We start from the raw sequence: 55,624 nt of genomic DNA on the forward strand, positions 1-55,624 counted from the left end.
CCGAACCCGGAAGCTAAGCCTTTCAGCGCCGATGGTACTGCAGGGGGGACCCTGTGGGAGAGTAGGACACCGCCGAACAATTATTGTGGGAAAGCCCCGCACCTTCTGGTGCGGGGCTTTCCTGCGTCCAGGTGCCTTTGCCACCCCTGTGCGCCGGCCCGGCGGGGCTGACGGTAAAGTCATGGGGCATCGTTGGCACGTTTCCACAGGAGGCCCCCGGGTGGAGGTTCAGGAGACCCGCGTACAGACGGACCGGGTCCTCACCATCCCCAACGTCCTCAGCATGGCTCGCCTGCTGGGTGTGCCGCTCTTCCTGTGGCTGATTCTTCGCCCCGAGTTCGGTGGGCCGAAGAGCGACGGCTGGGCATTGCTCGTGCTCATGCTCAGCGGTGTCAGCGACTACCTCGACGGCAAGCTGGCTCGACGCTGGAACCAGATCAGCCGCCTGGGGCGGCTCCTGGACCCTGCGGCGGACCGGCTCTACATCCTTTCGACTCTTGTCGGTCTGACGTGGCGTGAGATCCTGCCACTGTGGCTGACCGCGGCCCTTTTGGCGCGGGAGTTGATGCTGCTGGTGATGGTGGGCATCCTTCGCCGGCATGGCTATCCACCGCCACAGGTGAACTTCCTCGGCAAGGCCGCCACGTTCAACTTGATGTACGCCTTCCCCCTCCTCCTGCTCAGTGACGGCACTGGATGGCTTTCGTCACTCGCTGAAGTTTTCGGGTGGGCGTTCGCCGGATGGGGTACAACTCTCTATTGGTGGGCAGGGATCCTGTATGTGGTCCAGGTCCGCCGACTTGTCAAGGCGGACACCCCAGCCGATTGAGCCCGTCTGTCTGATGCCGTGCAGTGCTTGCGTAAGAGCACGGACGGGCGAAGTCGGCTTGACCGTCATCTTCGCAAGGAGGACGCTTCCGACATGAAGGCCGTCGTTATGGCCGGTGGCGAAGGAACTCGACTTCGCCCCATGACCTCAAGCATGCCCAAGCCGCTCCTGCCGGTCGCCAACCGGCCGATCATGGAGCATGTGCTGCGGCTGCTCAAGCGGCACGGGCTCAATGAGACCGTCGTGACCGTGCAGTTTCTCGCCTCGCTGGTAAAGAATTACTTCGGCGACGGCGAAGAGCTCGGCATGGAACTGACCTATGCCAACGAGGAGAAGCCACTCGGCACTGCGGGAAGTGTCAAGAACGCTGAGGAAGCGCTGAAGGACGACGCCTTCCTCGTTATCTCCGGCGATGCGCTCACCGATTTCGATCTGACTGACCTCATCGCATTTCACAAGGAAAAGGGCGCGCTGGTCACCGTATGCCTGACCCGGGTCCCCAATCCCCTTGAATTCGGTATCACCATCGTGGACGAGGAAGGAAAGGTGGAGCGCTTCCTGGAGAAGCCCACCTGGGGGCAGGTCTTCTCCGACACGGTGAACACGGGCATCTATGTGATGGAGCCCGAGGTCTTCGATTACGTAGAAGCGGACGTTCCGGTCGACTGGTCCGGGGATGTCTTCCCGCAGCTCATGAAGGAAGGCAAGCCGATTTACGGCTATGTCGCCGAGGGCTACTGGGAGGACGTCGGCACCCACGAGAGCTACGTCAAGGCCCAGGCCGACGTACTCGAAGGGAAGGTCGACGTCGAGCTCGACGGCTTCGAGATCTCTCCGGGGGTGTGGGTCGCCGAAGGCGCCGAGGTCCATCCGGACGCGGTTCTCCGCGGTCCCCTGTACATCGGGGACTACGCCAAGGTCGAGGCCGGGGTGGAAATCCGCGAACACACCGTCGTCGGGTCGAACGTGGTCGTGAAGAGCGGCGCTTTCCTGCACAAGGCGGTTGTTCACGACAACGTCTACATCGGCCAGCACAGCAACCTCCGCGGCTGTGTGATCGGCAAGAACACCGACATCATGCGGGCCGCTCGTATCGAGGACGGAGCCGTCATCGGCGACGAATGCCTCGTCGGTGAGGAATCGATCGTCCAGGGCAATGTGCGGGTCTACCCGTTCAAGACGATCGAGGCCGGTGCCTTCGTCAATACCTCGGTGATCTGGGAATCGCGCGGGCAGGCGCATCTGTTCGGAGCCCGGGGCGTCTCGGGCATCCTCAATGTGGAGATCACACCGGAGCTGGCGGTACGGCTTGCCGGTGCGTATGCCACGACCCTGAAGAAGGGCGCCACGGTCACCACGGCACGTGACCATTCCAGGGGCGCGCGGGCCCTCAAGCGGGCGGTGATCTCCGCGCTCCAGGCCAGTGCCATCGACGTACGCGACCTGGAGAATGTGCCGCTGCCCGTCGCGCGGCAGCAGACGGCGCGGGGAAGCGCCGGCGGCATCATGATCCGGACGACGCCAGGTGTGCCCGACTCGGTGGACATCATGTTCTTCGACGAGCGCGGTGCGGATCTCTCCCAGGCCGGCCAGCGCAAGCTGGACCGGGTCTTCGCGCGCCAGGAGTACCGGCGGGCGTTCCCTGGCGAGATCGGTGACCTGAGCTTCCCGTCCAGCGTCTTCGACTCGTACACCGGCTCGCTGCTGCGGAACGTCGACACGACCGGGGTCGCCGACGCGGGGCTCAAGGTGGTCGTGGACGCGTCCAACGGCAGCGCCGGGCTCGTTCTGCCCAGCCTGCTGGGACGGCTCGGGGTGGACTCCCTGACCATCAACCCCGGCCTTGACGAGTCGCGGCCCACCGAGTCGGCCGAGTCCCGTCGTGCCGGGCTGGTACGGCTCGGAGAGATAGTGGCGTCGGCGCGGGCGGCGTTCGGCGTGCGGTTCGACACGGTCGGCGAGCGGCTGTCCCTCGTGGACGAGCGCGGCCGGATCATCGAGGACGACCGGGCGCTGCTGGTCATGCTGGACCTGGTGGCGGCCGAGCGGCGCAGCGGCCGGGTGGCGCTGCCCGTGACGACGACGAGGATCGCCGAGCAGGTCGCGGCGTACCACGGCACGCAGGTGGACTGGACGACGACGTCTCCGGACGACCTGACCCGGGTGGGCCGGGAGGAGTCGACCATCTTCGGCGGCGACGGCCGCGGTGGGTTCATCGTGCCGGAGTTCAGCAGCGTCTTCGACGGTACGGCGGCGTTCGTCCGGCTGATTGGGCTGGTGGCGCGTACACAGCTCACCCTCAGTCAGATCGACGCGCGCATTCCGCGGGCGCATGTGCTGAAGCGGGACCTGGCCACGCCATGGGCCGTCAAGGGGCTCGTGATGCGCCGGGTCGTGGAGGAGGCCGGGGACCGGCACGTGGACACCACCGACGGCGTGCGTGTCGTCGAGGCCGATGGCCGGTGGGTGATGGTGCTGCCCGACCCGGCCGAGGCCGTCACCCATCTGTGGGCGGAAGGACCCGACGACGCGTCCGCGCAGGCGCTGCTCGACGAGTGGGCCGCCGTGGTGGACAGCGCAGGTCGCTGACGTACAAGGCTGTACAACGGTGTACCGGAAGGCGTCCTGGGGCGCCTTCCGGTACACCGGTGGGGCCATTCGGCGGTAGTCAGTCCGACGTGCGACGATGAGCGGCATGTCGCAGCAGCCCCCCGTTCGGAGCACCGGCTCCCCGCCTCCGCGTCCCGACGCGTCCATGTCGCTGCTGACCAATGTGATGGACCACGCGCTGGACGACGGGTACGCGGAGGCCTCGGCCCGCAGGGACGCCCAGGGCGGCGGCCTGCCCCGTACGCTGCGGACGAAGCTCGGGCTGGCGGCCGGGCTCGTACTGGCCGCGGCGATCGTCACGCTCGGTGCCGCGCAGGCGCAGATCTCGGCACCGGTGGTGGCGAAGGAGCGCGAGGAGCTCATCGACCGCATCCAGTCGGAGACCTCGACCGTGGACGGCCTGGAGAAACAGATCGAGGCGCTGCGTACCGAGGTGGGGGAGCGGCAGCGCGAGGCGCTGCAGGAGCACGGCGGTGACCAGGGACAGCTCGTGGCGCTGCTGTCCGGGGCGACGGCCGTGCAGGGGCCCGGGGTGAAGCTGGTCGTCGATGACGCCAAGGGCAGCGACGAGGACGGCGGCGGGCCGCGCGAGAGCAGTGGCTTCGCCGATACGGGCCGGGTCCGGGACCGTGACATGCAGCGGGTCGTCAACGGGCTCTGGCAGTCGGGCGCCGAGGCGATCGCCATCAACGGGCAGCGCCTGACCGCCCTGTCCGCGATCCGCGCGGCGGGCGACGCCATACTGGTCGACAACAAGCCGCTGGTGCCGCCGTACACGGTGCTGGCGGTGGGGGACGGAAAGAAGCTGAGTACGACGTTTCAGGACAGCGCCGACGGCCACTACCTGCACGCGCTGCGGGAGAACTTCGGCATCCGCACCAGTATTTCGCGCCAGGACGAGGTGCGTCTGCCGGCCGCGCCGAGCCTGATCGTACGTACAGCACAGCCGGGCATCACCGGAGCCGGAGAGGGTGACGGGCAGGGCACGGCCGAAACAGGGAAGGGCACATCTTGATCGCCGTACTGGGCCTCGTCGTGGGAGTCGTGGTCGGACTGTTCATCCGGCCCGAGGTGCCGGCCGTGGTGGAGCCGTACCTGCCCATCGCCGTCGTCGCCGCCCTGGACGCGGTCTTCGGCGGCCTGCGGGCCATGCTCGACGGGATCTTCGTGGACAAGGTCTTCGTCGTCTCGTTCCTGTCGAACGTCGTCGTGGCCGCGCTGATCGTGTTCCTGGGCGACAAGCTGGGCGTCGGCGCGCAACTGTCCACCGGCGTGGTGGTCGTGCTCGGCATCCGGATCTTCTCCAACGCCGCCGCCATCCGGCGGCACGTGTTCCGGGCGTGAGGCCGATGAGCAACGACGAGACCCCGAACCAGAAGCCGGCGCAGGAGTCGCAGAGCGGCCGTCAGCGGCTGCTCGCGGGCCTGTGGCCGCCGCGCGTCACCCGCGCGCAACTCATCGTGGCCCTGCTGCTGTTCGGCCTGGGGCTGGGCCTGGCCATCCAGGTGCGCTCGACCAGCGACACCGGCGCGCTGCGCGGGGCGCGGCAGGAGGACCTGGTGCGGATCCTCGACGAGCTGGACGACCGCACGCAGCGCCTGGAGGACGAGAAGGCGCGCCTGGAGGACCAGCGTACGGAGCTGGAGAACAGTTCCGACCAGGCGGAAGAGGCGCGTAAGCAGACGCTGGAAAAGGAACGCCAGCTGGGCATCCTGGCCGGTACGGTGGCTGCCCGGGGGCCCGGGATCACGCTGACCATCGATGACGGAGCCGGGGCCGTCGAGTCGGACATGCTGCTCGACGCGATCCAGGAGCTGCGGGCGGCCGGTGCCGAGGCGATCCAGGTCAATGGGATCCGGGTCGTCGCGGACACGTACTTCTCGGGTGAGGCGGGGGCCATAGAGGTGGACGGCCGGCGGATCAAGGCTCCGTACCGCTTCGAGGTCATCGGCAAACCGCAGGACCTCGAACCGGCGCTGAACATCCCGGGAGGCGTCGTGCAGACCCTGGAGAAGGAGCAGGCCACCGCCACGGTGACCCGGTCGGAGAAGATCGTCGTGGACGCCTTGCGACCGGCGGAGCGGCCTGACTACGCTCGGTCGTCATCGCAGTGAGGCGGGGGTGCATGGGGGTCGCACGGCAGGGTCCGGTCCAGTCGGTCAGGTCGGCACGACCGATCCGGCGGGAGCTGGGGCACAAGGTTGCGGGGGGTCGGCGCACCACCGGCTTGGTGCGTGGTGGAAACTGTCCGGAGGGTACGGACGTTGTGAGAATGTCCGGGTCGGCAGGTGTGTTCATTCAGGGTTCGTCCTGCCCCACGGGCGGGTCTGTTTCGTTCAAGGGGAATCGCCCGTGAAGTTGTTTGCGAAGTTGTTCGGCAAGAGCGCACGCGAGGACGGCAGCGGCACTGCCAAGCATCGCGCGCCGCGTCATGGCCAGAATGAGGAGCAGAGCGGCGAGCGCCCGCTCTTCCGTGACGAGGTAGCGGGTCCGGGCGGTGACATTCCGGGGGGCCAGGGCGCGTCTGTTGACCCTGCCGGTCCCGGCCGCATAGGTTTCGGAGATCCGTCAACCTCGAGTACGGGTGGAGGGTTTGCGCCCGACCCGTACGCGACCAGCGCCCACGCGGGCCAGCCGCGGCAGGAGGATTCGTCCATGCCGGTTTGTACCAGGTGCGGGCACCGCAACGCCGAGGCGAGCCGGTTCTGCTCCAACTGCGGCGCGCCGTTGCGAGGCGGAGTCCCCGCGGAGCGCGCGTCCGAGACGACGTCGACGATCTCGATCTCCGGTCTGGAGGCGTACGACTCCGAGGTCACCGGCCAGACCCAGCTGCCGTCGCTCTCGCCCGAGGCGCAGGCCGCCGTCGAGGCGCTGCCGCTCGGTTCGGCGCTCCTGGTGGTGCGGCGCGGTCCGAATTCGGGCAGCCGCTTCCTCCTGGACAGCGACCTGACCACGGCGGGCCGGCATCCCCAGAGCGACATCTTCCTGGACGACGTGACCGTGTCACGGCGTCACGCGGAGTTCCACAGGTCGCCGGACGGGACCTTCACCGTCTCGGACGTCGGCAGCCTCAACGGCACCTACGTCAACCGCGAGCGGATCGACTCGGTTCCGCTGTCCAACGGCGACGAGGTGCAGATCGGTAAGTACCGGCTGGTCTTCTACGGGAGCCAGCGAGGCGTGTGACCCGGCAGGGAAGGCCCATGCTGCGAACCACGACGGGCGGTGCCGGCCACGGCACCGCCGACGCGGCGGATCAGCTGGTGAGCATCGGTACGGTGCTCCACCAGCTGCGTGAAGAGTTTCCCGAAGTCACGATCTCCAAGATCAGGTTCCTGGAGTCTGAGGGGCTCGTCGAGCCGCAGCGGACGGCTTCCGGATACCGGAAGTTCAGCCCGCGCGACGTGGAGCGGCTGGCGCGGATCCTGCGGATGCAGCGGGACCACTACCTGCCGCTGAAGGTGATCCGGGAGCACCTGGACGCGGTGGAGCGCGGCGAGCAGGTGCGGCTTCCGTCCGCCCCCGGGCCGCAGCGTGAATCGCTGGACGGCAACCCGTGGGAGGCCGGCGAGGACCGCCCGACCGCCGCCCGGGTGGGCCGGGCGGAGCTCCTGGCGGCCGCCGGTGCCGGCGAGGAGGAGCTCGCCGCGTGGGAGTCGTACGGGCTGATCACACCGGCTTCGGACGGCGGCTACGACGCCGAAGCGGTGACCGTGGCGAAACTCGTCGCGGAGCTGGGCAGATTCGGTCTGGAACCGAGGCATCTGCGGGCGGTGAAAGCCGCCGCCGACCGGGAGGCGGGACTGGTCGAACAGGTGGTGGCGCCGCTGCGCAGGCACCGTAATCCGCAGACCAGGGCACATGCCGAGGCGACCGCGAAAGAGCTGGCGGCACTGTCCGTACGGCTGCACGCGGCGCTGGTGCAGACGGCCCTCGGCATCCGCTTGTACTGATCTTGGCAGGGCCCGACTATCCAAACCGGTCCGGCACGTCCTAGGGTTGCAATGTGAACGAGCTCGATGTTGTCGGTGTCCGGGTGGAAATGCCGTCCAACCAGCCGATCGTGCTCCTGCGTGAAGTGGGAGGCGACCGGTACCTCCCGATCTGGATCGGTCCGGGGGAGGCAACGGCGATCGCCTTCGCCCAGCAGGGCATGGCCCCTGCCCGGCCGCTCACTCATGACCTCTTCAAGGACGTGCTCGAGGCCGTGGGCCAGGAGCTGACCGAGGTCCGCATCACGGACCTGCGCGAAGGGGTCTTCTACGCGGAGCTGGTCTTCGCCAGCGGGGTCGAGGTGAGTGCCAGGCCCTCCGACGCCATAGCGCTGGCCTTGCGTACCGGGACCCCGATCTTCGGAAGCGATGGGGTGCTCGACGACGCCGGAATCGCCATCCCCGACGAGCAGGAGGACGAGGTGGAGAAGTTCCGCGAGTTCCTCGACCAGATCTCTCCCGAGGACTTCGGGTCCAGCAGCCAGTGACTCCGTACTCCGTCCCGGAGCGTCTGACGCGATGTCTGACGGGGGTGCCTGACGGAGGGTGCGTGACGGAGTGTCCGACCGGCGGTGCGGCGACCTGGGAGCCTGAGGGCTTTCCGCCCATTCAGCCATGCTTTCCCGGAATCGGGATACGGGAAACCACTCTCAGGGTGATTATCACTCGGCGTGCCGAGTGTGGCGATCGTTGACGCACCCCGGGCGACTGCCTACCGTCGAGATGGCAGGTCAAGGACGGAGGGTCGGCGTGATGAGCAGCGGCGACGGTGCGACTGGGGGTCTCCCCGGACGAAGTCTGGGAGAGAGCGGGCCGTATCCGCTTCACGGAAGTGTGCCCGACCCCTCGCACGGGAGTGCGGTTCCTGTGGGTACGGCGGACGCGGCCACCGACACCATTGGCTACCGGGGGCCCACCGCCTGCGCGGCGGCCGGGATCACCTACCGGCAGCTGGACTACTGGGCGCGTACGGGGCTGGTCGAGCCGAGCGTACGGCCCGCGTACGGGTCGGGAACCCAGCGCCTCTACAGCTTCCGGGACGTCGTCGTCCTGAAGATCGTGAAGCGGTTCCTGGACACGGGTGTCGCCCTGCAGAACATCCGCACCGCCGTCCAGCACCTGCGCGCCCGGGGCTTTCGCGACCTGGAGCGGATGACGCTGATGAGCGACGGGGCGACGGTGTACGAGTGCTCGTCGCCGGACGAGGTCGTGGACCTGTTGCAGGGCGGGCAGGGGATCTTCGGGATCGCCGTGGGCGTGGTGTGGCGGGATGTCGAAGCGGCGCTGTCCCAGCTGCACGGGGAGCGTATCGACACCGGAGAGACGCTGATCGGGCACAACCCCTCGGACGAACTCGCGCGGCGGAGGCGTGACAGGGCCGTCTGACCGGCTCTCCGTACGTGTGTACGGGCGATTGTCAGTGGTGTGGGGCAGCATCGGTGGTGTGAGACCCGCGCCGACGATTCTGCATCTGGACATGGATGCCTTCTATGCCGCCGCCGAGCAGGCGGCGAAGCCCAGTCTGCGCGGAAAGCCGGTCGTGGTGGGCGGGCTCGGGCCCCGGGGCGTCGTGGCCACCGCGTCGTACGAGGCGCGACGGTTCGGGGTGCACTCGGCGATGCCCATGGCGCAGGCGCGGCGGCTGGCGCCCAACGCCGCGTACCTGGTGCCGCGGTTCTCGCTCTACCGGACGGTCAGCGAGCAGGTCATGGAGCTGCTGCGGGAGCTGTCGCCGCTCGTGGAGCCGCTGAGCCTGGACGAGGCCTTCGTGGATCTGGAGGCGGGGGGCTCGGCCCATGACGCGGTGACGGCGCGCCGGGCGGGTGAGCGGCTGCGCAGGGACATTCACGCGGTCACGGGCCTGACCGGGTCCGTGGGGCTGGCCGGCTCCAAGATGATCGCGAAGATCGCGTCGGAGGAGGCCAAGCCGGACGGGCTGGTGCTGATCGTGCCGGGCACCGAGCGGGAGCTGCTCGCGCCGAAGTCGGTGCGCATCCTGCCGGGCGTGGGGCCGGCGACGGGAGAGCATCTGCGGCGGGCCGGGATGACGACGGTGGCGGACCTGGCGGAGGCGGGCGAGGACGAGCTCGTGCGGCTGCTGGGCAGGGCGCACGGGACATCGCTGTACCGGATGGCGATGGGGTACGACGACCGGCCGGTCGTGGCGGAGCGGGACGCCAAGTCGGTGTCGGTGGAGGACACCTTCGACGTGGACCTGCACGACCGGGTGCGGGTACGGACGGAGGTGGAGCGGCTGGCCGAGCGGTGTGTGCAGCGGCTGCGGGCGGCGGGCCGTTCGGGGCGGACGGTGGTGCTGAAGGTGCGGCGCTATGACTTCTCGACGCTCACCAGGTCCGAGACGCTGCGGGGGCCGACGGACGACCCGGCGGTGGTGCGCGAGGCGGCGGCGCGGCTGCTGGAGGCGGTGGACACCACGGGCGGTGTGCGCCTGCTGGGCGTGGGCGTCACGGGGCTGGCCGACTACACCCAGGAGGACCTGTTCGCGCAGGCCGCGGCGGAGCGCGCGGAGGCGGAGCGGGCGGAGGCGGGGGAGGCGGGGGCCGAGGCGGTAGGTGCCGAGGGGGCGGGGGGCGGCGAGCCGGGCTTGGTGGCCGAGGCGGATGTGCCGGGCGGGGCGGGGCCGGGCGGGCAGCCGGCTGCGCTCGGCGCGGGCAGCGCGGCGGGGGGCGGGGCCGGTGGGGTCGGCGGGGAGGAAGGGCCTGCGGAGCGGCGGTGGCTGGCCGGCCAGGACGTACGGCACGGCGAGTACGGGGCGGGGTGGGTGCAGGGCAGCGGGCTGGGACGGGTGACCGTGCGGTTCGAGGAGCCCGGGTCACCGCCGGGGCGGGTGCGTACGTTCCGGTCGGACGACCCCCTGCTGGAACCGTCCGAGCCGCTGCCGCTCGTCCGGATCAGTCGTCCTGGCCCGCGAGCTTGCCGAAGTCCCGGTCCGGTGGGGGCGGTGCCGGCAGGGCGATGCCGTAGTGGTGGTAGAGCTGGACTTCCTGCTCGGGTGAGAGGTGACGGCCCACGCCGAAGTCCGGGGCGTCCTTGATGAGCGAGCGGTCGTAGGGGATGTGCAGCGCGTCGTCCACCAGGTCGCTGGGCCCCAGGGGGACGAAGGCGTCGCGGCTGAACAGGCCCGTGCGGACGGCGGCCCATTCCGGTACGCCCGTCGCGTCGTCCAGGTATACCTCGTCAATGGTGCCGATCTTGTGGCCGTTGCGGTCGAAGGCCTTGCGGCCGATCAGGCTGCGCGGATCGATATCGGTCTGCACGGTCCCTCCAACTGGTCGCAACCGCTCTATGGACACTACGAAAGTGCACATCGGTGACGTCGGCCACTCGAGGGATCGGGTGTGGACCTCGCTGGTAGGCTGGCAGACGGCCGCTGACCCCGTGCGGGAGAGTCCTCCGGAGAAACCTTCCGGAGGCGCCGAAGGAGCAAATCCTCCCCGGAATCTCTCAGGCACCCGGTACCGCACGGACGAGGTCACTCTGGAAAGCAGGGCGGGCGTCGGACGGCATCCGCTCTCACCGACGGTGAAAACCGGACGGCCCCTGTGGGGTGTCCGGCGAAGCTCTCAGGTTGAGATGACAGAGGGGGAGGCCGTCCGGGCACCCGCGCCGTGGTGCCCCTCGCAGGTCGCATCGACCAGGAGGCCTCCGCAATGACCGCCAACCGCATTCCGCTTTCCCTACTCGAACAGGGCACACCGTTCGAGCAGCGGCACATCGGGCCCGACGCCGAGGCCCGGGCCAAGATGCTCGCCCAGGTCGGCTACGGTTCGCTCGACGAGCTCACGGCCGCCGCGGTCCCGGACGTCATCAAGAGCGCCGAGGCGCTCGGGCTGCCGGCCGCGCGCACCGAGGCCGAGGTGCTCGCCGAGCTGCGCTCGCTCGCGGACCGCAACCAGGTGCTCGCCCCGATGATCGGCCTCGGTTACTACGGCACCTTCACGCCGCCGGTCATCCTGCGCAACGTCATGGAGAACCCCTCCTGGTACACGGCGTACACCCCGTACCAGCCGGAGATCTCGCAGGGCCGCCTGGAAGCGCTGCTCAATTTCCAGACCATGGTCGCCGACCTGACGGGGCTGCCCACCTCGGGTGCCTCGCTGCTCGACGAGGGCACCGCGGCCGCCGAGGCCATGTCGCTGGCCCGCCGCGTCGGCAAGGTCAAGAACGGCGTCTTCCTGGTCGACGCCGACGCCCTGCCGCAGACCATCGCCGTCATCGAGACCCGCGCCGAGCCGACCGGGGTCGAGGTCGTCGTCGCCGACCTGAGCGAGGGCATCCCGGACGAGGTGGCCGAGCGCGGCGTGTTCGGTGTGCTGATCCAGTACCCGGGCGCCTCGGGTGCCGTACGGGACATCAAGCCGGTCATCGAGCGGGCCCACGAGCTGGGCGCGATCGTCACCGTGGCCGCCGACCTGCTCGCCCTGACCCTGCTCACCTCTCCCGGCGAGCTCGGCGCCGACATCGCCGTGGGCACCACCCAGCGGTTCGGTGTGCCGATGGGCTTCGGCGGCCCGCACGCCGGTTACATGGCCGTGCGGGAGAAGTTCGCCCGCAGCCTGCCGGGCCGGCTCGTCGGCGTCTCGGTGGACGCGGACGGGAACAAGGCCTACCGCCTGGCGCTCCAGACCCGTGAGCAGCACATCCGCCGTGAGAAGGCCACCAGCAACATCTGCACCGCGCAGGTGCTGCTCGCCGTCATGGCCGGGATGTACGCCGTCTACCACGGCCCCGAGGGGCTGAACCAGATCGGCCGGCGCGTCCACCGGTACGCGGCCGTGCTCGCCGAGGGCCTGCGGGCCGGTGGCGTGGACGTCGTGCACGACACGTTCTTCGACACGGTGACCGTCCGGGTGCCGGGCAAGGCCGCCGAGGCCGTCGCCGCCGCCCGCGAGAACGGGGTCAACCTGCGCCTCGTCGACGCCGACCACGTCTCCGCCGCCTGTGACGAGACCACCGGCCGCGCGCAGCTCGCCGCCGTCTGGGACGCCTTCGGGGTGGTCGGCGACATCGAGACACTGGACGCCACCACCGCCGACGCGCTGCCCGAGGCGTGGCTGCGCTCCGACGCGTACCTCACCCACCCCGTCTTCCACGTGCACCGCTCCGAGACCGCGATGCTGCGCTACCTGCGCAAGCTCGCCGACCGCGACTACGCGCTGGACCGGGGCATGATCCCGCTCGGCTCCTGCACCATGAAGCTGAACGCGACCACCGAGATGGAGCCGGTCACCTGGCCGGAGTTCGCGCAGATCCACCCCTTCGCGCCGGTCGACCAGGCCCAGGGCTACCTGACCCTGATCCGTGAGCTGGAGGAGCGCCTCGCCGAGGTCACCGGCTACGACAAGGTCTCCATCCAGCCCAACGCCGGTTCGCAGGGCGAGCTGGCGGGCCTGCTCGCCGTCCGCGCGTACCACCGCGCCAACGGCGACAGCCGACGCACGGTCTGCCTGATCCCGTCGTCCGCGCACGGCACCAACGCCGCCAGCGCCGTGATGGCCGGGATGAAGGTCGTGGTCGTCAAGACCGCCGACGACGGCGAGATCGACGTCGAGGACCTGCGCGCCAAGATCGAGCAGTACCGCGACGAGCTGTCCGTGCTGATGATCACCTACCCGTCCACGCACGGGGTCTTCGAGGAGCACGTCGCCGACATCTGCGCCCAGGTGCACGAGGCGGGCGGCCAGGTGTACGTGGACGGCGCCAACCTCAACGCGCTGGTCGGGCTGGCGAAGCCGGGCGAGTTCGGCGGCGACGTGTCGCACCTGAACCTGCACAAGACCTTCTGCATCCCGCACGGTGGCGGCGGCCCCGGCGTCGGCCCGGTCGGCGTGCGCGCCCACCTCGCCCCGTACCTGCCCAACCACCCGCTCCAGCCGAGCGCCGGACCGGACACGGGCGTCGGCCCGATCTCGGCCGCCCCGTGGGGCTCGGCCGGCATCCTGCCGATCTCCTGGGCGTACGTACGGCTGATGGGCGGCGAGGGCCTCAAGCGCGCCACGCAGGTCGCCGTGCTGGCCGCCAACTACATCGCCAAGCGCCTGGAGCCGCACTACCCGGTGCTCTACACCGGCCCGGCGGGGCTCGTCGCGCACGAGTGCATCGTGGACCTGCGGCCCATCTCCAAGGCGACCGGCGTCAGCGTCGACGACATCGCCAAGCGGCTGATCGACTACGGCTTCCACGCGCCGACCATGTCCTTCCCGGTGGCCGGCACGCTGATGATCGAGCCCACCGAGAGCGAGGACCTGGCCGAACTCGACCGGTTCTGCGACACGATGATCGCGATCCGTGGAGAGATCGAGAAGGTCGCCTCGGGCGAGTGGAGCGCCGAGGACAACCCGCTTCGGGGCGCCCCGCACACGGCGGCCGCGCTGGGCGGGGAGTGGGACCACGCGTACAGCCGCGAGGAGGCGGTCTTCCCGGCGGGCGTCTCGCCGGCGGACAAGTACTGGCCGCCGGTGCGCCGCATCGACGGGGCGTTCGGCGACCGCAACCTCGTCTGCTCGTGCCCGCCGCTGGACGAGTACGACAACTGACCCGCGTCGCAGCATGACGCGGGGGGCATGACGAAGGGGCCGGTACGGAAGTGGACTTCCGTACCGGCCCCGTCTCATGCCCTGCATGCCCTGCATGCCCTGCATGCCCTGCATGCCGTGCAGTGCCGTGCCTCAGGCGGCCGTCATCACCTGCGTCGTGCTCAGCGGCCGGTGCGGAGCGATGATCTGCCCGTCCGGCAGCAGTTCACCGGTGTCCTCGAAGAGAAGGACGCCGTTGCACAGCAGGCTCCAGCCCTGCTCCGGGTGGTGAGCCACCAGGCGGGCGGCCTCGCGGTCGGCGGAGTCGGCGGTCGGACAGGCTGGCTGGTGCTGGCACATGGGTAGGTTCTTTCGCTGCGATGTGGTGTGTGTCCTGCGGCTCGATGCGGTGTTCATGGCCGCCCCCCGTTAGTCGGTCTGGTGCGTTCCCAGTGTTGCCCCACGGGCGTCAATCCGCAGGGATTTCGCGACAGCGCTTCCTCCTGCTCAATGACGTGTCACCCGCGCGGATGGTTCAGCCCAACCGCACTGTCCCTTTGGGTGGTTCGTGATGGCCTCACCGGGCTAGTCCGAACGGAGGGGTGGGTCATCAGGCCGTTGACTCCAGGAGCGGTGGCGGCACCAGCCGCAGCGTCAGCACGGGCAGCAGGTCGGCTACCCGGTACGGCAGGTGCGGGGCGATCCCGGGGGGCGCGGGGGCCAGCGGGACCAGCAGATCGGTGGCGGCGGGGGAACCGGCGGCCGGGTCGGCGTCGGTGTCCCCGTGCAGCCACAGGGTCAGCATGTACAGCTCGGGTACGGACAGCAGGCGCGGCTGGTAACGGGAGGGCATGGCCTCCGCCTGGCGCAGGGCGCGCTCCGTGGAAGCGAGATAGGGGCCCTCGAAGAAATGCGAGAACGCCCACCCGTCGGGGGTGAGCATGGTGTCCGCGGCCGCGACCGGCCGGTCGCCGCCGCGGATCAGGAACCGCCAGCCGGCCAGTCGGGTGCGCGGTGTGCCGGCGGGCGGCACGAGCTGGTCGCGTACGTCAAGCACATGGACGGGAAGCGGGAGTTCGGGGCTCAGCGGTCCCTGGACGGAGCGCAGAGCGGGCGTGTGTGCCTCGCGGACGGCGGGGGAGCCGAGGGCCGCGAGGACACTGCGGAGGGCAGGCGCGGGGGCGGCGGAGACGTGGAGCGGCATGGTGGGTCGCCTCTCAGTAAAGAGACAGGGGTGATGCCAGGGAAGGTGCGGACGGCACTGTCAGCTTCGGGGTCAGAGGGGGGCCGGCGGGCGATGGCCGGGCGCGACTCTCTGCCTCGTTCGCGGAGTTTATACGACGCGTGTTCACGCGTTGTTTCCGCTAGCCGCCGCCGATATTACCGACAAGGCCGTATCCGGTCTTTCTTATGCGAAGTTTCTGGGGATTTCCCGTGATGCCGGGGTCTCGGCCAGCGGTGTTGCCGCGCAGGCGGTAGGCCGAATGTGGCCGGTGTTCCGTCCTGCCCCGCCGCTCGCCGCCGGGCGGACTTCCGGCGGACTTCCCGCCGCACGTGCGGCCGGACTTCCGGCGGCCTTCCGGCGGACTTGCGGGCGGTCTTGCGGGTGGTAACTGCCCGCTGCCGCATGCCTTCGGAATGTGCCGGACGGCTGGCGTATCCAGCCTACCGTCCAGGTGCTGTCCACGGGGGAGTTACAGATCAGTCCGGCTGGGCATTATCGTCCGTGACGTTGAAGCGGCGCATGCCGCGCGCTGCCCACTCGAGGAAGGACGCTTCGATGGGTGAGAAGATCGCGGCAGGCGGAATCGACCTGTCCGATCGGCAGAGGTACCGCAGGAAGTTGCAGGAGTGCCTGACGGGCCTGGAGCGCCTTCTTGCCGAGAAGAGGTTCGACCGGCCGCGGAATCTCATGGGCCTGGAGATCGAGCTGAATCTCGCGGGTGCGGACGGCATGCCGCGGATGATGAATGCCGAGGTGCTGGAGCGCATCGCGAGTCACGATTTCCAGACGGAACTGGGAATGTTCAACCTGGAAGTGAATATCGCGCCGCACCGGCTCGGCGGGCGCGTCTTCGACCAGCTCGCCGAGGAGCTGCGCACGGGGCTGGCATATGCGCACCGCAAGGCGCAGGAGGTCGATGCCGGCATTGTGATGATCGGAATTCTGCCGACTCTGGGCCCGCAGGATCTGGTCTCCGGAAACCTTTCGGACGTCGACCGCTACATGCTGCTCAACGACCAGATCGTCGCCGCGCGCGGCGAGAGCTTCACGCTCGACATCGACGGCGTGGAACGGCTGAGCAGCACCGCCGGCTCCATTGCCCCCGAGGCCGCGTGCACCTCCGTACAGCTGCACCTCCAGGTCACCCCTGAGCGGTTCGCCGACGTGTGGAACGCCGCGCAGGCCATCGCCGCCGTACAGATCGCGGTCGGCGCCAACTCGCCGTTCCTGTTCGGCCGCGAGCTGTGGCGCGAGTCCCGCCCGCCGCTGTTCACCCAGGCCACCGACACCCGGCCGCCCGAACTCCAGGCGCAGGGCGTGCGGCCGCGGACCTGGTTCGGCGAGCGGTGGGTCGGTTCGGCTTACGAGCTCTTCGAGGAGAACGTACGGTTCTTCCCCGCCCTGCTGCCCATCTGCGACGACGAGGAGCCGCTGCGGGTCCTCGACAAGGGCGGCACGCCGTCCCTCCAGGAACTCGTCCTGCACAACGGCACGGTCTACCGCTGGAACCGGCCCGTCTACGGGGTCGTGGACGGCGTCCCGCACCTGCGCGTGGAGAACCGGGTGCTGCCCGCCGGGCCGACCGTCGACGACGTGATCGCCAACGCGGCCTTCTACTACGGTCTGGTCCGCGCGCTCGCCGAGGAGGCCAGGCCCGTCTGGAAGCGGCTGCCGTTCGCCGACGCCGCGCGGAACTTCGACACCGCCGGCCGGTACGGCATCGACGCCGAACTGCGCTGGCCGCGCCCCGGCCGGAGCGGCGGGGTCACCACGGTGCCGGTCGTGAAGCTGGTACGGGACGAACTGCTGCCGCTCGCCGCGGTCGGCCTCGACGCCTGGGGCATCGAACCCGCCGACCGCGACCGGTACCTCGGGATCATCGAGGAGCGGTGCAGGCGCGGGGTGAACGGCGCGTCCTGGCAGGTCGACACCTTCCACCGGGCGCTGGAAGCGGGGCTGGAGCGCGATGCGGCGCTCGCCGCGACCACCCGGCAGTACAGCCGGCTGATGCGTCAGGGCGACCCGGTGCACACCTGGCCGGTGGGATTCCCGGGAGAGCGCGCCGAGCGGTCGCGCTGACCCGGGCGGAGGCGCTGACCCGGGTGGAGGCGCTGACCCGGGCGGAGGCGCTGACCCGGGTAGAGGCGCCTGGCCACCGGTGCGGCGCCCCGGTCGCGTACGCCGTGGGATCGTCGGGCAAGCTATGACGTCCCATGGCGGTGGCGGCGCGCGGACGCCCGACCGAGGCAGGTGTGCGAGTAGGTGGCTGAATCTCTTCCCGCAGAGGGCGTGCCGGTGCGGACCTTGCGGTCCGAGACCCTGCTCGTCCTGGCCCTCTCGCTGGGCGCGAGTGCCGTCTCCGCGCTGATCAGCTTCATCGGCTCGGTGACGAGACCCGGCGGCCTGAAGGACCAGGCGGCGACGCTCAACGCCTCGTACGCGCCGGGGCGCCCCTGGCTCGACCTGGCCTGGCAGCTGTTCGGGATCGCGACGGCGCTGGTGCCGGTGGCGCTGGTCGCGCACCTGCTGCTGAGGGAAGGGGCGGGGCTGCGGGCGATCGGCTTCGACCGCGGCCGCCCGTGGTCGGACCTGGGGCGCGGGACGCTGATTGCCGCCGGCATCGGCAGCGCGGGGCTCGCCTTCTACCTGGTGGCACGGGCCGCGGGGGCCAACCTGACCGTGGTGCCCGAGTCGCTGCCGGAGGTGTGGTGGAAGTTCCCGGTACTGATCCTGTCGGCGGTGCAGAACTCCGTACTGGAGGAGGTCATCGTCGTCGGCTATCTGCTCCGCAGACTGGGGCAGCTGGGGTGGACGCCGATGGCCGCGCTGGTGGCGAGCTCGGTGCTGCGGGGCTCCTACCACCTGTACCAAGGCATCGGCGGGTTCATCGGGAACATGGTGATGGGCGTCGTCTTCGTGCTGCTGTACCGGCGGTGGGGGCGGGTGGGGCCGCTGGTGGTGGCCCACGCGCTGCTCGACATCGTGGCGTTCGTCGGATACGCGCTGCTGGCGGGCCGGGTGGGGTGGCTGCCGACGCCGTGAGGGTCGCCTGGGGGGCGTACGGGTGTGGCGTACGCCCCCTGCTGTGCCTACAGCTGCTGTGCCTACGGCCTGGTGGTTACGCGAGCAGGTCGCCCTCGATGACCGTCACCGCGGTGCCGGTCATCAGCGTCCGCTCGCCGCGCAGCGCCGTACGGACCAGGCCGGTCCTGGCGCCGCCCTGGAGGCCGGTCAGCTCGTCGCGGCCGAAACGGGCGGACCAGAAGGGCGCGAGGGCGGTGTGCGCGCTGCCCGTCACCGGGTCCTCGCCGATGCCGACGGCGGGGAAGAAGCAGCGGGAGACGAAGTCGTAGCCGCGCCCGGGGTCCTCGGCGGCGGCGGTGGCGATGATGCCCCGGTCCGACATGGTCGCGAGCGCCGTGAGATCCGGCATGAGGGACCGCACCGCGCGCTCGTCCGGCAGCTCGACGAGGAGGTCACCGATGTGGCCCGCGGTGGCGTGAACCCCGACCACCTCGGCGCCCAGCGCCTTGGCGAGCCCGTCCGGACCCTCGATGGGCGTCAGCGGTGAGGTCGGGAAGTCCAGCGTGATGGAGCCGTCCTCCGCCGCGGTCGCGGAGAGGATGCCGCACCGGGCGGCGAAGCGCACCGGTCCGCTCGCGCGGCCGGTGGTGTGCAGGACGTGCGCGGTGGCCAGCGTGGCGTGGCCGCACATGTCGACCTCGGTGACCGGGGTGAACCAGCGCAGCGCCCAGTCGGCCGCTGAGCCGGCGGGCAGCGGGTGGGCGAAAGCCGTCTCGGAGAGGTTGACCTCCGCGGCGACCTTCTGGAGCCAGTGGTCGTCCGGGAAGGCGTCCAGGAGCAGGACCCCCGCCGGGTTGCCGGAGAAGGGACGGTCGGTGAACGCGTCGACGATTCGAATCCGCATGGACCTGACCGTAGGGGCGGGGCGAAGCCGCGGGCCAAGGCCAATTCGGCGTTCCTGGCCTCGAAACGATCGCCGGCGGCTTCCCGCGCCGTCAGGGCACGCCGGCGGAGCCGCGGTCTCATCCGTAAGGCCGCGGTCTTATCCGTAAGGAGGAGGAAGCGGTCGCGTGCGCCCGACTTCCGTGGGACGCGCCTGGTGCAGCGCAGCATCGGATACGGGTTGCGCGGGCAGGGGGCGGTCGAGGACTCCGGGACCGTACCGCTGCTGACGCGGGCGGACATGCCCGGGCGGTCCCCCGCCGCCGTCGCCGCGATGGAGGGCGCCCTGGAGCGGGCGGGGAGGCGGGACGATCCGCGCGTGGGCGGGCGTGATCTGCTCGCCGCGCCGGCCGCCGATCCCGGGTGCCGGGCGGTCGAAATCCTCACCCGCGCGGGGGTCGACACGCCTCGCCGGCGTCCCGGATCGGGTAGCCGTCTCAACAGGTGTAACGGCCCTTACGCTGCTGACGAGCTGCTGTCATGATGTGCCGATGCACGCGTCTCAGGGGAGAAGCGCCGGCCTGGGACTCGCCCTGGCCTCGGCGTTCGCATTCGGTGGATCAGGTGTCGCGGCCAAGCCGCTGATCGAGGCGGGGCTCGACCCGCTGCACGTGGTGTGGCTACGGGTGGCCGGCGCCGCGCTCGTCATGCTGCCCGTGGCGTGGCGCCACCGCGATCTGTTGCGCCGCAGGCCCGCGCTGCTGGCCGGCTTCGGACTGCTCGCCGTCGCGGGCGTACAGGCCTGCTACTTCGCGGCCATCTCCCGTATCCCCGTCGGGGTCGCGCTGCTCATCGAGTACCTCGCCCCGGCGCTCGTGCTCGGGTGGGTGCGGTTCGTGCAGCGCCGGCCCGTGACGCGCGCCGCGGCGCTGGGTGTGGTCCTCGCGGTCGGCGGGCTCGCCTGCGTCGTGGAGGTGTGGTCCGGGCTGAGCTTCGACGCGGTCGGGCTGCTGCTCGCACTGGGCGCCGCCTGCTGCCAGGTCGGCTACTTCGTCCTCTCCGACCAGGGCGGCGACGGCTCGCAGCCCGCCGATCCGCTCGGTGTCATCGCGTACGGGCTGCTCTTCGGCACGATCGTCCTCACCGTCGTCGCCCGGCCATGGGGCATGGACTGGTCCGTGCTGGCCGGCGGCGCCGACATGGGCGGCACCATGGCTCCGGCCTGGCTGCTGCTCGGGTGGGTCGTCCTGATCGCCACCGTCCTCGCGTACGTCACCGGTGTCATCTCCGTACGCAGGCTCTCCCCGCAGGTGGCGGGCGTGGTCGCGTGTCTGGAGGCGGTCATCGCCACCGTGCTGGCGTGGGTCCTGCTCAAGGAGCACCTGTCGGCGCCGCAGATCCTGGGCGGGGCGGTGGTGCTCCTCGGCGCCTTCATCGCCCAGTCGTCGGCGCCCAAGGCGCCGTCCGGGCCGGTGGCCGGGTCGGAGCAGGTGGTGCCCGAGGGGGAGTTGTCGGCCGGACGGACCACCACGTAAGGTGACGATCATGCATTCGACCGTACTTCCGCCGCCTGCCGCGTAACGCGGGCGGCACCCCCTACCGGTTCGGGGCTCCTGAGGTCCTGAACCCGTACTCCTGCTCCTGACGAAGACCGGCCCGGGCAGTCCCCGGGCGGTTCGTCGCTGCCCGCGTGCGGAGTCGAGCGGCCAACCATCGGTCTTCCACGGAGAAGTCACGTGTCGAATTCCTCCTCCGCGTCCACAGGTATGTCTGTCGGGCGGAGTCTCTTCTATCTCATCGTCGCCGGAGTCGCGTGGGGGACCGCGGGGGCCGCGGCCTCCGTCGTGTTCGCGATCAGTGACCTCGGTCCCCTGGCCCTGTCCTTCTGGCGCTGCGCCGGCGGACTCGCGCTGCTGCTCGCCGCGCTGGCCGTGCGGCGTGGCCGCGGCGCTCCGGCGAGGCCCGCCGAACCGCGCGGGCGGCGGGTGCTGCGCGTCCTCGGTACGGGGATCGGCCTCACCGTCTTCCAGAGCGCCTACTTCGCCGCCGTCGAGGCGACCGGCCTGGCGGTCGGCACCGTCGTCACCCTGGGCGCCGGACCCGTGCTCATCGCGCTCGGCGCGCGGCTGACCATGGGCGAGCGGCTCGGGGCCGGCGGTGTCACGGCGGTCGCTGGCGCCCTGGCCGGACTCGCCGTGCTGGTGCTCGGCGGTGAGGCTGGGACCGTGCGGCCCGCGGGGGTGGGCCTCGCGCTGCTGTCGGCCGCCGCGTATGCCGCGATCACGCTGTCCACGCGGTGGCTTGGGCGGGACGGCGGCGGCGCCGACCCGCTGACCACAAGCACCTGGGCCTTCGCGGTGGGCGCGGTCGGGCTGCTGCCGATGGCGGCGGCCGAGGGGCTCGTCCCGCAGACCGCCGACCTCGCGACGGTGGTCGGGCTGCTGGCGTACGTGGCGGCTGTGCCGACCGCCCTGGCGTACGCGCTGTACTTCGCCGGCGCGGCCGTGGTGAGGGCCGCGACCGTCTCGGTGATCATGCTCCTGGAGCCGGTGAGCGCGGCCCTCATCGCGGTCACGGTGCTCGACGAGCGGCTGACCACGGCCACGGTCGCGGGCACGCTGCTGCTGCTCACGGCGGTGGCCGGGCTGGCGGTCGCCGAGGCGCGCCTCGCGGCGGGACGAGGGCGGGCGGAGGCGGTGGCCTGAGTGCCCTGTGGCGCGGGGCCGGTGGCCTGAGCGTCCAGTGGCGCGGGGCGGGGGCGTGTTCCCCCGCCCCGCGCCGTACCGAAACCCGGCCCGGGCCCCGAGGCCCTGGGGCCCGAGGCCCCGGGGTCAGAGGGCGGTGAGGTAGTCGGGGAGGGCGATGGCCGGGTCGAGGTCGGCGGCCGGAATGGGCGTGCCGTAGGCGCTGGTGAGCGGCAGGACGCCCGTCCAGTGAGGAAGCGTGAGGTCCTCCGGGTCGTCGCTCGGGCCGCCGGTGCGGAGCTTGGCGGACACCTCCGCGAGGTCGAGGCGGAGGACCGCGGTGGCGGCCAGTTCCTTGGCGTTGGCCGGGCGCGAGTCGCGGGAGCGGCCCGGGACGACATGGTCGACCAGGGCGTCGAGCGCGGTGCGCTTCTCGTCGGGGTCCGTGACCTGGTGGGCGGTGCCGTGGACCACGACCGAGCGGTAGTTGATGGAGTGGTGGAAGGCGGAGCGGGCCAGGACCAGGCCGTCGACGTGGGTGACGGTCAGGCAGACGGCCAGGCCGGGTTCCGGCTCGCCCGCCATGCGCAGCGGGCGCGAGCCGGTGGAGCCGTGGACGTAGAGGCGCTCGCCGACCCGGCCGTACAGGGTGGGCAGGACGACCGGCGCGCCGTCGCGGACGAAGCCGAGGTGGCAGACGTACGCCTCGTCGAGTATCGCGTGCACCAGGGCGCGGTCGTAGGAGGCCCTGTCGCGGGAGCGGGTGGGGACGGTGCGGTCGGTCGGCTCGTAGGACGCCTCGGCCACGGTGGTCTCCGGCATTGCGTACTCCATTGCACTAGTGCATAATCTGGTTTGTGCTAGGAGAGTATCGGATCGAGGGCCGTCGCGCATCGGAGATCGCCGCGAGCGTGGAGCACGGCGTGGGTACGGGTGCGCTGGAACCGGGCCGACTGCTGCCGCCCATGCGGGAGTTGGCGGCCGCTCTCGGCGTCAACCCCAATACCGTCGCGGCCGCCTACCGCACCCTGCGCGAGCGCGGGGTGATCGAGACCGCCGGGCGCCGGGGCAGCCGGGTGCGCCCGCGTCCGGCCACCACCGCGCGCGGGGCCATCCGGATCGACGCGCCCGCGGGCGTGCGGGACGTGGGGGAGGGCAACCCCGACCCCGCGCTGCTGCCGCCGCTGGGCGACGCGCTGGCCGCCGCCGCGCGGCACAACGACGACCGCCCCGCGCTGTACGGCCAGGCGCCCGTGGACGAGGACTTCGAGCGACTCGCCCGCGCCGCGCTGACCGCCGACGGGGTGCCGGACGGGCCGGTCGCCGTCACGTCCGGTTCGCTGGACGCCGTGGAACGGGTGCTGGCCGCGCACCTGCGACCCGGGGACGCGGTGGCCCTGGAGGACCCCGGGTGGGGCAGCCTCCTCGACCTCGTACCGGCCCTCGGGCTGAAGCCCGTGCCGGTCGCCCTCGACGACGAGGGGCCGCTGCCGGCCGAGGTGGAGCGGGCGCTCGCCGCCGGGGCGCGGGCGCTCATCGTGACGTGCCGGGCGCAGAACCCGACGGGCGCGGCGGTGGGCGCGGCGCGGGCGGCCCAGCTGCGGCGGGTCCTGGAGGCACGGCCCGGCGTGCTCCTGATCGAGGACGACCACGGGCACGGCTTCGTCGACGTACCGCCGCGTCCGCTGGCGGGCGCGACGCGCCACTGGGCCTTCGTGCGGTCGGTCGCCAAGGCGTACGGCCCCGATCTACGGGTCGCCGCCCTGACCGGCGACGCGGTCACCGTCGACCGGGTGCTCGGACGGCAGCAGCTCGGGCCCGGCTGGGTGAGCCGGCTGTTGCAGCGCGCGGTCGCGCACCTGTGGGAGACGGGCGCCGTGGACGCGCGGGCGGTCGCGGCGGCGTACGGGGAGCGGCGGGACGCGCTCGTACGGGCACTGGGGGAGCGGGGCGTCGAGGCGCGCGGGCGCAGCGGGATGAACGTATGGGTGCCGGTGGCCGACGAGACCGGGGCGGTGGCGCGCCTGCTGCACGCGGGGTGGGCGGTCGCGCCGGGAGCACGGTTCCGGCTGGCCGCCGGGCCGGGCGTACGGATCACCGTCTCCGGCCTGCCGGTGGCGGACATCGGACCGCTCGCCGACGCGGTGACGGCGGCGGTCGGCCCGGTCGCGGCGCGCAGTTACGGCTGAGGCCATCGCCGGACTTGGGCCGCTCTGGGTCAGGGCCGAGGCGCCGCCGCGTCATGGTTGAGGCGCGGCGTTACGGCTGAGGCGCGGCGTTACGGCTGAGGTGCCGCCGGCCTCGGGCGGTTCTGGGTGAGGGCCGCTCCCGCCAGCACGATCAGCGCGCCGACCGGCGTGTTCCAGGTGAGGCCCTCGTTCAGGAGGGTGACGCCGGCGGCGGTGGCGATGACCGGGATGAAGTAGGTGACCATCTGGCCGGTGGTCGGACCGACCTCGGCGACGATCCCGTACTGGAGCAGTACGGCCAGGCCCGTACCGAGCGTGCCCAGGGCTACCACCGCGAGCAGCGGGAGGACCGGGAAGGTGGTCGGCCAGGTGGTGAACAGCGGGGTCACCACCGCCAGTTGCAGCGTGGCCAGCAGGAGCTGCGCGCCGGTCAGCGAGAGGTGCGACTCGCTGCGGCCGGCGAGCGTACGGCGCACGTAGATCCAGCCGATCGGGTAGCTGAGCGAGGCGAGCAGGGCCATCACGGTCCCGGTGACGTCCAGCCCGGAGAAGCCCTGCCAGGCACCCAGCACGGTCAGGACACCGATGAAGCCGATCCCGAGACCCGCCACCCGGCGGCGCGTGGGGCGGTCCTCCGAGAGGGCGACCAGGGACAGCGCCATGCCCCACAGCGGCGAGGTGGCGTTGCAGATACCGGCGAGCGTGGACGGGATGGTCAGCTCGGCGTACGCGAAGAGCGAGAACGGCAGCGCGTTGAGGAAGAACGCGGCCACCGTCAGATGCCCCCAGGTGCGCGCGCCGCGCGGCAGCCCCGCCTTCCTCACCGCCATGGCAACCGCCAGGACGCCCGTACCGAACAGCAGCCGACCGAAGGTGACCTGGAAGGGGGCGTACGCCTGGGTCGCCACCTTGATGAGGAGGAAGCTGAACCCCCAGATGAGGGAGAGCACCGCGAAGCGGATACGCCAGTCGATGCTGCGGCGGGGTGCGGGCGGCGCACCTGCGTGCCTCCGGGGCGGGGTGGCGGGCAGCGAACGGGAAGAGGTTGCGGTGCTCATGCCGAACACCTTGGCGGTCAGCCATGTCGTAGGACAAGCGAATTATGCTTGGGGTGTTCGCTTAGCATTGCTTACATGTTGAACCTGGAGCGCCTGCGGACCCTGGACGCCCTCGCCCGGCACGGCTCGGTGAGCGGCGCGGCGGACGGTCTGCACGTGACGACCTCGGCGGTCTCGCAGCAACTCGCCAAGCTGGAGCGGGAGGTGGGGCAGCAGCTGGTGGCGAAGAACGGGCGCGGGGTGCGGCTGACCGACGCCGGCCGTCTGCTCGCCGACCACGCGGCGCGCATCCTGTCCCAGGTGGAGCTGGCGCAGGCGGATATCGAGGCGCAGCGCGGCCAGGTGGTGGGCGAGGTGCGGCTGGCCGGGTTCCCGACGGCGGCGCGCGGGCTGTTCCCAGGGGCCGTTCGCGCGCTGCGGAGGGACCACCCCGACCTCGCCGTCCGCACCAGCGAGCTGGAGCCCGAGCACGGAATCCGGCACGTGATGCGCGGCGACATGGACCTGGCGGTGGTGCTGGACTGGAGCAACAAGCGGCTGCCGGTCCCGGCCGGGCTGGCCAGGGAGCACCTGCTGGACGACGCCGCCGATGTGGCGCTGCCCGCCGGCCATCCCCTCGCGGGACGGGCGCAGCTCGATCTGGAGGAGCTCGCGCACGAGGAGTGGGTGTCCTGGCCGGAGGGCGAATTCTGTTACGAGTGGCTGATGTTCACGTTGCGCTCGAAGGGCATCGAACCACGGATCGCGCATCTGGCCGGGGAGCACCATACGCAACTGGCCCTCATCCAGGCGGGGCTGGGGGTCTGTGTCACGCCGCGGCTGGGGCGGGGGGCCGTACCGGAGGGCGTCGTCCTCGTGCCCGTACGCCATCAGATGCGGCGCCACATCCACGCGGTGTGGCGGACGGACGCGGACCGGCGCCCGTCGATCAGGGCGGCGGTGGCGGCGCTTCGGGAGGTGGGGCGGTCGGTGAGCAGCTGAGGGGTCGTGGCGGTCGGCGGCCATGGTGGCCGGCCGCCACGGAGCACGGCGCGGTGCACCTCGGCCATACGGTGGTGGTCCCGGCCGGCACCATCGTGGAGGCCTTTCGTCCGACCGCGCCCCCGCGATGGACCGCAACACGTCGTGCCGGCGGCCACGGTCACCGCCACGGACGACGGCCTCGGCTGCCGCAGCGTCCGCGTCCGCGCCCACGTCCACGACCGGACCGCGACCGGGACCGCCACCTCACCGTCATGCGAGCTTGATCGAGTCGCCATCGACCGTGATGCGCGCGGCAGGCAGCGGCGAGGTCGCCGGACCGGCCTTGACGCTGCCGTCCGTCGCGTCGAACTGACTGCCGTGACAGGGGCAGTTGATGACCCCGTCGGCGACGTCCTTGACCGCGCAGCCCGCGTGCGTGCATGTGGCCGAGAACGCCTTGAACTCACCCGCTCTCGGCTGGGTCACCACGACCTTGCCGACCACCTTGCCGCCGCCCTCGGGAATGTCGGCCGTCTTCGCCAGCACCTGGCCCCCGCCGCCGCCCCCCGTGCTCCCGCCGGTCCCCGCCCCCGTCGTGCCCCCGGCCGCCGGTTGCCCGGCAGCGGACCCGGCCGGGCTGTCCGGGCCTCCGCACGCGGTGAGCACGGCCGCCAGCCCCGCCCCGCCCGCCGCCGCCGCGACGACGGTGCGGCGCGCCACTGCCCTGCTGGTCCCCTGCGATCCGGTCATTCGGGTTCCCTTCCCCTTCCACGGTGGTCACAACGTCACCCTGGAGTACGAGGCGACAGGGCGGGGCGTTCACCCGCTCACGCACCTCTATGACCGCGACGTAAGCCGGGAGGATGCGCTCCAAACCCATCGCGACCCGCTGTGTCACGCCCTTGAGCGCAGTTCGACATGCACGATCACTACGCCTCTGTGCCGTTCGTTGTACCGGTGAAGGTGGCCGGCGGCCTCTGGCGCCGTACCTCGTGCCCACCAGCTGATTGCCTTCGAGCCCCGTCGTATGCATGGCGGCATCAAGCCCTTCCGGTACCTGCGGTTGTACTCCGCGATGCTTCGAGCGATCGGGCACAAGTGGCGGGCGGGTGTCGGCTAAAGGAGCGGGGGAGTAATCGCCAATCATCCGAGGGTTGACAGGCGAGTAACATCCGCGCAAAATCGCCGCACCGCACGACATTGCCGAACGGTGTTCGGGTCTGGTCCTCAAGGGAGCCAGCCCCCGCGCCCCGGCGAACGGCCGCGAAACAGCGCCGTTCTCCCGGGGCAGCCGGACACGGCTCCCGCCCCGGACATGGCTCCCGACCCGGACACCGCTCGCGAGCCGGACATGGCTCCCGACGAACCGCCGCAGTCACCACTGTGGTTCCCGATCCCGTTCGCCTCAGAAGGACACCCCCGTGTCGAGACTGCGCTCCATCCTGACCGCCGCCGCTCTCGCGGTCACCGCAACCGTCGCCTCCCCCCTTCCCTCCGCCGTCGGCGACACCACCGACGTCTCTCCGCCGGGCGCCAATGACTGGTCCTGCAAGCCCGGTGCCGAGCACCCGGATCCGGTCGTTCTCGTACACGGCACGTTCGAGAACATGGCCAAGAACTGGCCGACGCTCAGCCCCAAGCTGAAGAGCGAGGGGTACTGCGTCTTCGCGCTGAACTACGGTGGCAACGCCATGGGGCCCATCGCCGAGTCGGCGAAGGAACTCGATTCGTTCGTCGACGCGGTACTCGGGGCGACCGGCGCGCGCAAGGTCGACCTTGTCGGCCACAGCCAGGGCGGAATGATGCCCCGCTACTACATCAAGAACCTCGGCGGCGCGACGAAGGTCGACGACCTGGTCGGGATAGTTCCGTCGAACCACGGGACGGAGACCGTGCTCGTACGGCCTGCCGGTCTGGAGAACGCGGCCTGCCCGGCGTGTGACGAACAACAGGCGGGCTCGGAGTTCCTGACCGGCCTCAACGCCAAGGACGAGACGCCGGCCGGTCCTGACTACACCGTCGTCACCACCAGGTATGACGAGGTCGTCACGCCCTACACCAGCGCCTTCCTGGACGGATCGGCCCGCGAGGTCACCAATGTCACGCTCCAGGACGCGTGCCCGCTGAATGTCATCGAGCACGACCAGGCGCCCAACGACCCGGTGGTCCACCAGTGGGTCCTGCACGCGCTGGAGCGTACGGGTCCGGCCGACCAGACCTTCCGGCCCTCCTGCGTCGCCTGACGAGGACGAGGACGAGGAGAAGGGCGAGGAGGAGGACGAGGAGGAGGACGAGGCAGGGGCGGTGGCGACCGGTCGCGAAGTATTTGGCGCACGCGTCTTGCCATCTGCCGGATACCCGGCAGTAACCTTTCGGCACCCTCGTACGGCACTGGTGCCTTCGGTCTTTCCGCGACCCGGACGACAGCTGGCTTCACAGCTTCCCCAGCCCGCCGCCCCCCATGGCTGTCCCTGCTCGCCCGGAACTCCGTGAGGTAACCATGAGAAGCCACCTGATCGTGCCTGCTGTCGCCGCCGCCGCCCTTCTGCTCGCCCTGCCGGCCATGGCTCCGGCCGCCGCGGCCGACACGTCGACGTACAGGCCCTCCAGCAATCCGATCCTGTTCGTACACGGCTACAACGGCAGCGCGTCGAACTGGGACACCATGGTGAGCCGGTTCAAGAACGACGGCTGGCCCGCATCGCACCTCGATCAGTGGAGCTACGACTCCCGGCAGTCCAACGCCACCACCGCCGAGCAACTGGCCGGCGAGGTCGACCGGCTGCTCGCCGCCACGGGAGCGGCGAAGGTCGATGTGGTCACCCACTCCATGGGCGGCCTCTCCTCGCGCCACTACGCCAAGAACCTCGGCGGCGACGCGAAGACCGAGGCCTGGGTATCGCTCGGCGGACCCAATCACGGAACGGACACGGCCAACAGCTGCTTCGACACCTCGTGCTACGAGATGCGCGTCGGATCGGATTTCCTGACCGCGCTCAACTCCGGCGACGAGACACCGGGAAGCCCGCGCTACGCGACGTGGTGGTCGCCCTGCGACACGGTCATCAACCCCGACAGCAGCGTGGCCCTTTCGGGTGCCAGGAACACGCAGACGGCCTGCCTGAGCCACAACGGACTGCTCACCGACGCCACGGTCTACGCCCAGGCGCGCGACATGATCAACAGCTGAGGACGCCGACTTGACGCGGGTTCCGGCCCGTCGGAAAGGTGCGCGTCCACGGCGCCGGGAGTGAGGGCGGTAATGAGGGCGTCCACCAGCTCCATCACGGCGATGACACGGTGTCGGCGGCGAGCGCCGTGCGGACAGCAGCCTTGAATCCCAGGCCCGCCTTACGGACCGCGTACACGGTGAAGGAGTAGCCGAACAGGAAGGCGAGGAAGATCGCCAGCACCATGGTCGGCGCGTTGCTCCAGCGCAGGGCGGTGCCGATGGCCATGCCCGAGATCTCACCGATCGCACAACCGGTGAGACAGTGGGCCGTCGCCTGCGCCGCGGTGCGCCAGGAGGCGCCGCCCGGCCCTCCGCGGCCGCCGTAAGCATGTTCGGTGTGATCGTGTCCAGCGTGCTCCGGGCCCTTCGCGCGGGCGTCGGGAGCGCCGGCGTGATGAGCGGTGTGATCCGCGGGACGGTGTCACGGGAGCTGTAGGAGACTGAGGCGGTACTCCTCGACCTGCGGCAGTCGCTGTGCGGCCAGCTCACTGAGCATGGCCTGATAGCCGGTGGGCAAGCTGTCGTACATCTGTGGCGGCAGGCTGCTCAGCGTGTGCGAGGCGAGCAAACGCGTGCCCGGCCGCCACTGGACGAGCTCGGCGGGGTCGGCGCATGCCCAGCGCATCCGGGCTTCGACCTTGCTCAGTGCGTCGTGGGCGTCCTGGTTGGCGATGATGGTGGGTCCGGCGGTGTCCAGGGCCAGCAAGGAGCCGGGGAAGCGCTCGGCGATCAGGTCGACGACGTGCCGCACGTCGGTCTCGTCCAGGAAGGGCAGCACCGCCTCGGCACTGAAGAAGTACGGGCCGTCCGAGAGCCGGGCCACGTCCGCGGTCCAGGAGCCGTCCGTCACGGAGGCGGCGATCATCCGCCGGCGCGGCACGTCCTGGAAGAACGCACGGCGCAGGGCGATGACGTCGGGCAGATCGAGGTCGAACCACTGGGCCCGGCCGTTGTCGACGCGCTCGAAACGGGTGTTGAGCCCCGTGCCGATCTCCACCACCGTGCCGCCGGGGTGCGCGCCGAGAAAGTCGGTGACCCACCGGTCGAAGAGGGCAGTGCGCAGCACGGTGCCGATGAGGCTGGGCAGGTTGTCGAAGCGGGCGAAGTCGTACGCGATCGAGGCCACGATCTCCTCGGCGCGTGCGTCCCGTAGCGCCGCGTCCTCCTTGCGGTTCTCCACAGCCCGGCCGTACAGGGGGATCAGAAGGGTCTCCTGGACGGTGCCGAGGTCCAGCCGTACGGTGCGCTCGGTCATGGCGGTCTCCCTCGTTCGCGTCGGTACGGTCCGGGCTGGGCAGTGCCGTGGCTGCGACCACTGCCCAGCCCGGAGGTCTGCTCACCGCCGAAGGAGTCAGGTACTCCCGGCGGCGGTCGGCTTGGGACCGATGGCCCGGGCGCCGGCGTCGGCCGTCGACCGCAGTCGTGCCACCAGTCCGTGCCTGGGTGCGAGCACCCACGCGAGGGCGAAGAACGCGGTCAGGACCACGACGATGGAGCCGCCGGCCGCCAGGTCGTAGGCGTAACTGACGTACAGTCCCGCCAGGCTGCCCGCGCAGCCGAAGGCCGAGGCGAGCAGGGTCATGGCCCACAGGCGTTCGGTCAGCAGCCGGGCCGTGGCGGCCGGGGTGATGAGGAGGGCCAGGACGAGGATGTTGCCGACGGCCTCCAGGGACATCACGATGGTGGCCGTCACGACGATGTAGAGCGTCATGTCGAGGCGGAGGACCGGCAGTCCGGCCGCGCGGGCCGTTTCGCGGTCGAGGGTGACGGCGACGAGTTCCTTGCGCAGGGCGAGGACGGTCGCGACGAGTACGGCGCCGATGCCGGCCACCCGCCAGACGTCGGACGAGTCGACCGCGAGGACTTGGCCGAACAGGAAGGACGACAGGTCCGTCGTCCAGCTGTCGCGCGTCGAGACCAGGACGATGCCGAGCCCGAAGGCGAAGGCGAAGAAGACGCCGATGACGGTGTCCTCCTTGAGCCGGCGGTTCTGGGAGACGATGGCGATCAGCACCGCCGTCGTCGCGCCGGCCGCCGCCCCGCCGAGCAGCAGGTTGCCCTGGAAGGCGTACGCGAGCGCGACTCCGGGGAAGGCCGAGTGGGCCACGGCGTCGCCGATGAACGCCATGCCGCGCAGGACGACGTACACGCCCACCACGCCGCACACCAGGCCGACGATCGCGGCGACCGCGAACGCGCGCTGCATGAAGGGGAGTTGCCAGGGGTCGGTGAAGAAGGCCAGCAGCTCGCTCATGCCGCGGCCCCCGCTTCCGCCCGGACGGAGCCGATGGCCCGGTCGAGCCCGAAAGCCCGCAGCATCTGCTCGGGGTCGGCGAGCAGTTCGGGTCCGCCTTCAGCGACGACCGTCCGGTTCAGGAGCACGACCCGCGTGCAGGTGCGGGCCGCGGCGGCCAGGTCGTGGGTGGTCATCAGTAGTCCTCTGCCGTCCGCGGCCAGGCGGCCGAACAGGTCGTTGAGCAGGTCCTGGGTGGGGACGTCGACTCCGGTGAACGGCTCGTCCAGGAGCAGCAGCCGTGGCTCGGCCGCCAGCGCCCGGGCCACCAGGACGCGCTGGCGCTGCCCGCCGGACAGTTCGCCGATGGGGCGGCGGCGCAGGTCGGTCAGCCCGGCGAGTTCCAGGGCTTGGTCGGCCGCCTCGCGGTCGTGTGCCTTGGGCCGCCGGAGCCAGCCGATGGCGCGGGTGCGTCCGCTGAGCACGACGCCCGCGACATCGATGGGGAAGTCCCAGGCAAACTCGTGCCGTTGGGGTACGTAGCCGACCGTTCCGGTGGCGGTGACGCTGCCCGCCGAGGTGGCGGCGAGCCCGAGGACCGCACGCAGGAGGGTGGTCTTGCCGGCGCCGTTCGGGCCGAGCAGCCCGACCAGCTCACCGCCCGACACCGTCAGGGAGGCGTCCTCCACGGCCATACGACCGCCAAGCGCCACGGATACGGACTCCACCTGCAACAGCCGCTTGGTATCCGTCATGCCGTACGCCTGCGGGTGAGATAGACGGCGCCGGCGCCGGCAGCTACGAGACCGGCCGCCGTCCCGCCGAACAGCAGTGAGGAACCCGCGCCCGTGGACGCCATCGCGCCACCGCCCGTCGAGCCGCCCGTCGAGCCGCCGGTGGTACCGCCGGTCGTCGCGCCGGTCGTCCCGCTCGTGGTGCTTCCGCCGGTCGCACCAGCGGTTCCGGAGCCGCCTGTCGTGCCCCCTGTGGAACCTCCGCCCGTTGCGGTGCCGCCGGTCGAGGAGCCACCGGTGGAGCCGGAGCCGCCCACCTGCACTCCGTTGGGGTCGGTCGCCCCGACCGCGAAGGCGATCGTCTCCGTATCGCTGACCTTCGTACCGTTGGCCAGCGTCCCCGACATGGCGAACGTCAGCCGGTACACGCCTTCCTTGCCGAAGGCCCAGCCGCCGTGGGCGTGGGTGTTCTGCGGTACGCCGAACGCGTCCGGCACGCCGTCCGCGCTGTTGAAGCGGACGGTCGCTCCCGACAGACCGTCGTAGTTGTACAGCGCGAAGTTGCCCGGCCCGTCGGCCTTGACCAGCTTGAACTCGACCTCGCCCTTGGTCGCGCCGGCCGCCATGTTGTCAGTGGACCACCCCGGCCACAGCAGCCCCGGCTGCTGCACCTGGTCGAGCAGCCACACCGGATCGCCTGCCTTGCCCAGGAAGGCGAAGTCCTTGGCCGCCGGAATGACCTTCCTGGCCTGCGGCTTGACGTGCAGCACGACGGACGACGGCTCACGCCAGACCGTTTTGCCCGGCACCGTGCCGTCCTTGATGTGGACCTGCATCTTCCCGTCGGCCACGCGCGCGGCGAGGTCGATGTGCCCCTGGTCGAGCACCTTCTTCGCCGTCTCCACGGGCTCGGCCGCCGCGATCACCCGCTGAGCCGCGACCGCCGGACCGGCGCCCGCCAGGGAGGGGGTGGCCGGGCGCCGGTCCTCACCCGCGTCCGCCGGTGCGCCGGCGACGGGGGCGGTGGGGGAAGGGCTCGCGGGAGCGGCGGGGGGAGCGGGCGGCAGGGGAGCAGCCACGGCCGCGTCGCCCACGCGCATGGTGTACCGGGTCTCGGCGACGAGCGGGCCGCCGTCGCTCTCGGCCTCCGCCGCGAGCGTCAGCTGGTAGGTGCCGGGCCTGTCGAACACCCAGCGCGTCTCGCCACGCGCCCCGGTGGGTAGGTCGTATCCGTCCGGCAGGCCGTCGGTGCTGTCGAACCGTACGACGGGCTCCCGATCCGGAGCGCTTCCCGGCTCGTACACCTTCAGCGCGCCCGGTCCCTCGACACCGGTCAGCGACCAGCGCACGCCGTCGCCGCGTACCGCCCCGGTCGGCAGGCCGGTGGTGTCCCAAGCAGGCGTGAGTTCCCAGGCGGCCGTGTCGTCGGGCCCGGTCACGCGGTGCGTGTCGTCGATGTCGAGCACCCCGCCCGTCCCAAGGCTGAGGACCCCGTCGACCAGGGTGACCGGCGCCACGACCGGGACCGCCGCCTCCTCCTCGCCGGGCGGGACGGTCATGGCCGTTCCGCCGAGGGCCAGGAAGCCTGCCGCCGCGAGGGCGACCCTGCTGTTGCGTACGAGCCTCATCGGGCTCAACTCCCCTCCCGGCCCAGACAGCGGGCCAGTTCCTTCGCGTTGTGGCGCATCATCGCGACGTAGTCGTGGACCTTGTCGTCGAAGGAGTCGCCGTAGATCGTGCAGATGCGGACGCCCTCGTCCTCGGCGACCCGGCGCAGGACGTCGGCGCGCGCGGCGAGGTTCGGCTCCAGGAAGACCGCCGGGACCTTCTTGTCCCGGATGGTGTCGCGGAGCTTCTCCACCTCGGCCGCGCTGGGCTCCCGGTTCGGCACGGGCACCACGAAGCCGGCGACCTCCATGCCGTACGCCTCCGCGAGGTAGCCGAAGGCGTCGTGCGTGGTGATGAGCTTGCGGTTGGCCTCGGGCACGGTGGCGAGCGTGGCGGCCACTTCCTTGTCCAGTGCCGCCAACTGCTTCAGGTACCGCTGGGCGTTGCGCTTGTACTCCGCCTTGCCCGCCGGGTCGGCCTTGATGAGCTCGGCCTCGATCCGCCGGACGTACGCCTCGGCGTTGGTGACGTCCTCCCAGGCGTGCGGGTCCATCTCGCCGTGGACGTGCTTGCCGATGACCGCCTGCGGCAGCACCCAGATGTCCGCGCCCGGCTTGCCGAGGAAGCGGAACGCGCCCTCCCTGGGCACGGCCTCCTTGGCCCGGTCCGGTACGGAGAGCACGACCGAGTCGGCCGGGTGGTTCGTCCGCTTGCCGGTGGACGGGTCGTCGGAGCGTACGTACACCGACTTGGTCTGCGCGTTGAGCGCGACGTCCGCGTGTCCGCCGTCCAGCAGCCTCTTCCCGGCGGGGGCCGGGGTCTTGCCCACCACGAAGGTGACGGTGCCGCTCCCGATCGGCGCCTTCGTCCCGTCCAGGGTCTCGGTCTGGCCCTGCACGGTGAGCCGGTACGTGCCCGGCTTGCTGAACACCCAGTTGACGTGGGTGTGCGCCTCGGGCGGCAGGGTGAAGGAATCCTTGGCGTCGAAGCCGTCGGTGGAGTCGATGTAGCTCTGCGGGGTGCCCAGGGTGTCCGTCAGGTAGACGTGCAGGTCGCCGGGGCCGTCCAGCTTGGTGGCGGTGGTACGGACCTGCGAGCCGTCGCCCGTGACCTCGCCCTCGACGGCCCAGCCCAGCCACAGCACATTGAGACCGAGGTCCTCTTTGAGCTTGATGACCGTGCCGCCGTACTGCTCCAGCTTCTCGCTGATGGGGACCTTGGGCGTCTCTTTGCGGCTGTTGGTGTGGATCATCTTCATGATGCCGGGCTCTTCCAGCAGCAGCCCGTTGCTGAAGATGAGGTCCGACTTCGCGACCCTGGCGGCGTCGCCGGGGCTCGGCTCGTACGAGTGCGGGTCGCCGTGATGCGGTACGACGGACGTCACGTCCACCCGGTCGCCGCCGACGTTGCGGACCAGGTCGGCGAGGATGCCGGTGGTCGTGGACACCGTCAGCTCGGCCTCGCCCGAGCCACCGCCGGATCCCGGACCGCACCCGCTGCCCAGGAGGATGGCCGCGACGAATCCCGTGACAGCCATACGCGTGCGTCGCGTTCGGCTCATCGCGCGGCCGCCTTCCGGCGCAGGCGCACGAACAGCACGGTCGCACCGCCCGCCACCACGGCCGCGGCGGCGATGCCGGCCGGAAGCGCCACGCCGGCGCCTGTCTTGGCCAGGCTGCCGCCCGTGGTGGTGGTGCCTCCGGCCAGGATGGCGCCGGACCCGGTGCCCGCACCGCTGCTGCCACTGCCGGCGGGCGGAACGATCGGGTCCGGCGCCGCGGCACCCGACGGCGTCGCGCTCGCGCTCGCGGACGGGGTCACGCTGGCGCTCGGCGTCGGCGAGGGAGACGCCGTGGGCGTCGCCGTCGCGGTCGCTGTCACCGTCGGGGTGGCGGTGGGAGTTCCGGTGGGGGAGGCGGACCCTGTGGGGGGCGCCGTAGGAGTGGGGGTTGGGGTGGGCGTGGGCTTCGGAGTGCCGTCACCTGGTACGACCGCCGACGGGTCAACGTCGCCGACGGCGACGGCCAGGGTCTCCCGGTCGCTGACCTTCTCACCGGACGGCAGAGTCGTGCTCATCTCCATCGTGATCCGGTAGACGCCCTTGCTGTTGAAAATCCACAAAGGGTGAGCATGCGTGTTCGCGGGCAGCTCGACCGAGCCCGGATCGGGCTTGGTGCTGTCGATGGTGACGCCGATGCGTACACCCATCTCCGGGTCGTCCTCGAACTGGCCGAGGATGAAGCGGCCGGGGCCCTCGATCTTCGGAAAGGTGACCTTCACAGGTCCGGACACATCGGCCGGCAGGATCTCCAGGGTGTTCCAGCCGGGCCACAGCAGCCCTTCCTTCACCTCGAAGTCCTTGTCGACCCACAGGCTTTCGCCGGGCTCGCCGAAGCCCTCGAACTGCGGCACCTCCTCACGTGGAGGGATGACGAGCTCATGCCGCGGATCGAAGTGCAGCAGAACATCGGACGGTTCACGCCACACGGGCTTGCCCGCGACCGTCCCGTCCTTGATCTGGTACTCCAGTCGGCCGTCCTTGAGCCGGGCCGCCATGTCCAGATGACCGCCGTTCAGGACGACGCGTTCTCCATCGGGTGCCTCCCTGGGCGGGTCCTCTGCGGCGAGCGCGACGGGTGTAGCGGCGAGCAGGGACAGTACGGCCGTCACAACGGCGGCTCGCGTCGTACTTCGCGATAGTGAGGCCCGCATGCGGGGCGTCTCCTTCGAGCGGTGAGTTCAGTGGACCACGGCCGTGCCGGGAGCGGGCAGGCTGCCCATGGCCCGCCCCCGGCACGGAGTCGAAAGGGCCTGAAGCCCGATGGATCAGCCGGCCTGGAAGGTGTAGGTCGCGGTCGTCGGGCCGACCTTGGCGCCGTTCGTCAGCGTGCCGCTGACCTCGAAGGTCGCGCTGTAGGTACCGGCCTTGGTGAAGACCCAGTTGGCGTGGTCGTGCTCGCCCGCCGTGACGTTCTTCGTGTTGGCGAGGGTGGCGTCACCGCTGTCGTAGTAGCGGTTGTTCTTCGGGCAGAGCCCGTTCTTGTAGACGGTGATCTTGCCCGGGCCGGACACGGAGGTGAGCTTCACCTGCACCTTGTCGTTCTGGAACACGCCCGTACCGATGTGCTCGCCGGAGATCCCCGGCCACAGCAGGTTCGTGTTCTCGACCTGCGGGAGTCTGTAGACGGTCGAGCCCGCGGTGCCCAGGTGGGTGTAGCAGTCGCCGGTCGGGACCTTGTACGCCGAGGCGGGCAGTGCCTGTATGACGACGTCGGCCGGGTCGTACTCGACACCCGGGGTGACCGACTCGTCGTGGACGTGCAGTTCCAGGGCGCCGGCGGCGTACTCGACGTCGAGGACGTCGACATGACCCTTGGACAGCGTGGTTCCGGCCGCATGAGCGGCGGTGAGCCCGCCGACGGCTATGGCCGCGGCTACGGAGCCGGCGACGGTCAGCGTGCGCGTGAAGGTACGCAAAGGAAGCCCCCCTTGAGAGCGTTGATTAGCGCGAACGAGCGTGACGATAATCGTTTTCATTAAGAGAAGGCAAGGGGGATGCGGGGGCTTGTCGCTGACTGTGGAGGGGATGTGCCCCCCCATTAGGCCGATGCGTGACCAGAGTCGTGCCTCGATCGTGAGCGCCGAGCCACAGATGGCGTGCACGGGGGTATCGGGCGTGCCGCCTGAAGTTGTACGAGATTGAGCAGGCGTGACGGTGCGACCAGCGGCCGGGAAGAGGGGGCGACGGCTATGCCTGGTGGTCCACTGCTACTGCGAGGTGCTGCATCGGAGGCAGACGCCACTGAGTTCCAAGGTGTGCTCCACGTCGGTGAATTGGAGGGACTCGCCGATGCGTTCAGCCCACCCCTCGACGATTTCGGTGTCGACGACCTGGCTGCAGCCGCACCCGCGGCAGATCACGTAGTGCTGGTGCCCTGCCGAGGACCGCCACCGGTACAGCCGCTCGCCATCCGAGTCCCGCACGGTGTCGAGTCGCCCGTTGTGGTCGAGCGCCTGGAGTGTGCGGTAGACGGTGCTCAGTCCCGTACGAGAAGCCCGTGAGCGGTGACAAAGCGGCGTCCTGCTGGTCTTCGCCCTGTGATGCCCGCCGCCACCGCCCAGACGCTCACCGCGCACCCCGCCGTCGGCATGGCCCTCGCGGTGCTCATCGGCCTGCTGGTCACCTGGGGTGCCCTGATCGTCGCCTACCACTCGACGTACCCCATCGGATTCTCCGTGACCACCTTCGCCTTCGGCGCGTACGTCTTCACCCGGCTCGGTGTCGCGTGGGCGCGAAAGTGCTGTTCGGTTCGATCTTCGGCCTGTCCGCCGACCAGGCACGGACGGCGGCGCTGATCGCCGCCGGCATCTGCCTGGCCATGCTCGCCATCGCACGGCCCCTGCTGTTCGCCTCGCTCGACAAGTCGATGGCCGCCGCCCGGGGCGTGCCGGTGCGGGTGCTGGGATTCGGTTTCCTCGCCCTGGTCGGCGCCTGCGCGGCGCAGGCCACCCAGGCAGTCGGGGCGCTGCTCCTGCTCGGCCTGCTCGCCGCCCCGGCCGGTGCGGCCATGCACCTGACCGACCGGCCCTACCGCGCCCTTCTCCTGTCCGCCGTCCTCGCCGTGGCGGAGATGTGGGCGGGGATCGGCCTGAGCTACGTGGTGCCGAAGCTGCCGCCGAGCTTCGCCATCATGGCCGCGGCCACTGTCGTGTACGCGGCCGCCTTCGTCATCGGCCGCCGACGGCGTGCGACCACACCGGTCGTGGCCGGGCCTTGATTGCCGCCCACCTGCTCAAGGTTCACAATTGAGTCAGGTTGGGCATTCGGGGGCGCGTCTTCCGCGAAGGAGCGCCCGATGCATCCCGCTGCTCTTGTCGGCGCCGCCGCCGGCCGCATGGCCCACTTCGCCGTCTCCGGCGTGATCGGTGGACTGATCTTCCGCGGAGCGGCCAAAGCCGCGCCCACGGTCAAACCCGCTGCCCGCAAGGCGCTCGTCGGCAGTCTCGCCGGTGGAATCGTGGCGGGCCGGTGGCTGGGCTCCGCGGCCGAAGAGGCCCGGCTCAAGGCGGGCGACATGCTCGCCGAGGCCCGCTCCTCGCTGGGCGAGGAGGCACCGCCACCGTCCGCCGTCAGCGTCGACGGGCACGACCACGACCACGAGCACTGATCATGTCCGACATCGCCGTCCGCTCCGTCGCTGCCGGCCGGGTACGGCTGACCGTGCCCTGGCTCCGAGCCCGGCCCGGCTGTGCCGGGCTCGTCGATGACCGGCTCGCCGACGTACGGGGCTTCCGGGCACTGCGGATCTTCCCCCGTACGGGAAGCGTGGTCGTCTGGGTCGCACCCGACCACCTGGACGTGGACCAGCTCGTGGCTGCCTTGGACGCGGCGCCACCCCCGAGCGCCGTGGCCAAACCCAGCCGCGCTATGCCCGACTCCTCCACCGGCGAGGTCGCCCGGCTGGTCGTCGGCGGAGCCGTCCTCGCCCTCGTGGCCGTACACCGGCTGCTGCTGCGCCGCCCGCCCTGGTCGGCCGGCGCTCCCCTCGGCGTTCTTCGCGTGGCCACCGTCTTCAGTGGGCTGCCCTTCTTCCGTGGCGCGCTCCATACCGTCCTGGGCCGCCGCTATCCCGGTACGGACACCCTGGTCACCGCCGCCACCCTGATCTCGCTGGTCCTGCGCGAGAACGTGGTGGCCCTGACCGTGCTGTGGCTGCTGAACATCGGCGAGTTCCTCCAGACCCTGACGCTGCGCCGCACCCGGCGGGCGATCGAGGAGCTGCTGAGCGTCGGCGAGGAGCGGGTCTGGCTCGTACGGGACGGCGTCGAGGTCGAGGTGGCGCTGGAGGACGTCGCGACCGATGACCTGGTGGCCGTCTACGAGCACCACAGGATTCCCGTCGACGGCACGGTCGTCTCCGGTGAGGGCCTGGTGGACCAGGCGGCGATCACGGGCGAGGCCCTCCCCGTCTACGTACGCGAAGGCGCGGAGGTCTACGCGGGCACGATCGTCACCAACGGATCGCTCACCATCCGCGCGACCTCCGTGGGCCGCGACACCACCGTCGGCCGCATCATCAGCCGCGTCGAGGAGGCCCAGGCCGACCGCGCGCCCATCCAGACCGTGGCCACCCGCTTCACCCGCCGCTTCGTGCCGGTCTCCTTCGCGCTGGCGGCAGGTACGTACGCGCTCACGCGTGACGCCCGCCGCGCCATGACCATGCTGCTCATCGCCTGCCCCTGCGCCGCCGGGCTCGCCACCCCCACGGCGATCAGCGCGGCCATCGGCAACGGAGCCCGCCACGGCACCCTCATCAAGGGCGGCACCCATCTGGAAGGCGTCGGGCGGGTCACGGCCGTGGTCTTCGACAAGACCGGCACCCTCACCCTGGGCCGCCCCCTCGTCACCAGCGTGGTCACCTTCCACGAGGAGTTCACCGCGGACGAGGTGCTGAGCCTGGCTGCCTCCGGCGAGCTGCATGCCCGCCACCCGCTCGCCGACGCAATCGTCCGCCGCACTGAGGAACAGCACCTGCACATCCCGATCCACCAGGCGTGCGAGGTCGTTCTCGGCATGGGCATGCGGGCCGAACTGGACGGCAGCCGCCTGTTGGTCGGCAGCCCGGCACTGCTGCGTCAGCACGGTATGGAACTGCCCGACGCGGCTCAGCAGTGGACGGAACAATTGCGAGCCCAGGGCGAAACCGTCATCTGCCTGGCCCACGACGACGACCTGATCGGCATGCTCGGCCTGTCCGACGCCGTACGCGGCGGAGCCCACACCGTCGTCCGGCAGTTGGAGGACCTCGGCGTGCAGCGCATCATCCTGCTCACCGGCGACGCCCCCGAGACGGCCCAGGCGGTGGCCGACGCCCTCGGCATCACCGAGGTCCACGCCCACGCCCTGCCCGAGGGCAAGCTCCAGCTGATCCGCGACCTCCAGGACGAAGGCCACCTGGTCGCCATGGTCGGCGACGGCACCAACGACGCACCCGCCCTGGCCCTGGCGGACGTCGGCATCGCGATGGGCGCGCACTCCTCCCATGTGGCGCTGGAGACCGCCGACATCGCGCTCGCGGGAAACGACCTTCAACAGGTCGCCGCCGTGGTGGAACTGAGCCGCCACACCCTGCGCGTCGTACGGCAGAACTACGGCCTGGCCATCGGCGTGAACCTGGTCGGCCTGGGCGCCGGTGCGGGCGGATCCATCAACCCGGTCGTAGCGGCCCTGCTCCACAACACCAGCAGCATCGCCGTGGTCGGCAACTCCGCCCGCCTGGTCAACCACACCCCGCGCCTGCCCAGCGAACGCGGACCCGCCCTGTACGCGGCGCCGATGGAAGACCGCCGAGTGATCTGATGCCCGTGTGCTGAGCCGTGCGGTCAGCAGGACATGGGTTAGTCGGATGGACGGCGCCCGGAAAGCAATGAACTGCGAAGGGATCACCGCACGAGCGCTTCGATCATGCTGGAAGCCGGGGAGTCCGTCGTGACCTTGGCGCGGTGGCTCGGGCACTCCTCGCCCGCGATCACCCACGGTTACTATGCTCACTTCATGCCGGAGGCCGGCAGCAAGGGGCGCGGCACCATCGATGGATTGCTGGGGAAGCGGGGAGACCGGCACGCCGGTCGAAACTCCCCAGATCCTCCCCAGCGCCGTTGACCGGCGATTGTCGCCTCTACGCCCCGAAGAAGCCGTCCGTGGACAGCAAGGCTGAAGAGATGGGTGGCCTGGGAAAGTGTTGGAAGAGGTCGTAGCGACCCGCTATGTCACGCCCCTGCGTGAGGGCGGCTCGCTCCCGGGGATCGTCGAGGCCGACGATCTCGGTACGTACGTCATGAAGTTCACCGGCGCCGGGCAGGGGCGCAAGACCTTGGTCGCCGAGGTCATCTGCGGTCAGCTGGCCCGCAGGCTCGGGCTGCGCGTCCCCGAGCTGGTCGCCATCCAGCTGGACCCGGTCATCGGCCTGGGAGAGCCCGACCAGGAGGTGCAGGAGCTCCTCAAGGCCAGCGGCGGCCTGAACCTCGGCATGGACTACCTGCCCGGCTCGATCGGCTTCGACCCGCTGGCCTACGCGGTGGACTCCAAGGAGGCGGGCCGGGTCGTCTGGTTCGACGCGCTGGTCAACAACGTGGACCGGTCCTGGCGCAACCCCAACATGCTGGTCTGGCACGGCGAACCATGGCTGATCGACCACGGCGCCACCATGATCTGGCACCACAACTGGCCGGGTGTCCAGACCTCGGTGGCCAAGCCCTACGACGCGACCGACCACGTCCTCGCGACCTTCGATCCCGACGTGGCCGCCGCGGCGACCGAGCTGGCCCCGCTGGTCACCGAGGAGTTGCTGACCGAGGTCGCCGCGGACGTCCCGGACGAGTGGCTGGTCGACGAGCCGGGCTTCGACACGCCCGAGGCGCTGCGCCGCGCCTATGTGGAGGCGCTGCTGCCGCGCGCCGCGACCATCCACGAGCGGATCACCCTCGGCGAGCGGACCGAGCGCAAGCCGTCCCAGGCCCCCGGGTGGCTGACCGACCACCTGACCCCCTGGCCGCACCCCACCAAGAACAGCAAGAACAGCAAGAACAGCGAGAACAGCGAGAACAGCGAGAACAGCGAGAACAGCGAGAACAGCAAGAACAGCAAGGACAGCGGCAAGTGAGCGACCGGGACGTCTTCGAGTACGCGCTGCTGCGCGTCGTGCCGCGCGTCGAGCGCGGCGAGTGCTTCAACGCGGGCGTGGTGGTCTACTGCCGCGCCAAGTCCTTCGTGTGCGCCCGTACGCACCTCGACGAGGCCAAGCTGCTGGCGCTGGACCCCGAGGCGGACGTGGCGGGCGTACGGGCCGCCCTGCGGGCGGTGGAGGGCGTCTGCGAGGGCGGCGAACGCGCCGGGCAGGCGGCGGGCGACGACGCCGGGCGGCGCTTCCGGTGGCTGATCGCGCCACGCTCCACGGTGGTCCAGCCGGGGCCCGTCCACACCGGGCTGACCGCCGATCCGAAGGCCGAGGTGGAGCGGCTGCTCGACCGGCTGGTGCGCTGAGTGACCGGGGGCACCCGGTGGGCCGTTGACACCGGGTGCCAGGGTCTCTAGCGTCTCGTCTGCTGAGGTACTAAGCGGTCGCTCACCGGCATGGACGTGCCGACGCGGCCGCCATCCAGGGATCCAAGGGCGAGGAGAACCAGCATGTCCACCACCGAGCAGCGCGTCGCCGTCGTGACCGGGGCCGCGCGGGGCATTGGCGCCGCCACCGCGGTCCGGCTGGCGGCCGAGGGCCGCGCCGTCGCCGTACTCGACCTCGACGAGGCGGCCTGCAAGGACACCGTCGAGAAGATCACCGCGGCGGGCGGCAAGGCCATCGCCGTGGGCTGCGACGTGTCCGACAGCGCCCAGGTGGAGGCCGCCGTCTCGCGCGTCGCCGCCGAACTCGGCGCGCCCACCATCCTCGTCAACAACGCGGGCGTGCTGCGCGACAACCTCCTGTTCAAGATGAGCGAGTCCGACTGGGACACCGTGATGAACGTGCACCTCAAGGGCGCGTTCCTGATGGCCAAGGCCTGCCAGAAGCACATGGTGGACGCGGGATTCGGCCGGATCGTCAGCCTCTCCTCGTCCTCGGCGCTCGGCAACCGCGGCCAGGCCAACTACTCCGCCGTCAAGGCCGGACTCCAGGGCTTCACCAAGACCCTCGCCAAGGAGCTCGGCAAGTTCGGCATCACGGCCAACGCCGTGGCGCCCGGCTTCATCGTCACCGAGATGACCGCGCAGACCGCCGCGCGCGTGGGCATGGGCTTCGAGGAGTTCCAGGCCGCCGCGGCCACCCAGATCCCGGTGCAGCGCGTCGGCCGGCCCGAGGACGTCGCGAACGCGATCGCCTTCTTCACGGGCGACGACGCCGGTTTCGTCTCCGGCCAGGTCATGTACGTGGCCGGCGGCCCGCTCAACTGAACCGGGAGGTGACGGACATGACCGCACAGGAACTGCCCCCGCTGTCCGGCAAGGTCGCCCTCGTCACGGGCGCCAGCCGCGGCATCGGCTACGGCGTCGCCGAGGCGCTCGTCGCCCGTGGCGACCGCGTATGCATCACCGGCCGCGGTGAGGAGGCGCTCAAGGAAGCCGTCGAGAAGCTCGGCGCCGACCGGGTGATCGGCGTTCCGGGCAAGGCCCACGACGAGGCCCACCAGGCGCTCGCCGTGGAGCGCGCCATGGAGGCCTTCGGCCGCGTCGACTTCCTGATCAACAACGCGGGTACGAACCCGGTCTTCGGCCCGATGGCCGAGCTGGACCTGAACGTGGCCCGCAAGGTCTACGAGACCAACGTCATCTCGGCGCTCGGCTTCGCCCAGCAGACGTGGAAGGCGTGGCAGAAGGAGAACGGCGGTGCGATCGTGAACATCGCGTCGGTCGCCGGTATCGCCCCCTCGCCCTTCATCGGCGCCTACGGCATGAGCAAGGCCGCCATGGTCAATCTGACCCTGCAACTGGCGCACGAGTTCGCGCCGGGCGTCCGGGTCAACGCGATCGCCCCGGCCGTCGTGAAGACCAAGTTCGCCCAGGCCCTGTACGAGGGCAGGGAAGCCGAGGCGGCGGCCGCGTACCCGCTGGGCAGGCTCGGGGTGCCACAGGACATCGGGGGAGCCGCCGCTTTCCTCACCTCCGACCAGTCGGACTGGATCACCGGCCAGACGCTGGTCGTCGACGGCGGAATTTTCCTCAATGCCGGAGTCGGTTGATCCCGATATTTCCGATAGCCGCAAAATGCCTCAAGTGCCCCACCAGGCCAGCACATTGACCTGGCGGGGCACTGCGGTATGGTCTGCCGACCCGTGGCTGAACGAGGAGAGTGCGCACGTGTTCAACCGGACCAGTCTGCAGGCGGCTGCAGCCCTTGCGTCCATATCCCTGCTGGCGGGATGCACCCTCTTTTCGGGGGATGACGCCGATGGGCAGAAGAAGATCGTAGTCGGTACGACGAGCGAACCCAGCACGCTCGACCCCGCCGCCGCCTGGGACGGTTCCTGGGAGCTGTACCGCAATGTCTTCCAGACCCTGCTGAGCTTCCCGACCGGAAGCACCACGCCGCAGCCGGACGCCGCCGAGTGCAAATTCACCGACGCCCTGAGCAAGGTCTTCGAGTGCCGGCTGCGCGAAGGGCTGGCGTTCTCCGACGGGGCCAAGCTCGACGCCCAGGCCGTGAAGCACTCCATCGAACGCATCCGCACGATCAACGCCAAGGGCGGCCCCAACGGGCTCCTCGGCTCGCTCGACACGATCGTGACGAGCGGCGAGCGGACCGTCACGTTCCGGCTCAAGGAATCGGACGCCACCTTCCCGTACATCCTGGCCACGCCCGCCATGTCCATCGTCAACCCCGCCAAGTACCCGGCGGACGCGCTGCGCGAGGACGGCAAGGTCTTCGGGTCCGGCCCCTACGTGCTGGACTCCTACCAAGTCGGCGCCGAGGCGGAGCTCACCAAGAACCCGACGTACAAGGGGTTCGCGGACCGCAAGAACGAGGGCGTCACCATCCGGTACTTCAAGGAGTCCGAGGCGATGGTCGCCGCGCTGAAGAACAAGGAGATCGACGCCACGTACCGCGGTCTGACCGCGGAGGAGGTCATCGAGCTCCAGGACAAGCGGGACGAAGACCTCCAGCTGGTCGAGTCGACCGGCGCGGACATCCGCTACCTGGTGTTCAACGCCCAGGACCCCTCGGTGAGCAAGCTCCCCGTCCGGCAGGCGATCGCCCAGATCATCGACCGTGACGCGCTGGTCGCCAAGGTCTACCAGGGCACGGCGGAGCCGCTGTACTCGATGGTTCCGAAGGGCATCTCCGGCCACACCACCGGGTTCTTCGACCGGTACGGCGAGCCGGACGTCGACAAGGCCAGGAAGCTGCTGAGCGAGGAGGGCATCGACGAGCCGGTGCCGCTGACGCTCTGGTTCACCACCGACCGTTACGGCTCCGCCACCGCGGCCGAGTTCAAGGAGATCAAGCGGCAGCTCGACGAGTCGGGGCTGTTCCGGGTCACGCTGAAGAGCAAGCCGTGGAAGCAGTTCCAGGAGGGCTACCAGAAGGGCGAGTACCCGGTGTTCGGGCGCGGCTGGTTCCCCGACTTCCCGGACCCCGACAACTTCATCGCCCCGTTCGTCGGCAAGGAGAACGTGCTCTCCACGCCGTACGTACGGCCCGAGATCACCGAACAGCTGCTGCCGAAGTCCCGCAAGGTCAGCGACCGGGGAGCCGTCAGCGAGGAGTTCGAGCAGGCGCAGGAGATCCTCGTGGACGACGTACGGCTGCTGCCGCTGTGGCAGGGCAAGCTGTATATCGCGGCGAGCGAGGAGATCGCGGGCGGCGAGCGTGCGCTGGACCCGCAGACGGTGATGCAGATGTGGGAGCTTCAGCGTAAGGCGAGCTGGTAGGAGCGGTTGTACGGGCCGGGCGGCGGCGCCGAGGCCGGCCGCCGGGAACGGCCGCCCGGGAACGGCCGCCGGGAAGGGCCGCCCCGAACGGCTGTCCGGCCCGGTTGTCAGTGGTCCCCGGTAGGTTCTGTGGCACAAGCGATCACACACCGGAGGTTGTTGACGTGACCGACACCGACATGCTGCCCGAGTCCTGGCGCGGCGTCCTCGGCGATGAGCTGCAGAAGCCGTACTTCAAGCTGCTCACCGAGTTCGTCGAGGAGGAGCGGGCGAAGGGGCCGGTCTACCCTCCGCGCGACGAGGTGTTCGCCGCTCTGGACGCCACTGCCTACGACAAGGTCAAGGTCCTCATCCTCGGCCAGGACCCGTACCACGGGGAGGGCCAGGGCCATGGCCTGTGCTTCTCCGTGCGGCCCGGCGTCAAGACCCCGCCGTCGCTGCGCAACATCTACAAGGAGATGAGGGAAGAGCTGGGCCACCCCATCCCGGACAACGGCTATCTGATGCCGTGGGCCAAGCAAGGCGTCCTGCTGCTCAACGCGGTGCTGACGGTCCGGGCTGGCGAGCCGAACTCCCACAAGGGCAAGGGCTGGGAGAAGTTCACGGACGCGGTGATCAGCGCGGTGGCCTCGCGGCCGGACCCGGCCGTCTTCGTCCTGTGGGGCAACTACGCGCAGAAGAAGCTGCCGCTGATCGACGAGACGCGGCACGTGGTGGTCAAGGGCGCGCACCCCTCGCCGCTCTCCGCGAAGAAGTTCTTCGGCTCCCGTCCCTTCACCCAGATCGACAAGGCCGTCGCCGACCAGGGACACGAACCCATCGACTGGCGCATCCCCAACCTGGGCTGACGCCTCGCCCGCCCGACCCGTATCTCTCACCCGCCGACCCGCGCCACCCGCCCCGCCCGCCCCGCCCACCCCGAGCCTGAGCGGGATTGCCGGCGGCTGCGGCTAGCGTCGGAACACCGGAGACCGGGCATCGCGGGACGGAAGGGACGCCGACGGATGAGTGAAGGCCCAGTGAGGGAGCAGCGGCAGGACGTGCCGGATGACGCAGTCATGACCAGAATCGGGCAGACGATGATGCTGCTCCACGGCGGGGACCGCGAGGAGGCGCGCAACCGCTTCGGGCAGCTGTGGACGCAGATCGGCGCGGACGGGGACCCGCTCCACCGCTGCACGCTCGCGCACTACATGGCGGACGCCCAGGACGACCCCGACGACGAGCTGGCCTGGGATCTGCGGGCCCTGACCGCCGCGGAGGGGCTGAGCGGGGAGCGGCTCGCCCGCCACGACTCGGCCGTGGCGCTGCGCGCCCTGTACCCCTCGCTCCACCTCAACCTCGCGGCCGACTATGTGAAGTTGCGACGTCCGCAGGAGGCACGGATCCACCTCGACCGGGCCCGCGCCGCCTCCGACGCCCTGGACGACGACGGGTACGGCATCGGGGTCCGCGCCGCCATCGACCGCCTGGACCGGCGCCTCCGCGCCGAGTGACGGGCCGAGTGACGGACGGGTCGGGCGCGGGGGCGCGGCCCGGGCGTCAGCGGCCGTAGGTCTCCCGGCAGATGCGGGCCTCCTGGCTGTCGGGGTGCCAGCCTCCGTAACCGCGCCCGAGCGCGCAGACGTCGGGCGCGGTGACCGGGATGGAGGGCGGGGACGGGGGGCGGAACTCGGGCAGCCGCTCGCGGATCCGTTCCGGTGACGGAAGCCGTGGTGGCCGCTCGGCGCGCGGGGCGGCGGGCGGGTCGGGCGACGGTGCTGCGGCCGGTGGGCGGCGGGGCGCGCCCGTGGAGGGGGAGCGGGGCGGGGCCGCCGGGGGCGGGGGCAGCGCCGCCTCCAGGGCCTCCCGTGCCGGGCCCTCCACGATCTGCGGTGCGACGTCCTGGGAGGCGGGGCGGCCGGTCTCCGGGGCGGCCGGCACGGGAGCCGGGCGCGGATCGACCGACACGCAGCCGGAGACGGCCGCCATGGCCACGGTCGCGAGGACCTTCGCTGTGATTCGGGTTCGTTGCACGCCGTAACTGTGGTAGCTCACGGGTGTCCTGGGGACCGCTACCGGTGGTTATTGGTCCGCACGGGTGATGGTGGCGGCGCGCGGCTGATCAGTCACCGGTGGCGCCGTCGATCCGCTCCCGCAACAGATCGGCATGGCCGTTGTGGCGGGCGTACTCCTCGATCATGTGGGTGTGGATCCAGCGGAGGTTGAAGGTCTTTCCACTGCGGTGCCTGCCGCCCGCCACGTCGTCCAGGGAGCGGCCGGCGGCGAGTTCGCGGGCCCGCGCGATCTCGGCCTGCCAGGTGGCGTACGCCTCGTCCCAGGTGTCCTTCTCCGTGAGGTGGAAGTCGCCGTCCGGGTTCTCCTCGGTCCAGTAGATCGGCGGGGCGTCCTCGGCGGCCAGGATGCGGCGGAACCAATGGCGTTCCACCTCGGCCATGTGCCGTACGAGGCCGAGCAGCGAGAGCGCGGACGGCGGGGCCGACGCCTGCCGCAGTCGCGCGTCGTCCAGGCCGGAGCACTTCAGGGCAAGGGTCTGGCGGTGGTACTCCAGCCAGCCCTCCAGCATCTCGCGCTCGCCGGCGAGTCCGGAGGGTTCGGTCCGCTCGGGCACCTCATGTGTCGTCATGGTGCTCATCCTCACCCATCGACCGGGTGCCATGCGCGGGAGTTGTGACCCAGCGGGCCGCGCGGCGACTCCCCAAGCCTCGCCCTTCGGGCCCGCCCCGCACTCGCGCTGCGCGCCTCCGAGGGGATCGCCGACTGGCGGCCACCGGGGCAGACGTATTCTGACCAGGCACTCGATCAGCGGATCGGGCAGGCAGGACGGCGATAGGGAGAGCCCCGTGAAGATCGGCTGCATCGGACTCGGCGACATCGCGCGCAAGGCGTACCTGCCGGTGCTGGCCACGCTCCCGGGAGCCGAACTGCACCTGCAGACCCGCACCCCGGCGACGCTGGCCCGAGTCGCCGAGACCTACCACGTCCCCGCCGACCGCCGCCACCGCGACCTGGAGTCGCTGATCGCCACTGGCCTCGACGCCGCGTTCGTGCACGCCCCGACCCCCGTGCACCCCGAGATCACCGCGCGGTTGCTGGAGGCCGGCGTTCCCACGTACGTCGACAAGCCGCTGGCGTACGAACTGGAGGACTCCCGCCGCCTGGTGGAGCTGGCCGAGCGGCGCCGCGTGAGCCTCGCCGTCGGCTTCAACCGCCGCCTCGCGCCCGGCTACGCCCAGTGCCTCGACCACCCGCGCGACCTGATCCTGATGCAGAAGAACAGGATCGGCCTCCCCGAGGACCCGCGCACCCTCGTCCTCGACGACTTCATCCACGTCGTCGACACCCTGCGCTTCCTGTTGCCCGGCCCGGTCGACCACACCGACGTACGCGCCCGGATCCGCGACGGGCTCATGCACCACGTCGTGCTCCAGCTGTCCGGCGACGGCTTCATCGCCATCGGCATCATGAACCGGATGAACGGCTCCACCGAGGAGATCCTCGAAGTGTCCGGCCAGGACACCAAGCGCCAGGTCCTCAACCTCGCCGAGATCATCGACCACAAGGGCCAGCCGACCGTCCGGCGGCGCGGCGACTGGGTGCCCGTCGCCCGGCAGCGCGGCATCGAACAGGCCGTGCACACCTTCCTCGACGCGGTACGGGCCGGGAAGACGCTCAGCGCCCGGGACGCACTGGCGACTCACGAGTTGTGCGAGCGGGTGGTACGGGAGGCCCTGGAGCAGGCCGCCTGAACGACCGCGCGGCCCCGGCGGCGCCCAGCGCGGCCAGGACGGCCAGGGCGCCGTACACCGGCCAGTCGCCGAACCGTACGTACGGAGTCGTCCCGGCAGCCACCGGAACGTCGTACACCACGGCCGCACTGCGCTCCGTACCGAGCGGGGAGCCGACGCGGCCACCGTCCGGGCCGTACACCGCGCTCACGCCGGTCAGTGTCGCGTGCACCATGGGCCGCCCCGTCTCGGCCGCCCGCAGGGCCGCCAGCGACGCGTGCTGCCCGGGCGCCCAGCTGTCCTGGAACGTCGACGTCGCCGACTGCGCCACCAGCAACTGGGCGCCGTCGCGGGCCAGGTGGCGGCTCATGTCGGGGAACGCCGACTCGAAGCACACCAGCGGGCCGAGCCGCAGCCCCTGGTCCCCGACCGTCATCACCACCGGCCGCGTGCCGCGCCTGCGGTCCTCGTCCGCCGCCTTGCCGACCGAGGTCGCCCACCCCAGCACCGAGCGGAACGGGACGTACTCGCCGAACGGCACCAGCCGCATCTTGTCGTACCGATCCCCGGTCGTCCCCTCGGGACCGACCAGGACGCTGCTCTTGTGGATGCCCGGCCGGTCGGAGCGGCGCGCGTCCACGTTCACCAGCAGCTCGGCGCCGACCTGCCGCGAGAGCGCGGCGAGCCGGGCCGCGAGATCCGGCCGGGCCGTCAGATCCGCACCGACGCTGCTCTCGCCCCACACCACCAGGTCCACGTCCTGGCCGGCCAGTTGACGCGTGAGCTCCTCGCCACGGGCGAACCGGCGTTCCGCTCCGCCCACACCGTTGATGACTCCGGGCTGTACGACGGCCACACGTACCTGCCCCGTCGGTGGTGGTGGCTGCACCCACCACCACACCGAGCCCATGGCGAGGGCGCACACGGTGACGCCGGCAATGGCCGTCGTACGCAGGGTGGGAAGCGACACCAGAAGGGTCACCGCCGTATTGACCGCCACCACCAGCAGGGTCACCAGCCAGACGCCGCCCAGGGACGCCACGCGCAACGCGGGAGGCACCTGCCACTGACTTGCCCCCAGCAGGCCCCAGGGGCCGCCCAGCCCCTCCCAGGAGCGGACCAGTTCGACCATCAGCCAGCCGGACGGTACGACGGCGAGAGCGGCGACGCCACGCGCGCGTGACGGCGTACGCGCCAGCATCCACCGCACCAGCACTCCCCACGGCGCCCACAACAGCCCCAGCAGTGCGGCCAGGGCCACGATGAACACATGGAGGCTCGGGGCCAGCCAGTGGTGCAGGGCCAGTATGAAGCCGATGGCGCCGAGCCAGCCGTCGAGGGCCGCGCGGCCGGCGGTCCCGGCGGTGCGGATCAGCAGCATCCAGGGCACGAGCGCGACATACGCCAGCCACCACAGGGAAGGGGCCGGAAACGCGAGCGCGGGCAGCGCCCCGGCGGCCACCGCGGCCGCACCCCGCCCCCAGCGGGAGGCCGGCAACCGCCTCGCCGTGACCCGCCGGCCGACCGGAATCCGCATACCGCGCCTCCTCGCCCGACGGGCACGCAGGTGAAAACGGTGACGCCTCCAGTGTGCGGGAGTCGGTCATTCCGCCGACAGGGGGCCCGTCACACGTCGCCACTTCTCGTGCACCACCACTGTGCGCAGCCGCCAGCCCCCGTCCGCGCGCGACAGCGCGAAGGCGTACCGCCCGCCCGACACGAAGTCCTCCCCCGTGTCCCCGCGCATCGGGTTCACGTAGTCGGCGAAGACCTCGGCGCTGTCGCCGGGGTAGCCGCCGAGGTCCTCGATGCTCACCCGCCGGTTGACGATCAGGTGCTGGCGTACCGGGAACGCCCGCATCGTCTCCGCCAGCCAGTCCGCGACCTCGGCCACGGTGCCCGCGATGCCGCCCGCGTCCCGGTAGTCGGCGTGCGCGTCCGCCATGAACAGCTCCCGGTAGCCGGGCCAGTCCGCGTCGTCCACCGCCACCGCGTACCGGGTGATCAGTTCGTCGATGGCCAGCCGGTCCATCACGGTCGCGAGGTTCACGCGCTGCGTCATCGGCTCAGTCTCCGGCAGCCGGAGCGACAGGCCAAGAGCCGTGCACATTCCTCATGCCGCCTCCCACTGGTGGGCGCGGCCGCCGCGCCACTCCACGAGATGCGGGTCGTCCAGCGAGATGTCGGCCTCGTCGAGCCCGGCACGCCGCAGGAACTCCATGAGGTCCGCGTCGTTGTGGGCGAGGCCCACGATCGTTCCGCGTACGGTGACACGCCGCCCGCCACCGGGGGAGGGGCGGTGCACGACGACGGGTGCCTGCCAGGCCATGGCACCAGGGTGCGCCGGGCGGCACATGATCGCAGCCGGGGACGGGACGGCGGACACGGATTGAGCGGACACGGGTTCACACCGGGTGCGAAAGGAATGCATGCATATATGCGCCGCGCACCCTCGCGCCCGCCCGCCGGGCGCGGGACGCTTTCTCCGCGTGTTCGGGCCGGAGGGCCCGGGCATCGGGCCGCCGGTCACCCCCCCTGCCGGCGGCCCTGCCCTGTCTTCGCCGTCGCCGTCGCCGCCGTCTTCGCCGTCAGCCCGCCGACCCGCCCGCTTGCGGTACACCCCTGCCCGGCCAGCGGCTCTCGCCGAGCTTCACCGCGGCGAAGTCGATCGCTGTGTCGGAGGCGACGCGCGTCCCAGGAGCGATGTTCTGGGCGCAGACGATCCAGTTGCGGTCCCGTACCTGCGCCCGCCCGGCGCCGGTGTGGTCAGCTCCGTCACGGCTGCGGATGATCCTGCCCGGTCCCCTCCTCGTCCGGTCCCCTCCTCGTGCACCCCGCCGTCGCCTGCACGGCGTCCGTGGGGTACCGGCCTGGCCTGCATGACGTCACCTCGAACCGAGAACTCGGTAGCGAGCTAGGGCCCTCACAGACGAACATGCAACGCATGACTGACCAACCCGCGCGATGGAGCCAGGCGACCGTCTACCCCGACATGTGGGTCGACCCGGACGACGACCCCCGCAACAGCGAAGGTCTCAGTCCGGACGGCGAGCTTGCGACGCTGCAGGACTTCCTGACGGACTACCGCCTGACCCTGCGGATGAAGTGCCAGGGCCTGGACGCGGAGCAACTGGCCCGTCGCTCGATTCCGCCGTCGACGATGTCGCTGCTCGGCCTGGTACGGCACCTCGCCGAGGTGGAACGGGACTGGCGCAACTGGATCAGCGACGGTGATCCGCTGCCCAAGCTGTACGGCTCGCGTGACGCGGACTTCGACGGAGCTGTCGCCGAGCAGGCCGTGGTCGACGCCGCGTACGTCGATCTGGAGCGCGAGCAGGCCGCGACCGATGCCGCGCTGGCCGAGCACCCCGATCTGGGCGAGCGGGTGGGGAAGGACGGGATCGCGGTTCGGGAGCTGATGGTGCACAGGATCGACGAGTACGCCCGTCACTGCGGGCACGCCGACCTGTTGCGCGAGTGCATCGATGGAAGGGTGGGCCAGTGACGAGGGCCGGGGGGGCAACGGGATCCGGAACCACCGACGTCGGGGAAGCGGTGGCGGCCGGCCGGCAGGGCTCGCTTCTCCGGTCGCGGCCCACGGCATCGGACCACGGTGCTTGATCCGGCGTGACCCGCCGGACGGAACCTAGGCCGCCTTGGCGACATCCCCCTGCTGCGCCGCGGCCCACGCCAGGACCAGCGCCTGGTAGATCCGCTGCTCGTCCGCCGACAGTTCGCCGCCCGCACGCGCCCACAGCTCACGGATCGCACTGTTCAGCGCGGCCGCGTCGGGCTGGGCCCCCATGGGCGACGGAATCTTGGACATGCACCCCAGCGTAGGCCGAGAGGGGGCCGAACCCCCTACTCCACGGACGTGCGATTCGCCACGAAACCTTCCCGCGCGAGGCGCGGGAAGGTTGACCGGCAGGGCCGGAGCGAGCCTGGTCAGATGCCGGATTCGCCGGCATGCGGGCTGAGGACGCCCATCCCCACCAGCACGAACAGGACGATGCCGAGCAGGATCCGGTAGATCACGAACGGCATGAAGCTCTTCGTCGTGATGAATTTCATGAACCACGCGATGACGGCGTACCCCACGCCGAACGCGATGATCGTCGCGAAGATCGTCGGGCCCCACGACACATGGCCGCCCGAGCTCGCGTCCTTCAGTTCGAACAGGCCGGATGCGAGCACCGCCGGGATGGCGAGCAGGAAGGAGTAGCGGGCCGCCGCCTCGCGGGTGTAGCTCATCAGCAGGCCGCCGCTGATCGTCGCCCCCGAGCGTGACACTCCCGGGATCAGTGCCATGGCCTGGCACATGCCGAAGATCAGGCCGTCCCTGACGCCCAGGTCACGCAGCGTCTTCCGCTCCCGTACGGCCCGGTGCCGCCCGCCCTCCTCGACGCGGGCCGCCAGCCGGTCGGCGATGCCGAGCACGATGCCCATCACGATCAGCGTCGTCGCGATCAGGCGCAGATCACGGAACGGGCCCTCGATGTGGTCCTTGAGCGTGACGCCCAGCACACCGATCGGGATCGAGCCGACGATGACCAGCCAGCCCATCTGGGCGTCGTGATCGCCGCGCATCGCCTTGTCCGTCAGCGAGCGGAACCAGGCGGAGACGATCCGCGCGATGTCCTTGCGGAAGTAGATGAGCACGGCCGTCTCCGTACCGATCTGGGTGATCGCCGTGAACGCCGCGCCCGGGTCGTGCCAGCCCGCGAAGGCCGCGGTGAGGCGCAGGTGCGCGCTGGACGAGATGGGGAGGAACTCCGTCAGCCCCTGGACGAGTCCGAGGATGAGCGATTCGAACCAATTCATGGGGCTAGGGCCGTCCCGAATGTGCTCGTGCGGTCAATGGGCGGCGGCCGTTGATCGGCGGCCGGTCGGTGCGCAGACTACCGTCCCCAGGTGAATGGACCGTGCTCAGGCCTCCACGGGACCCGCCGCCGTCCCCCCGGAGCCGATACGGAATTCACCGGATTCACCGGCCGCGCAGGCGGTGCCGCTTGCACCAGGCGACCACCGCCGCGCCGAGCGCGCTCAGCACGATGAACCCCATCGCGAACAGAAAGGCCGGCGAGGTCGGCGACGCGGCCTCGCTGCCCGCCACCACGTACGCGGCCGTGTTCGGGATCGAACCGAGCGCCGTGGCCAGCAGAAAGGGCGCGTACCCCATCCGGGACACCGCGGCGCAGTAGTTCGCGGCAGCGAACGGCACGCCCGGGAACAGCCGGATCGCCAGCATCGAACGGAACCCGTGCCGGCTCAGCTGCCCGTCCGCCGCCTTCAGCCACCGCCCCCGCACCAGCGGCCGCAGGGCGTCCTGCCCCAGCACACGGCCCAGCGTGAACGCGATACCCGCGCCCAGCACAGTCCCGGCCACCGCCGCCACGACCCCCGCCTGCGAGCCGAAGAGCGCACCCGCCGCCAGGTTCAGGATCGGCCTCGGTACGAAGGCGGCGGTGCACAGCCCGTACGCCATCGCGAACAGCACCACCGCGCCCGCACCGCTCACCTGCGGCGGCCAGCCCGCGGACAGCAGCCGCTGCGGCTCGTACATCACCACCGTCACCGCCGCGGACGCCAGGACCACGAGGAGCAGCGACAGCCGCGACCACGGGGACATGAGCGCCCGGGAACAGCGGACGGCGAGACCGGCCTGGGGCCTGG

Annotated in this window: 54 protein-coding genes, 1 rRNA gene, 4 pseudogenes and 1 riboswitch (1 of these 60 cut by a window edge); of the genes and pseudogenes, 35 read left to right on the top strand and 24 right to left on the bottom strand. The window is 70.9% G+C overall.

Annotation, left to right across the window (positions count from 1 at the left end; all coding sequences use genetic code 11):
• From rrf to QWM81_RS21025, 11 genes and pseudogenes are all read left to right on the top strand, one after another.
• Positions 1-78: ribosomal RNA gene (rrf, locus tag QWM81_RS20975) — 5S ribosomal RNA — on the top strand; the annotation flags it as partial.
• A 142-nt stretch (positions 79-220) separates the two neighbouring features.
• On the top strand, positions 221-829 hold the full coding sequence (gene clsA, locus QWM81_RS20980; RefSeq protein ID WP_290113721.1) for a cardiolipin synthase ClsA: 609 nt from the start codon (positions 221-223) through the stop codon (positions 827-829).
• A 93-nt stretch (positions 830-922) separates the two neighbouring features.
• A complete protein-coding gene (locus QWM81_RS20985; RefSeq protein WP_290113722.1) occupies positions 923-3,418 on the top strand; it encodes a mannose-1-phosphate guanyltransferase in 2,496 nt (831 codons plus the stop codon).
• A 106-nt stretch (positions 3,419-3,524) separates the two neighbouring features.
• A complete protein-coding gene (locus QWM81_RS20990; protein WP_290113723.1) occupies positions 3,525-4,454 on the top strand; it encodes a DUF881 domain-containing protein in 930 nt (309 codons plus the stop codon).
• Positions 4,451-4,783: a small basic family protein gene (locus QWM81_RS20995; RefSeq protein ID WP_064068997.1), complete on the top strand. Its 333-nt coding sequence runs from the start codon at positions 4,451-4,453 to the stop codon at positions 4,781-4,783. Before QWM81_RS20990 ends, QWM81_RS20995 begins: the two co-directional genes overlap by 4 nt.
• 5 nt (positions 4,784-4,788) lie before the next feature.
• Positions 4,789-5,553: a DUF881 domain-containing protein gene (locus QWM81_RS21000; RefSeq protein ID WP_290113724.1), complete on the top strand. Its 765-nt coding sequence runs from the start codon at positions 4,789-4,791 to the stop codon at positions 5,551-5,553.
• Between the two features lie 130 nt (positions 5,554-5,683).
• Positions 5,684-6,625: a double zinc ribbon and FHA domain-containing protein gene (locus QWM81_RS21005; RefSeq protein ID WP_290113790.1), complete on the top strand. Its 942-nt coding sequence runs from the start codon at positions 5,684-5,686 to the stop codon at positions 6,623-6,625.
• 17 nt (positions 6,626-6,642) lie between these two features.
• Positions 6,643-7,392 carry a transcriptional regulator FtsR gene (ftsR, locus tag QWM81_RS21010; RefSeq protein WP_290113725.1) on the top strand — a complete coding sequence of 250 codons (750 nt, stop codon included), beginning with the start codon at positions 6,643-6,645 and terminating at the stop codon, positions 7,390-7,392.
• A gap of 53 nt (positions 7,393-7,445) precedes the next feature.
• Positions 7,446-7,919, top strand: coding sequence for a bifunctional nuclease family protein (locus QWM81_RS21015; protein WP_158985224.1), 474 nt, complete (start codon positions 7,446-7,448; stop codon positions 7,917-7,919).
• Positions 7,920-8,184: 265 nt separating this feature from the next.
• Complete coding sequence (locus QWM81_RS21020; RefSeq protein WP_290113726.1) at positions 8,185-8,817, top strand: MerR family transcriptional regulator; 633 nt, start codon at positions 8,185-8,187, stop codon at positions 8,815-8,817.
• Positions 8,818-8,875: 58 nt separating this feature from the next.
• Positions 8,876-10,438: pseudogene (locus QWM81_RS21025) on the top strand (DNA polymerase IV); the annotation flags it as partial.
• Here QWM81_RS21025 and QWM81_RS29165 read toward each other — a convergent pair.
• A complete protein-coding gene (locus QWM81_RS29165; RefSeq protein ID WP_353938327.1) occupies positions 10,344-10,709 on the bottom strand; it encodes a PRC-barrel domain-containing protein in 366 nt (121 codons plus the stop codon). The pseudogene QWM81_RS21025 and the gene QWM81_RS29165 overlap by 95 nt on opposite strands.
• Before the next feature lie 114 nt (positions 10,710-10,823).
• A riboswitch (glycine riboswitch) is annotated at positions 10,824-10,923 on the top strand.
• Positions 10,924-11,102: 179 nt separating this feature from the next.
• Between QWM81_RS29165 and gcvP the strand changes: the two genes are divergently transcribed.
• Positions 11,103-13,988, top strand: coding sequence for an aminomethyl-transferring glycine dehydrogenase (gcvP, locus tag QWM81_RS21035; protein WP_290113728.1), 2,886 nt, complete (start codon positions 11,103-11,105; stop codon positions 13,986-13,988).
• A 132-nt stretch (positions 13,989-14,120) separates the two neighbouring features.
• Here gcvP and QWM81_RS21040 read toward each other — a convergent pair whose 3' ends face one another.
• Positions 14,121-14,327 (bottom strand): DUF5999 family protein, encoded by a 207-nt coding sequence (locus QWM81_RS21040; protein ID WP_290113729.1) that lies wholly within the window; start codon positions 14,325-14,327, stop codon positions 14,121-14,123.
• Between the two features lie 250 nt (positions 14,328-14,577).
• On the bottom strand, positions 14,578-15,171 hold the full coding sequence (locus tag QWM81_RS21045) for a hypothetical protein (RefSeq protein ID WP_290113730.1): 594 nt from the start codon (positions 15,169-15,171) through the stop codon (positions 14,578-14,580).
• A gap of 576 nt (positions 15,172-15,747) precedes the next feature.
• On the opposite strand from QWM81_RS21045, the gene QWM81_RS21050 reads away from it, so the two are divergent.
• Both QWM81_RS21050 and QWM81_RS21055 read left to right on the top strand, forming a co-directional pair.
• The gene (locus QWM81_RS21050) at positions 15,748-17,271 is read left to right on the top strand and encodes a glutamate-cysteine ligase family protein (RefSeq protein ID WP_290113731.1); all 1,524 of its coding nucleotides are present in this window, start codon (positions 15,748-15,750) and stop codon (positions 17,269-17,271) included.
• A gap of 183 nt (positions 17,272-17,454) precedes the next feature.
• Positions 17,455-18,234, top strand: coding sequence for a CPBP family intramembrane glutamic endopeptidase (locus tag QWM81_RS21055; protein ID WP_290113732.1), 780 nt, complete (start codon positions 17,455-17,457; stop codon positions 18,232-18,234).
• Between the two features lie 76 nt (positions 18,235-18,310).
• Here the strand turns inward: QWM81_RS21055 and QWM81_RS21060 are convergent, their stop codons facing one another.
• A complete protein-coding gene (locus QWM81_RS21060) occupies positions 18,311-19,120 on the bottom strand; it encodes a PhzF family phenazine biosynthesis protein (RefSeq protein ID WP_290113733.1) in 810 nt (269 codons plus the stop codon).
• Between the two features lie 192 nt (positions 19,121-19,312).
• Between QWM81_RS21060 and QWM81_RS21065 the strand changes: the two are divergent.
• From QWM81_RS21065 to QWM81_RS21075, 3 genes and pseudogenes are all read left to right on the top strand, one after another.
• Positions 19,313-19,642: pseudogene (locus QWM81_RS21065) on the top strand (hypothetical protein); the annotation flags it as partial.
• Between the two features lie 7 nt (positions 19,643-19,649).
• Positions 19,650-20,633: an EamA family transporter gene (locus tag QWM81_RS21070; RefSeq protein WP_290113734.1), complete on the top strand. Its 984-nt coding sequence runs from the start codon at positions 19,650-19,652 to the stop codon at positions 20,631-20,633.
• Positions 20,634-20,864: 231 nt separating this feature from the next.
• Entirely contained in the window at positions 20,865-21,803 is a 939-nt protein-coding gene (locus tag QWM81_RS21075; protein WP_290113735.1) for a DMT family transporter, read from the top strand.
• Positions 21,804-21,929: 126 nt separating this feature from the next.
• Here QWM81_RS21075 and QWM81_RS21080 read toward each other — a convergent pair whose 3' ends face one another.
• Positions 21,930-22,616 carry a pyridoxamine 5'-phosphate oxidase family protein gene (locus QWM81_RS21080; RefSeq protein ID WP_290113736.1) on the bottom strand — a complete coding sequence of 229 codons (687 nt, stop codon included), beginning with the start codon at positions 22,614-22,616 and terminating at the stop codon, positions 21,930-21,932.
• Between the two features lie 23 nt (positions 22,617-22,639).
• Between QWM81_RS21080 and QWM81_RS21085 the strand changes: the two genes are divergently transcribed.
• A complete protein-coding gene (locus QWM81_RS21085; RefSeq protein ID WP_290113737.1) occupies positions 22,640-23,971 on the top strand; it encodes an aminotransferase class I/II-fold pyridoxal phosphate-dependent enzyme in 1,332 nt (443 codons plus the stop codon).
• A gap of 89 nt (positions 23,972-24,060) precedes the next feature.
• On the opposite strand, the gene QWM81_RS21090 is transcribed toward QWM81_RS21085, so the two are convergent.
• Entirely contained in the window at positions 24,061-25,029 is a 969-nt protein-coding gene (locus QWM81_RS21090) for a DMT family transporter (RefSeq protein ID WP_290113738.1), read from the bottom strand.
• 75 nt (positions 25,030-25,104) lie between these two features.
• On the opposite strand from QWM81_RS21090, the gene QWM81_RS21095 reads away from it, so the two are divergent.
• On the top strand, positions 25,105-26,010 hold the full coding sequence (locus tag QWM81_RS21095; RefSeq protein WP_290113739.1) for a LysR family transcriptional regulator: 906 nt from the start codon (positions 25,105-25,107) through the stop codon (positions 26,008-26,010).
• A gap of 252 nt (positions 26,011-26,262) precedes the next feature.
• On the opposite strand, the gene QWM81_RS21100 is transcribed toward QWM81_RS21095, so the two are convergent.
• Complete coding sequence (locus QWM81_RS21100; RefSeq protein ID WP_290113740.1) at positions 26,263-26,742, bottom strand: Rieske (2Fe-2S) protein; 480 nt, start codon at positions 26,740-26,742, stop codon at positions 26,263-26,265.
• Positions 26,743-27,413: 671 nt separating this feature from the next.
• Between QWM81_RS21100 and QWM81_RS21105 the strand changes: the two genes are divergently transcribed.
• Both QWM81_RS21105 and QWM81_RS21110 read left to right on the top strand, forming a co-directional pair.
• The gene (locus tag QWM81_RS21105; protein ID WP_290113741.1) at positions 27,414-28,235 is read left to right on the top strand and encodes an alpha/beta fold hydrolase; all 822 of its coding nucleotides are present in this window, start codon (positions 27,414-27,416) and stop codon (positions 28,233-28,235) included.
• A 257-nt stretch (positions 28,236-28,492) separates the two neighbouring features.
• Entirely contained in the window at positions 28,493-29,182 is a 690-nt protein-coding gene (locus tag QWM81_RS21110) for an esterase/lipase family protein (protein ID WP_290113742.1), read from the top strand.
• A 26-nt stretch (positions 29,183-29,208) separates the two neighbouring features.
• Here QWM81_RS21110 and QWM81_RS21115 read toward each other — a convergent pair.
• The 9 genes and pseudogenes from QWM81_RS21115 to QWM81_RS21155 all read right to left on the bottom strand — a co-directional run.
• A pseudogene (locus tag QWM81_RS21115) lies at positions 29,209-29,525 on the bottom strand (DUF4396 domain-containing protein); the annotation flags it as partial.
• 120 nt (positions 29,526-29,645) lie between these two features.
• On the bottom strand, positions 29,646-30,479 hold the full coding sequence (locus QWM81_RS21120) for a class I SAM-dependent methyltransferase (RefSeq protein WP_290113743.1): 834 nt from the start codon (positions 30,477-30,479) through the stop codon (positions 29,646-29,648).
• A 96-nt stretch (positions 30,480-30,575) separates the two neighbouring features.
• Complete coding sequence (locus QWM81_RS21125; RefSeq protein WP_290113744.1) at positions 30,576-31,478, bottom strand: anchored repeat-type ABC transporter permease subunit; 903 nt, start codon at positions 31,476-31,478, stop codon at positions 30,576-30,578.
• Entirely contained in the window at positions 31,475-32,212 is a 738-nt protein-coding gene (locus QWM81_RS21130) for an anchored repeat-type ABC transporter ATP-binding subunit (protein WP_290113745.1), read from the bottom strand. The genes QWM81_RS21125 and QWM81_RS21130 overlap by 4 nt, the downstream gene beginning before the upstream one ends.
• Positions 32,209-33,819 (bottom strand): TIGR03773 family transporter-associated surface protein, encoded by a 1,611-nt coding sequence (locus QWM81_RS21135; RefSeq protein ID WP_290113746.1) that lies wholly within the window; start codon positions 33,817-33,819, stop codon positions 32,209-32,211. Before QWM81_RS21135 ends, QWM81_RS21130 begins: the two co-directional genes overlap by 4 nt.
• A gap of 5 nt (positions 33,820-33,824) precedes the next feature.
• Positions 33,825-35,336: an anchored repeat ABC transporter, substrate-binding protein gene (locus QWM81_RS21140; RefSeq protein WP_290113747.1), complete on the bottom strand. Its 1,512-nt coding sequence runs from the start codon at positions 35,334-35,336 to the stop codon at positions 33,825-33,827.
• Between the two features lie 20 nt (positions 35,337-35,356).
• Positions 35,357-36,469: a choice-of-anchor M domain-containing protein gene (locus tag QWM81_RS21145; protein ID WP_290113748.1), complete on the bottom strand. Its 1,113-nt coding sequence runs from the start codon at positions 36,467-36,469 to the stop codon at positions 35,357-35,359.
• A gap of 156 nt (positions 36,470-36,625) precedes the next feature.
• Positions 36,626-37,276 (bottom strand): choice-of-anchor M domain-containing protein, encoded by a 651-nt coding sequence (locus QWM81_RS21150; protein WP_290113749.1) that lies wholly within the window; start codon positions 37,274-37,276, stop codon positions 36,626-36,628.
• A gap of 291 nt (positions 37,277-37,567) precedes the next feature.
• Positions 37,568-38,011: a Fur family transcriptional regulator gene (locus tag QWM81_RS21155; RefSeq protein WP_353938328.1), complete on the bottom strand. Its 444-nt coding sequence runs from the start codon at positions 38,009-38,011 to the stop codon at positions 37,568-37,570.
• On the opposite strand from QWM81_RS21155, the gene QWM81_RS21160 reads away from it, so the two are divergent.
• From QWM81_RS21160 to QWM81_RS21215, 12 genes and pseudogenes are all read left to right on the top strand, one after another.
• On the top strand, positions 37,901-38,155 hold the full coding sequence (locus QWM81_RS21160; RefSeq protein WP_290113797.1) for an ABC transporter permease family protein: 255 nt from the start codon (positions 37,901-37,903) through the stop codon (positions 38,153-38,155). The genes QWM81_RS21155 and QWM81_RS21160 overlap by 111 nt on opposite strands.
• Positions 38,098-38,577, top strand: coding sequence for a metal ABC transporter permease (locus QWM81_RS21165; RefSeq protein ID WP_290113792.1), 480 nt, complete (start codon positions 38,098-38,100; stop codon positions 38,575-38,577). The genes QWM81_RS21160 and QWM81_RS21165 overlap by 58 nt, the downstream gene beginning before the upstream one ends.
• Positions 38,578-38,655: 78 nt before the next feature.
• On the top strand, positions 38,656-38,967 hold the full coding sequence (locus QWM81_RS21170; RefSeq protein ID WP_290113750.1) for a DUF1490 family protein: 312 nt from the start codon (positions 38,656-38,658) through the stop codon (positions 38,965-38,967).
• Between the two features lie 2 nt (positions 38,968-38,969).
• The gene (locus QWM81_RS21175; RefSeq protein WP_290113752.1) at positions 38,970-41,159 is read left to right on the top strand and encodes a heavy metal translocating P-type ATPase; all 2,190 of its coding nucleotides are present in this window, start codon (positions 38,970-38,972) and stop codon (positions 41,157-41,159) included.
• Between the two features lie 90 nt (positions 41,160-41,249).
• Positions 41,250-41,462: pseudogene (locus QWM81_RS21180) on the top strand (site-specific integrase); the annotation flags it as partial.
• 76 nt (positions 41,463-41,538) lie between these two features.
• On the top strand, positions 41,539-42,462 hold the full coding sequence (locus QWM81_RS21185; protein ID WP_290113754.1) for a HipA family kinase: 924 nt from the start codon (positions 41,539-41,541) through the stop codon (positions 42,460-42,462).
• On the top strand, positions 42,459-42,842 hold the full coding sequence (locus QWM81_RS21190) for a DUF3037 domain-containing protein (RefSeq protein WP_290113755.1): 384 nt from the start codon (positions 42,459-42,461) through the stop codon (positions 42,840-42,842). The genes QWM81_RS21185 and QWM81_RS21190 overlap by 4 nt, the downstream gene beginning before the upstream one ends.
• Positions 42,843-42,986: 144 nt before the next feature.
• On the top strand, positions 42,987-43,748 hold the full coding sequence (gene fabG / locus QWM81_RS21195) for a 3-oxoacyl-ACP reductase FabG (RefSeq protein ID WP_290113757.1): 762 nt from the start codon (positions 42,987-42,989) through the stop codon (positions 43,746-43,748).
• Positions 43,749-43,765: 17 nt separating this feature from the next.
• Entirely contained in the window at positions 43,766-44,533 is a 768-nt protein-coding gene (locus QWM81_RS21200; RefSeq protein ID WP_290113759.1) for an SDR family oxidoreductase, read from the top strand.
• 118 nt (positions 44,534-44,651) lie between these two features.
• A complete protein-coding gene (locus QWM81_RS21205) occupies positions 44,652-46,223 on the top strand; it encodes an ABC transporter substrate-binding protein (protein WP_290113761.1) in 1,572 nt (523 codons plus the stop codon).
• A gap of 164 nt (positions 46,224-46,387) precedes the next feature.
• A complete protein-coding gene (locus QWM81_RS21210; protein WP_290113762.1) occupies positions 46,388-47,071 on the top strand; it encodes a uracil-DNA glycosylase in 684 nt (227 codons plus the stop codon).
• 210 nt (positions 47,072-47,281) lie between these two features.
• Entirely contained in the window at positions 47,282-47,719 is a 438-nt protein-coding gene (locus QWM81_RS21215; protein ID WP_435372410.1) for a hypothetical protein, read from the top strand.
• 46 nt (positions 47,720-47,765) lie between these two features.
• On the opposite strand, the gene QWM81_RS21220 is transcribed toward QWM81_RS21215, so the two are convergent.
• Both QWM81_RS21220 and QWM81_RS21225 read right to left on the bottom strand, forming a co-directional pair.
• Positions 47,766-48,239: a hypothetical protein gene (locus QWM81_RS21220; protein WP_290113764.1), complete on the bottom strand. Its 474-nt coding sequence runs from the start codon at positions 48,237-48,239 to the stop codon at positions 47,766-47,768.
• An 88-nt stretch (positions 48,240-48,327) separates the two neighbouring features.
• Positions 48,328-48,849 carry a DinB family protein gene (locus QWM81_RS21225; RefSeq protein WP_290113765.1) on the bottom strand — a complete coding sequence of 174 codons (522 nt, stop codon included), beginning with the start codon at positions 48,847-48,849 and terminating at the stop codon, positions 48,328-48,330.
• 217 nt (positions 48,850-49,066) lie between these two features.
• Here QWM81_RS21225 and QWM81_RS21230 point away from each other — a divergent pair, with 217 nt between their 5' ends.
• Positions 49,067-49,972: a Gfo/Idh/MocA family protein gene (locus QWM81_RS21230; RefSeq protein ID WP_290113766.1), complete on the top strand. Its 906-nt coding sequence runs from the start codon at positions 49,067-49,069 to the stop codon at positions 49,970-49,972.
• Here the strand turns inward: QWM81_RS21230 and lnt are convergent.
• The 3 genes from lnt to QWM81_RS21245 form a co-directional block, all read right to left on the bottom strand.
• Positions 49,896-51,488, bottom strand: a complete 1,593-nt coding sequence (lnt, locus tag QWM81_RS21235) for an apolipoprotein N-acyltransferase (RefSeq protein WP_290113767.1) — start codon at positions 51,486-51,488, stop codon at positions 49,896-49,898. The genes QWM81_RS21230 and lnt overlap by 77 nt on opposite strands.
• A 66-nt stretch (positions 51,489-51,554) precedes the next feature.
• Positions 51,555-52,013: a nuclear transport factor 2 family protein gene (locus QWM81_RS21240; protein ID WP_290113768.1), complete on the bottom strand. Its 459-nt coding sequence runs from the start codon at positions 52,011-52,013 to the stop codon at positions 51,555-51,557.
• Positions 52,014-52,064: 51 nt separating this feature from the next.
• Positions 52,065-52,280 carry a hypothetical protein gene (locus QWM81_RS21245; RefSeq protein ID WP_290113769.1) on the bottom strand — a complete coding sequence of 72 codons (216 nt, stop codon included), beginning with the start codon at positions 52,278-52,280 and terminating at the stop codon, positions 52,065-52,067.
• Positions 52,281-52,886: 606 nt separating this feature from the next.
• On the opposite strand from QWM81_RS21245, the gene QWM81_RS21250 reads away from it, so the two are divergent.
• Positions 52,887-53,456 (top strand): DinB family protein, encoded by a 570-nt coding sequence (locus QWM81_RS21250; protein WP_290113771.1) that lies wholly within the window; start codon positions 52,887-52,889, stop codon positions 53,454-53,456.
• 141 nt (positions 53,457-53,597) lie between these two features.
• Here the strand turns inward: QWM81_RS21250 and QWM81_RS21255 are convergent, their stop codons facing one another.
• The 3 genes from QWM81_RS21255 to QWM81_RS21265 all read right to left on the bottom strand — a co-directional run.
• The gene (locus QWM81_RS21255) at positions 53,598-53,777 is read right to left on the bottom strand and encodes a hypothetical protein (RefSeq protein ID WP_290113773.1); all 180 of its coding nucleotides are present in this window, start codon (positions 53,775-53,777) and stop codon (positions 53,598-53,600) included.
• Between the two features lie 119 nt (positions 53,778-53,896).
• Positions 53,897-54,772 (bottom strand): undecaprenyl-diphosphate phosphatase, encoded by an 876-nt coding sequence (locus tag QWM81_RS21260; protein ID WP_290113775.1) that lies wholly within the window; start codon positions 54,770-54,772, stop codon positions 53,897-53,899.
• Between the two features lie 163 nt (positions 54,773-54,935).
• Positions 54,936-55,624, bottom strand: partial view of a TVP38/TMEM64 family protein gene (locus tag QWM81_RS21265; protein ID WP_290113776.1) — the 3' portion only. Its footprint extends 16 nt past the window's final position; the window shows 689 of its 705 coding nt (coding positions 17-705); its start codon lies beyond the right edge, outside the window; it ends in the stop codon at positions 54,936-54,938.

Origin of the sequence: Streptomyces ficellus (genome assembly GCF_030406405.1) — a bacterium.
Classification (GTDB): domain Bacteria; phylum Actinomycetota; class Actinomycetes; order Streptomycetales; family Streptomycetaceae; genus Streptomyces; species Streptomyces ficellus_B.

Bases quoted from the DNA above. Each gene is read 5' to 3' on its own strand.
- QWM81_RS21100 (WP_290113740.1), bottom strand. From the start codon at position 26,742: ATGACCGGATCGCAGGGGACCAGCAGGGCAGTGGCGCGCCGCACCGTC.
- QWM81_RS21040 (WP_290113729.1), bottom strand. From the start codon at position 14,327: ATGTGCCAGCACCAGCCAGCCTGTCCGACCGCCGACTCCGCCGACCGC.
- QWM81_RS21075 (WP_290113735.1), top strand. From the start codon at position 20,865: ATGTCTGTCGGGCGGAGTCTCTTCTATCTCATCGTCGCCGGAGTCGCG.
- QWM81_RS21090 (WP_290113738.1), bottom strand. From the start codon at position 25,029: ATGAGCACCGCAACCTCTTCCCGTTCGCTGCCCGCCACCCCGCCCCGG.
- QWM81_RS21175 (WP_290113752.1), top strand. From the start codon at position 38,970: ATGTCCGACATCGCCGTCCGCTCCGTCGCTGCCGGCCGGGTACGGCTG.
- gcvP (WP_290113728.1), top strand. From the start codon at position 11,103: ATGACCGCCAACCGCATTCCGCTTTCCCTACTCGAACAGGGCACACCG.
- QWM81_RS21045 (WP_290113730.1), bottom strand. From the start codon at position 15,171: ATGCCGCTCCACGTCTCCGCCGCCCCCGCGCCTGCCCTCCGCAGTGTC.
- QWM81_RS21110 (WP_290113742.1), top strand. From the start codon at position 28,493: ATGAGAAGCCACCTGATCGTGCCTGCTGTCGCCGCCGCCGCCCTTCTG.
- QWM81_RS21215 (WP_435372410.1), top strand. From the start codon at position 47,282: ATGACCAGAATCGGGCAGACGATGATGCTGCTCCACGGCGGGGACCGC.
- QWM81_RS21250 (WP_290113771.1), top strand. From the start codon at position 52,887: ATGCAACGCATGACTGACCAACCCGCGCGATGGAGCCAGGCGACCGTC.
- QWM81_RS21135 (WP_290113746.1), bottom strand. From the start codon at position 33,819: ATGAGGCTCGTACGCAACAGCAGGGTCGCCCTCGCGGCGGCAGGCTTC.
- QWM81_RS21160 (WP_290113797.1), top strand. From the start codon at position 37,901: ATGCCCGCCGCCACCGCCCAGACGCTCACCGCGCACCCCGCCGTCGGC.
- QWM81_RS21050 (WP_290113731.1), top strand. From the start codon at position 15,748: ATGGGTGAGAAGATCGCGGCAGGCGGAATCGACCTGTCCGATCGGCAG.
- QWM81_RS20990 (WP_290113723.1), top strand. From the start codon at position 3,525: ATGTCGCAGCAGCCCCCCGTTCGGAGCACCGGCTCCCCGCCTCCGCGT.
- QWM81_RS21240 (WP_290113768.1), bottom strand. From the start codon at position 52,013: ATGACGCAGCGCGTGAACCTCGCGACCGTGATGGACCGGCTGGCCATC.
- lnt (WP_290113767.1), bottom strand. From the start codon at position 51,488: ATGCGGATTCCGGTCGGCCGGCGGGTCACGGCGAGGCGGTTGCCGGCC.
- QWM81_RS21125 (WP_290113744.1), bottom strand. From the start codon at position 31,478: ATGAGCGAGCTGCTGGCCTTCTTCACCGACCCCTGGCAACTCCCCTTC.
- QWM81_RS21225 (WP_290113765.1), bottom strand. From the start codon at position 48,849: ATGACGACACATGAGGTGCCCGAGCGGACCGAACCCTCCGGACTCGCC.
- QWM81_RS21070 (WP_290113734.1), top strand. From the start codon at position 19,650: ATGCACGCGTCTCAGGGGAGAAGCGCCGGCCTGGGACTCGCCCTGGCC.
- QWM81_RS21260 (WP_290113775.1), bottom strand. From the start codon at position 54,772: ATGAATTGGTTCGAATCGCTCATCCTCGGACTCGTCCAGGGGCTGACG.
- fabG (WP_290113757.1), top strand. From the start codon at position 42,987: ATGTCCACCACCGAGCAGCGCGTCGCCGTCGTGACCGGGGCCGCGCGG.
- QWM81_RS21200 (WP_290113759.1), top strand. From the start codon at position 43,766: ATGACCGCACAGGAACTGCCCCCGCTGTCCGGCAAGGTCGCCCTCGTC.
- ftsR (WP_290113725.1), top strand. From the start codon at position 6,643: ATGCTGCGAACCACGACGGGCGGTGCCGGCCACGGCACCGCCGACGCG.
- QWM81_RS21140 (WP_290113747.1), bottom strand. From the start codon at position 35,336: ATGGCTGTCACGGGATTCGTCGCGGCCATCCTCCTGGGCAGCGGGTGC.
- QWM81_RS21020 (WP_290113726.1), top strand. From the start codon at position 8,185: ATGAGCAGCGGCGACGGTGCGACTGGGGGTCTCCCCGGACGAAGTCTG.
- QWM81_RS21245 (WP_290113769.1), bottom strand. From the start codon at position 52,280: ATGGCCTGGCAGGCACCCGTCGTCGTGCACCGCCCCTCCCCCGGTGGC.
- QWM81_RS21080 (WP_290113736.1), bottom strand. From the start codon at position 22,616: ATGGAGTACGCAATGCCGGAGACCACCGTGGCCGAGGCGTCCTACGAG.
- QWM81_RS21060 (WP_290113733.1), bottom strand. From the start codon at position 19,120: ATGCGGATTCGAATCGTCGACGCGTTCACCGACCGTCCCTTCTCCGGC.
- QWM81_RS21095 (WP_290113739.1), top strand. From the start codon at position 25,105: ATGTTGAACCTGGAGCGCCTGCGGACCCTGGACGCCCTCGCCCGGCAC.
- QWM81_RS21170 (WP_290113750.1), top strand. From the start codon at position 38,656: ATGCATCCCGCTGCTCTTGTCGGCGCCGCCGCCGGCCGCATGGCCCAC.
- QWM81_RS21130 (WP_290113745.1), bottom strand. From the start codon at position 32,212: ATGACGGATACCAAGCGGCTGTTGCAGGTGGAGTCCGTATCCGTGGCG.
- QWM81_RS21000 (WP_290113724.1), top strand. From the start codon at position 4,789: ATGAGCAACGACGAGACCCCGAACCAGAAGCCGGCGCAGGAGTCGCAG.
- QWM81_RS20985 (WP_290113722.1), top strand. From the start codon at position 923: ATGAAGGCCGTCGTTATGGCCGGTGGCGAAGGAACTCGACTTCGCCCC.
- QWM81_RS21255 (WP_290113773.1), bottom strand. From the start codon at position 53,777: ATGTCCAAGATTCCGTCGCCCATGGGGGCCCAGCCCGACGCGGCCGCG.
- QWM81_RS21120 (WP_290113743.1), bottom strand. From the start codon at position 30,479: ATGACCGAGCGCACCGTACGGCTGGACCTCGGCACCGTCCAGGAGACC.